We start from the raw sequence: 57,671 nt of genomic DNA, 5'->3' as shown, positions 1-57,671 counted from the left end.
AGTATACAACTGTGAATGTCGCGAAGTGCATGTGCTGCCGAATGCGAAAAGCATACATTCTTCTCACTTGCTAATATAAATAATTGGGATACTGGTCGTAGCAGTGCCTACGACCAGTATGAATTAAGATTAAATGCTTGTTGCAGCAATGCAAACGGCCTTGATAGTAGAAAACATCTACAGTTCCTGATCTTTAATAAGAGCCTTTTGCTATTTTTCTTCGTCAGTTAGTGTTCTTAAAAAATGAATGATGTCTTGTTTTTCTTTTTCGCTCAATGCCAGTTTGTCAAAGGGTAAGGTTTGATGCTCCAGGTTCATTCCGATCCCATTGCCTCCGCCTAGTTCATAAAACTTCAACACCTCTTCCAGGGTGTTATACACCCCGTTATGCATATATGGTGCTGTCAATGCTATATTCCTTACCGTTGGTGTTTTGAACGAAAATTTAAGCGGTTCTAATTGGTTCTGTTTATATCTGCCCACGTCAGAATCAATTTTCGCGTTACTCCAGGCAATACTCTCAGGCACACCAATTACTTCCGACTCGGTATTGTTATACCATGGCGGAACCGTTCCGCTATAAACAGGTATAAAATGGCAGGTAGCGCATTTGGCCTTTCCAGCAAAAAGGTTGAAACCATTTTTTTCGCTTTCGTTGAGACTGCCCGTACCTTTGAAATAATGATCAATTTTCGAATTAAAGGGCATCAGGCTTCTAACATAAGATGCAATGGCATTCCTGATCTCAAAAGGGGTAATTGCCTTTGAATCGGGGTATGCTTTTTTAAATAGTTCTAGTAGCTTGTCACTTGAAGAAACCCTTTCTTTGATTTCTTCCGGAGATAGATTGAATTCTTCCGGGTCCTTCATCACACTCTCAATCTGATTTTCTAAATCCTGTGAGCGCATGTCATAAAAGAATGACTTTTGAAATGCAGCGTACAGCAGAGTGGGAGAATTGCGCCTGATACTGTTGCTGTGGACGTTTGCATTGGAAGTGATTTTCCCATCTGTGAATGCCATTTTTGCATTATGGCAAGTGGCGCAACTCATGCTATTACTTCTTGACAACTGAACGTCGTTAAATAATATTTTACCCAACGCCGTTTTTTCAGCGCTTGATTTGGAGGCTGCAAAAGGCGAAAAGGCATCAGGATTTAATTTCTTTCCTTGCATTAAATCGGCAAGATGACCGGAAAATACTTTATTATCCCCAAAGTTTGGGACGTCTTTTAGAACGCTTTTAAATTCATCCTCAAAAGTGATGCTTAGAGGCATTAAGCTCGATTTGATAAATTCCAATCGGTTGAAACTATCAAAATCATTATTCTTTTCGATATACTGTTTTGCTCTCTTTATCGATTCAATAAGCTTTGTGCTAACCTCATGGTCGTTCACATCACAGTACATCCGGTAGAACGCTTCAATTCCATCAATACTATACTTAGCCTCGTCGATAGAGTTAAAAGCTACCGGAGAATCGAAGCCTGTAATTCCCAAAGTAGCAATTCTTATAATGTGATGCTGAATTGCCTCGTAAAAATGGTGGTTCTGGACAGGAAGGTCTTTAAAATTTTGACGTACGAAATTTAAATCTGTTCTTAAAATACGTACTTGTTTCTTTAATTCTTGCAGGTCTACGCTATCGCTATAAATTATTTCTTCGATTACCTGAAACCCGGCTGCCTCATTAATCATATTGTCATCCGTCTTGATTTCGGGTAAGGCTGGCCCATTAATCCTTCTGGAGAGCCCTTGAAAATAGTATTCAACAAAAGGCTCAATGTTCTTATACTGTTTTCTGCTTTGTTTGAAGTTTAAAAGGAGGGTTTCTTTGTTTCCGGCCTCCTCCAATTGTTCTAAAGTTAAATTTAAAGAATCAATTTTAGCTTCAATATTAGCCTGAATTCTATCTTCAAATGATTCAGGGCTTTTATTGGTACAAGAAAGAACGTATAGTAAAGTAAAAATTAAAAACAGTATTCTGGTCATACATCAAAACTGAACGTTATATAAGCAAAAAGACCTTTCGCTTATATAAACGAAAGGTCTTTTATCAGTAATTATATTTTACCTTGGAACACCCTTTAAGATAAGTGTTTGACCTCCGGATTTGTAAGACTGAACAGAAGTTGCCTTGCTTGGATTTAAGAATTTATTTCCCTCTTCCCAAGTATGTGCATGGATATTGATAGTAAATGTGCCGGGTACTCCAACTACATCAGAAATATCAACCATAGCTCCATGCTCCCAAATTCCTTTCTTTAATTGATTTGCGCCTGCAGGATTGTATTTTGTACCTAAAACACTTGCGTCGCCATGGGTCATATCCATAAATACTTTTTTGGTTCCATCGCTGATTTTATACTGCCAGATCAAGGAATTGTGTGTGGCTTCAGGCCAGAAAGAATCTCCATCCTCCTGAATATAAACGTAGTTTTCAGTTACACAAAGATTATCTGGATTAACAATATCCGAACCCTTTACGTTTGCACCGGTTGGAGAAACGTCGCCATCGGCAGCAATTTTCAATGTTCCTTTCAACGGATCATTAGCATCCAGCTTCAGTTGATACATCCTTCCCATATAGGTTTTTTCAGATGAACCAGCTACACCTGTTGATACAAAATAGATCTCTCTGTTGTTAGCAGCAGAACCTTTGCGATAATCCAAATCTTCAACACGGGCAAACTGAATTGATTTAAGAGTCGAATTTAAATTCTCAATTTCAGGTCCGGTTAAGTTTTTCGCATTCGGAACTTCAACAAATTCAACATTGTACGTATTGTTCCAGGTCATTGCTGTTTCAACCTGATTCAAGTCAGTTCTTCTTAAAACGTACAGCTTACCGTTGTCCAGATCGCCAACGGTATTCGAAACATACAGATAAACTTGTCCGTTAGAAGCGTCTTCACCAGTGATGATCACTGTTTTTCCAGGATAAGCATTTTTATGAAGAGGAACAGCATTCTCGCCACTGTATTTACCTAAAGCTGGTTTAGTTCTGTTGTTTCTTGAAGGGTCTGCAGCCGCAATAGGGTCGATGGCATGCGTCATGGCATTCACATTGGATTCTCCTGTTGTTAAAAACATAGGACCAAAACCATGCTCAGCAGGTGTAGCCATAGTGGCAGAACAAAGTCTAAATCCACCGCCGTCTGTATTTACAATATACTCCCCTTTGGTTATATTTAATTGTTTGTCTAGATAAAGTCTTGATACCGCCCATGTATTTTCATGATTGGTAACCATAATATATCCGCTACCGTCAGGATTCGCGATAAAACCCTGGCCGTCTGGAGCGCCTCCGTAAACCATATCGCCTGAATTTGGAATAGGGTCTTCGCTACTTACTAGTGTGTAAACTCCCACGTTTGAAAAGTCAGAGCCCATCTTAACAAAGGCAGGGGTAATTGAACGATTTTTAAACTCAACTGATGGTGCAGGTTTGTTCTCTTCGTCCTTAGTTTCATCCTGCTTACAAGAAACAAGAACATTGCTAACTAAGGCTGTAGCCAACAAGGTAATTGAATAAAAGTTTTTCATTTCTCTCAAGTTTTATTGGCCAAAAGTAAGGGTCGTTGTTTCATTGGAAGTTAAGGTAATGTTATGATAAATGTTGTTTACTTTAAACTTTGTATATTTTTTAATGTTGGGCTAGCCTGCCGGGCTGTACTGGAGGTAGCAGGTTTAAAACTTTCGGAACTTTATTGCATAGCTTTCAGCAGCTCGGAAACAAAACATTTTGCCGGAAAAAGAAAAGCCGCCCTACCACAGGCGGCTTTCTACTAAGCATCAAAAAAACGAATCTTAAAATCCTAATCCCATAGCAAAACCACGCACTGGTGAGTTAAAGCTTACGCCAGATTTAACTGTTGCCATGCCGGTAGTGGTGTTGATTGTATATAGTCTTGTTGCGCCGCCTACAGTAAGCACTGCGTAAGCCATTCCTGAGGTGCCGCCAATATCAAAGCCGTTTGCTGCTTGTGCATCAACTCCCAGACTGCCTACTTCAACTAAGCCGCCCGCATTTGGTGGGTCTTGTTTGTATAGTTTATCGTTTCCGGAATCTATATCGAACAATGTAGTTGTTGTTGTTCCGGGAAAGTTATTGGTATAGGCGCCAGCACTTACAGATGGTGAACCAGGATTTAATGAACCATCAACTGCGGCTATCAGTCCGGTATTTGGATCCAAACGCAGGTTTTGACCCGTATTACTGATCACACGAATTCGGTCTACAACAGGGTTAAAGTCGAAACCAAAAGAAGTTCCACTAAGCAAAGTAACCAAAGGGGACATACCAACCTGAGCTGCTGCTCCGCTTGACAGGTTAATTGTATAGATTCTACTGGTGCTACCTAAAGCATACAGCTGACCATTAACGGGGCGGAAGTCTATTCCGTGAATAGTTTCTCCTGCCTGCATACCAGTAATAGCTTTTGTTATTATATCGGCCTTTTCAGGATTAAAGATCATCAGGTTGTTACTCTCGTCAACAGCATAAGCAACCGGCTCGGTAGGTATTGCGATACCTACAATGGTATTAGGAAAGTTACCCAGACTGACAGTTGTTCCATTCTCTACATTTATCTGGTAAAGTGCAGAAGTACTGCCATTCCCTACGGAGGCAAGTGCTATTCCTGAAGGAGAAATATCGAAGGAAGACTCAGTGGCAGAACCTGTGAAGCTGAGAGAACCTACTTCCACAAGGGTTCCAGCATTTGGTGGGTCTTGTTTGTAGAGCTTTTTAGCAGTAACGTCAATATCAAAAAGTACGGTACTTGCTGCCCCAGCCTTACTGTTGGTGTAAGCAACACTTGAGATTGATGCGCCTGCTACACCATTGATATTTCCATCAACAACTGCAACAGCACCAGTTTCAGGATGCGCGCGTAAATTCTGACCACTGGTGGTTACGATCCGGATACGGTCTACCGTAGGATTGAAGTCGAACCCTGCTACGCTACCTGATAGTGCCGGCGTGAAAGGACCAGCGCCTATTGCTGTAGCTTTTCCGCTGGAACTAATAGTATAAATGCGGCTAGTGCTTCCCAAACCGTAAAGCTGACCGGTAGCGGGACGATAGTCAATGGCCAGTAATGTCTCGCCACTTTGCAAACCGGTAATGTTAATACTATTTGGCATCATTCCAAGGTTGTTTGCGTTGTAGGACTGAAGAGTGCCTGTAGATGTTAGTGCTGTAAACATCAGGTCGGGCTTATCAGCTAGAGGATCGCTGTTGTCTTTTTTGCAGCTGAATAAAGTTGTTGCGAGGAGCAGTACAAACAAAGCTGCTGTACGCGTAGTAAAGGTTGTTCTCATTTCGTATCTATTATTACCTGAGATACGAATATTTTAAAGGGATGGATTTTGGGAAATTATATATTTGTTAGGTCATCCCATCGAGAAGTTTTTTCTGCAACATCTTTAAGGATATGGTCAAGCTCATGAGCACTGTTCTTGAGCATATCCAGTAACTCATTATCTCCCTTCTCTGCGAGCAAATCAATAATTCCCAAAATATTGGCAAGCGGTTTACGTACCAGATGAGAGTTTGAATGAGCAATTTCCAGGATCTTTAAATTTCTGGCCTCTATTTCTTTCTGTTTCAACTTTAAAGGAGTAATATCGCGCATTGACCCAATCATTCGTACAACCTTTCCCTGCTTATCCTCCATGACGAAGGCTCGATCTGCAAAATACTTATAACTACCATCAGCGCATTTGAAGCGGTATTCTTTTTCCCACTTACCCAGCTTTTCAGTTGCTTTATAAACACTATCCTTAATATGTTCCCTATCATCAGGGTGAACATTTTCAAAAACCCAACTGCTACTCGTACGCCCTTCTGTTGTTTCATACCCCAAAAGAATTCCAAAGGCTTTGCTCCAATGAAAGTGATCCTTCTCAAGATCCCAATCCCACAAAATATCGTTTGTCGCACTAGCTAAAAGATCATACCTCTCTTTGCTTTCTTCTATTTGTTTTTGGGTATTTTTTCTTTCAGTAATGTCTCTGAAGAATACTGATAAACCATTTTGAGAGGGATAGGCGTAGACATCGATCCAGATCTGCAAGGGTGGAAAGTATTCTTCGAAATGAACCGAAACCTGATCATTCATAGCCCGGTGGAATTCGCAATAGAATTTCAAGGGTATTGCGTCTTGGTAAACGTCCCAAAGGTTGCGGTTTATTATTTTCTCTCTAGGCATGCCGAGAACTTTTTCCGCTTCGCAATTCCAGTAGGTCACATTCCAATCAGAATCTACTGCATAAAAGCTATCTGTAATACTCTCCAAAATTTCCTTTACCCGTTCAGACTGCTTTTTGATCTGATTTTCTGCCTCCACTTTTTCGGTTGCGTCTTTAGCTATGCAAAACAACATCCTATTTTTAGGGTCCCATCGCGCTGACCATACTACTGGAATAAGAGAGCCGTCCTTTTTTTTATACCTGTTTTGAAAATTTGTCAGATTCTTTCCACTAATCACCATTTTCCCAGCCTCAATGGTAGCTTCATGATCTTCCTCAGTTACAAGATCCATAAACAAGCGTCCAATTAGTTCTTCAGGCTTATATCCCCAGACTTGTATAGAAGCTTGGTTGCATTCTATAAATCGACCGTCTTTATCGAAAGCGCAGATAACGTCTACCGAGTTATCCATTACCTGCTGTAACTTGTAAGCTTTATCAGCAATTTCCTGCTTGAAATCTAGTGCCTCCTGCATATTTTGCACAATAGTGAGCCAGCAGGAAAGACCATTGTAGTCAAATGGTGAGGAGTAAACCTTGACATAAAATGCCTTGCCGTTCTTATCCAGGTGCCTGGTTTCCCAAACATTCTTTTTGCGAGGGTTAGAATTAGAGATACAATCGCTAAGGAATGGCAATTCTTCGGGAGGGCGAAGGTCTTTTAGTGTTAGGCCAACAAACTCCTCGCGACTGTAGCCATATTGTGAAATTGCGGCTTCGTTAACCTCAACTATTTGTAAAGTATTCGCCAGGAAAATCCACATGGGTTGAGGATTCTCATGAAAGAAAAGGCTGGCTCCATCATGGAAGTAGTTCACGTATACAATATCTGAAGTGGTGTATAGGCTTTTACGAGGATAACCGGTTTTTGTTACCTGTTATCTTTTGCCATTGAAAATAGCTACTGCAACTTTGAACTTAGAAAGAGCTTAATGAAGATCCAGGTAGCTTTATTTATCTTACCCTTATTACAAATTCCTGAATAGCAAGTGTATCGTATTTACCCAGGCTCTTTACAAATTCCTCGTTGAATTCATTGAACAATACTCCTTCCTCCCTTGAAGCCAGAGCTGCACCTCTTTCTGGAAAATATTCGTTTCGAGACAGTTTATAAGCAAAACATGAAAAACTTAGGGAGTTTAAGGAACCTCTCGCTACGCGGATCTCTCTTCTATAAATATAAGCACCGCCCTGAATTGAAGGATCGGCATACCTGGTCAAACTAGGGTGACGGTAATTGGAACTGTAGTCTGCGACATAAGGAGAGTAGAATAAATTGAGCCCATCCTTCCTTTCTACTCTATACCGGTAGTCGGGACTGGAAAAGTACGCTGTATCAATACTGCGAAAGGTAAGGTTCCCCAGCCGCTTTCCAATCAGGTTTGCATTAAACATCTCACTGTTGTTAACAAAAGCGGATATCTTAGCAGGCGCTTTCACCTCCAGTTGATTAGTGAATAATTGTACACCAGATTTCCTCTCAACCTTTTGACTTTTCATAGTTAAGGGAAATTCAAGAGGCCTTTCGTCTTTATTACAAGAAATAAAGATGACAGACATAAATAAATAGAAACAAGCGATAAGTTTAAGATTCATTTTAGTTTGTTGATAAATTAAACCGGTAACCAAAGATAAAACTCATAAGGAGTTTTCGTAGGCCAACCCTTAAAATGGTTTACCGGCTCCTTTGGTGCCGCCTGTTACCAGGGCAATTTTACCTTCTAACTCTTTTTTACTTTCGAACTCTAGTGCCATAGGACTTCTGTTTTATGAGATTTAATTTTTCATTTATGCCATACGAACCCTTCACTCCTAGCCTTTCTCCGTTTGCAACGGGCTTTGGATTGTGCTGGATTCTGGTCCAAATTTCGATAGTACATAAGGCTCTAACAAGTACGGACTTACGATTCAAATAGGGAGAATTTTATCCCTATTGCCCGAATGAAATGCCCGGGTTATATTTGTATTTATGTACGAAAGAAAGATTTTGCCATACCTGAATTGTGGGCTTGACTTGGTGGGAGAAGTACTTTATGGAAAGTGGAAAATTCGCATACTTTGGTTCATTCACGAGGGTAACAAACGCCCGAGTGAGCTGCAACGCAAAATTCCGGACGCTACAAGGCGTGTTCTAAATATGCAACTAAAAGAATTGGAAAACCATGAACTGATTACGCGCCAGATCTTTGCTGTGATGCCTCCAAAGGTGGAATACAATCTTACTGATTTTGGTAGATCATTGATACCTCTGATCCATGCCATTGGGCTTTGGGGAGATGAACATCAGGAGCAGCTGAAAAAGGTGATCCTGAAACAGTTTCCGCAGGTGCCTATGGAGCTTGAAGAATAGCAGGAGGATTAGGATAATTCCCTTTATGCGCTCTTCAGCGGACGCTACTCATTTCTTTAAGAACATCCTTCAAATCCTCCAATTTGAATGGCTTTGAAACAAAGGCGCTCATACCAGCATTCAAACACTTTTCTTTATCCTCGGGCATTACATTGGCAGTCATAGCAACGATTATAGGTTGCTGAATATCTTTATTCAGCCTGATTGTCATTGTTGCTTCAATACCATCCATCTCCGGCATCAGCATATCCATTAAGATAAGATCATAGGGGTGCTCGTTAAGCATATCTACGGCTTCTTTCCCATTCGCTGCAATCTTTGGATAGTAGCCTAATTTGTTAAGGACGCGAGTTGCTAACTTCTGGTTGATTAGGTTGTCTTCAGCAATAAGGATATCGAAAGGAAAAGCTGTAGCGAAATCATCGCTAAGTGTTACAATCATTCCGGCTTCAGGAAGGCTGTTTTCTGATTTTAGCTTCAGTTCCTGTTGCACGATAGATTTTAGCTGCGCTTGTTTAATAGGTTTGTTTACTACCGAGTTAAAAAGTTCTGGATATTTGGAACGTGATTCATCACCTACCGAACTAAGTAGAACAATGGGAGTTGCGGGATGTAAAACTTTCGCGGCCCTTGCAAAGCTTACTCCATCCATTTCGGGCATTTGCATATCCGAGATGATCAAGTCAAAATGCTGGTCTTTCAACAAGGCGAGAGCTTCGGCTCCGGAAAGTGCAGGCAAGGCCTTAATATTCCAAAGAGCTAACTGCTTTTGCAATATAGACAAGTTGGTTTGATTATCATCTAGGATCAACACCTTTTTCTTATCGAGGCCTGCAGTGCTTAGTGTTACATATTGCCTTTCCGAACTGTGCGCTACGCGGGTTTTTAAAGTGAACTTAAAGGTTGTCCCTACTCCTACTGTACTGGAAACGCTTACATCTCCCCCCATAAGTTTAATAAGACGTTCACTGATAGCCAAGCCAAGTCCCGATCCTCCATATTTGCGGGTAGTTGAAGAATCTACTTGCGAGAAGGCCTTAAATAGTCGGGATAACTTATCTTCCGGGATCCCAATACCTGTATCATGAATACTGAAACTTAGGTCAAGATCATCACCTACAGCATTAACTAGATTGACTTCTACAAATACTTCCCCCTGCTGAGTAAATTTTACTGCATTACCAACAAAGTTGATTAGAACCTGTCGCAAACGCATACTGTCTCCAACTATCATTACAGGTAGCAAATGATCCATTTGATACACCAGGTCTAAACCTTGTTGACCTGCTTTACTAGCAAAAACATCGAGTACAGCCTCTACACAGTGGCGAAGGTTAAAGTCATGTTTTTCAAGTTCAAGATTACCCGACTCGATCTTTGAAAAGTCCAGGATATCGTTTATGACGTGTAGCAGGGCATCCCCGCTGTTATTAATCACGTTTACATACTCTTCCTGTTCTGCATCCAGCCGGGTTTGAGCCAATAGTGATGCCATTCCGAGTACTCCATTCATTGGAGTGCGAATTTCATGACTCATGGTTGCCAGGAATACACTTTTTGCCTGATTGGCTATGTCTGCCCGTTCTCGCTCAGTTTGCAGCAATTCATTCATTGTGCAAAGATGTTCGGCCTGAGATTTTAGTTCTTCCGACTGGGTTTGCAGTTCTTCATTCAGCGCTTGGAGATTATCTGATTGCTGCTGCAATTCGAGAGATTGAATTTTTAGGTCGGCATTTAGTTGTTTAGTATTATTGGTCTCGGCAATTAGCGCATCTTCATGTTGTTTCGCAAACTTAACTCCCTGATAAACAAAACCTAATGCCATGCTTATTGTGGATAGGCCATTAGCGATAAAAAGGTAATGATAGTGTTCGTCTGAAATTTTTTCCCAGGTACTTATTTCAGGCACAAAGAACATACAAATAAGGAAGGACAAAGTAGTGATACCAAAATAAAGGAACATTTCCTCTTTAAATTTTTTCGTGGTGTCTATCATGTAGGGAATAGCAATGTAGAACGTCAGAAAAAACATATATCCACCAGCTTTTAGTCCCTGCAAATAGACTACCAGGATAATAAAGAGGCTCACTATAAAGGTGTTGTTGAGTGTAGGATTTTTTACGAATCCCTTTTTTAGCAGTAATAAGTGCAGCGACATGACCAAACAATAGATTACCATGGCACCACCTAAATAATTAAATCCCAGCAAGTAAAAGGCAGCTGCTAAAAGTACACCTACTACTATTGATGTTGATGATATTTGGGTTATCTTCTTTTTATCTTCTTCCTTTTTATCCACTTACCTAAATTGTAGTTCAGGCCACTTGTACGCAGTTTATTTAAGGAAGTTATTATAATTATCCCAGCCCTATCCTGCCTTTTGCTTTGGTTCGTGAGTTTTGGCCGGAATGGCAATTAAAGAGTAACTATTTTTGAATTCATACAGAGTTTATGGTAATGGATTGCTGCTTAGCGGATCTTCATTATTTACGCATACTTTGCTTAATCTTTTCCCGGTGCTGCATCCCCCAGTCCCTCAATTCAAACAGTATTTTAGACAAGGATTTACTATAGGGAGTGGCTTCATAAATAACCTTTGCCGGCGAACCTTTATAGACACGACGGACTATAAACTCATTTAACTCTAGCTCCTTAAGGTCTTTAGCAAGCATCTTTGGACCGATACCGTGTAATATCTTTTGCAATTCCCCGAAGCGTCGGGGAGACTCAGTAAGTGAGAAAATAATAACTAGCTTCCATTTGCCGCCCAAAACGTACAGCGCGTCGCTAATGTAGTTTACGCTTGTAATACATGTTTCCCCTGAATGTATGATTTGATCTTCAATCATTTCCATAAATGTAAAGGTACTCACTTCCTTTGATGGAAGCGCTTCCCTGGAGGGAAGTTAGGGTTTTTAACCATTCACCAGGGCTAACTTTGTCTAAAGTTATTACCGGCAAATGTCCGGTTTATTCGAAACTCTATAAAATATTAGTAATGAAAACTATTCTTCACTTAATTTCAAGTCCCCGCCAGGATGCTTCAGTAAGTATTCAATTAGGCAGAGCCATAGTAGAAAAATTACAGCAGAAATATCCAGGCAGTAAGGTAAACGAGGTGAACCTGCTCAACGAGAACATCCCACATCTTGACGCGCCCCATCTACAATCGTTTTTCACACCCGAAGAACAGCTCACTTCTGATGACCGCGACAACATTCTGTACTCTGATAAGTCTATTTCAGAATTGATGGAGGCTGATGTAATTGTTCTTGGAGCACCGATGTATAATTTTACTATACATTCGTCGCTTAAAGCCTGGATAGACCATGTTGCCCGGTCAGGTAAGACCTTCCGCTATAGTCAGGAAGGTCCAGAAGGTCTTGTAAAAAGCAAGAAGGTTTATATTGCGGTAGCTACTGGCGGTGTGTACTCATCTGGGCCTTATGCTCCTTATGACTTTGTAGTTCCTTATCTTAAAAGTGTTCTAGGCTTTCTAGGAATGACCGATGTAACTGTTTACCGAGCAGAAGGTTTAAACATTCCAGGTATACAGGAAAATGCTTTAGATAAAGCTATTGCTGATGTTGAGGTAGGTGTTTAAGTTAGTATTCAATAAGAATCAGGCCTGCTACGCGTTTCGGGTAGCGGCCTACTTCTATCAACTCTTCAATAACACCTATAGCTTCGCGGTAATAAAATGGTTGAACCCAACGAACTCATTCTAGTTCATGGTTAAGTTCCTAACTTTTGCTTTCGTTCGTGAATTTTAGCCGGACTGGCAAAAGCATAAAAAAGTTTTTCTTTAATGCCCTTTGCCTTCCTCACGTCTTTTGCCATATCTACAAATTCATGAAAGTTAAGGAATATTGGATCCAGTCTGTCGCCAATTTTACTCGTTAAGCCGTATTCAGGCTTTTCATTTTCATCATGGTAAGTGCCGAATATCCTGTCCCAAATGATAAACGTAGCAGCGAAGTTTTTATCAAGGTATTTCTCCTGCGAACCATGGTGCACCCTGTGATTGGATGGGGTAGCGAATATATATTCTATCACAGGATGAAGTTTGCCAATATACTCCGTATGTACCCAAAATTGGAAGAGTACAGCAATTTGACTCACTACGAAGAATATAACGGGGTGGAATGCCATCAAGGCAACGGGCACAAAGAATATGATCTTGAGGTTTTGGATCCAGCTAAGTCTGAATGACACCGTCAAGTTATACGTTTCGGCGGAGTGATGAACAACGTGGGTAGCCCAAAAGAACCGGTTGAAATGAGATATACGATGCGACCAGTAGCTAAAAAAGTCGAAAACGATATAACAAGGAATGATGGTCCACCAGTTGAACTCCATGCGCCACGGAACTAAATTGTAGATCCAAACTGCTGCGTAGAGGATTACTACCTTAAAAAAGACACCAATCCCTACACTTCCAAATCCAACCAGGGCAGAGCCTATTGATTCCTTTAGACGGTAGTTTTTGTTTTGGAGATACCACGAATAACCAATTTCGAGGAAAGTAAAAAAAGCCATCGCAGGAATGGCATAAATAATTAATTGCGGTGAATTTTTCTCAAGGTTGGTGATCTCCTCAAAAGGAATTTGCTTTGCTCCAAAAATACTTCCGTCTAATAAAATCATAACAGTTCCAGATATACAATTCCTTTAAAGGATAAACGCTTGATTTTGTTTAAAATTCTGAAGGTAAGAAATTAATGTTAGGTTTAGAATTTACGACGGGATAAGTTCTTGATTTGCGCGAGGTGGTTTTTACGATATGCGGATACATTGAAAGCAAATGCTATTTTTACCTCGTGCAATCCATCTCACTAACACAAAAACAAGCAAGGAGAATTATTCTTTCAGCGGCCGGCTTAGCAAGGAAAGGGCAGTTTGGAACAGGAAAAGACGCAGTTTTCAAGGTAATTGATCATTTGGGCTTTGTGCAGTTGGATACTAATTATGTTGTTGAGCGCGCCCATCATCATGTGCTTCAAGCTCGTGTCCCTGATTACCAAACCGAATGGCTAACGGAACTTGGAGAGGAAGGGCTGATCTTTGAGTATTTTTTCTCCGATGCTGGTTATTTACCAATGCGCGACTTCCGCTATTCTCTTAAAGTAAAAAATGCTTTTAGGACCCAGGGAAAACCTTTCACTAACCCTCAGGATAATTTAAGAAAGACAATTATGGACATGGTGGAGCGGAACGGTCCTGTAATGGTTGAAGATTTTGAAAATGACCGTATAGAAGCCAGCACTGGATGGTGGGATTGGAGACCTTCCAAAGTTGTACTCGAAAAGCTATATTTAATTGGAGACCTCATGATTAGCCGAAACAAGGCTTTTAAAAAGATCTATGATCTTCCCTTTAACTTAGTACCTCCAGAAACCGATCAGACTGTCCCGACTGATAATGAATTTGTTAGCTTTATTATTCTTCGCACATTAAAGGCAATGGGGATTGCTTCAGCCAAAGAAATGAACTGGTATGCGAGAAGAGTGAAAGGCAATCCGCTGAAAAATGTTCTCGCAGAGATGGTTGAGCAGGGTGAGATTAACATCGTTAATATTGAGCGGATTAAAGGTCCGCACTATATGCTCGCAAGCCAGGAGACCGAAGTTGAATTAGATAATGATGTGTTTATTCTTTCACCTTTTGATATAGTTAATGTGTTCCGTTCCCGCTTGGCGAATTTCTTCAATTTCGACTACCAGATTGAGTGCTTTGTCCCTGCCAATAAGAGAAAGTATGGCTATTTCTCACTTCCGATACTTGCAGGAGACACCTTTATAGCCCGGATGGACGCTAAGGCAGATCGAAAAGCTAAAGTATTGATTGTACACAATCTACATTTTGAGCCTGTTGTACTCGATCTAGTTACCATTGAAAAACTGATAACCTCATTAAAATCTTTTGTGTTATTCAACCAATGCCGGGATATAATTTTTAAGAGGTCGAATAATGAAGGGTATATGAAAGTGATCAGTAGGAGCTTTTAATGATAATCATTACTTTCGGATACCCAAGGGAACTTTTTGTCCTTTTGGTTACTCTATTTATTTTTACATTATCTCTTATTAATGCCAAGGATTTTGTTGAATTAGATCGACAGCATCCTTTTTTTAATTATTTTACAAAACCCATCTCTTTATCATGAAAAAAAAATGCCTTATCATAACTCTGCTTGTAATTGAATTTCTGAATAGCTATTCGCAGACTGCCGAATTAAAACCCTTTACTACTAAAGGTTCGAAGCTTATTGTGGAAGAATTGGTAGACCTCCATAATCCAATTGTAACGAAAAAGTGTATTTTTTCTGCTTTCCTTAAGTCATTTGAGCCTAATGATGAGCATGACTTCAGACTAGTTGATAAAGAGGCTGGTAAAATTTTATTAGCAACCACCATGCATAACACACCAGTAAGAAAGGACGACCTTTTTGTGATTGATTTAATAACTGATTTTAAGGCGCAGAGCGGGATGTATAAATTAACAGTGCTTGTTGATAACGCAAGGATTATTACCTCTAAATTGCCAGATTCGGCACATGTTAAGACAATAGTAAAAATCGATCTAGCAAGGATAAATAATGATTTTTTTTACGACAAGAAAATAACAAAGTACAAAAGAGAGCTGGCTGCACAATATCTTATCGAAGCAAATGAAATAATCTATAGATTCATTGGCTATATTAAAACTGAGGTAAACCGGCGAGCTTTAGTTACCCTCGAATTATAACCTCCTCATGAGGTAAGAAGAGAGCTAGACCATAAGTACTGGTAGAAATATGACTTGATTTATAAGGCGATCAAAATCTATTTTTAATAAATAACTTATTTTGATCATGTCTTTGTACATTAGCCAAATAAACCTAAAAACTATATGAACCTACTCACTAGTTGGTTTGAAGCTTAATGGATAAGGAAAAATTTTTATCGTCAGAACAGATGTCGCAGTTTCTCAAGTATGAGGATTTACCTGCTCAACATGTTCAATTTACTGAAACAGTGTCCCCGGAAAACTCTACCACATTGTATTCCTGCAGATTAAAGAAAACAGAATTCCTTTCCGCAGAATTTGCATGGTTTGCGATCTCCTCCGCATTGAATGACGACCCTTGCGAAATGTGTTACCGTGACTTTGAATTGATGCCGTACCAGGAATATTACGCTGAAGTAACTATGTGGGCCATTTTTTGCAACTTCGACATGGACAAGTTCTTCCCTGGGCCGGAAAAACCTCTTTCTATTTTAAGATTAGCTAAAGAACTCGATCGTAGTGAGTTTTTATTGGATTACGAGAATGAATACGCTTACATTCTTATCGAAATGAACCATCCCTAGCAACCTGATTCATCCTGGTGAATCTGTAAAACTTGTAACGCGTCCTGATATTTCGCAAATCTGTTTCTTTTCATGCTTCTAACGTTCTAATCACTGTGATTTTTAGAAATAATTAGCTATTGCAGGCGCGAGAATTTGGTGATGTTTGACTAATTTGAGATTGTAAGAAAGACTTTGAACTATCTGGTCTTTTCGTGCTCTGAGCATTTCGCTCAGAGCAGGACCGTTTATATGTTGAACCGGGAACCAACAGGGAATATCTTGATTTACCCAGTGAGAATATCCTGATACACCAACTTAATCAAACTACGTGCCACCGATCATAGATGAATAATTGGCAGTAAAAACGGTATCCTATTGCTGATTTGGCATTGTTTTCTAAACCTACTTATAATAATTGTCTTATTTACTGAATTGCTTGCAGAGATTTTAGTACTGATTTGGTTATATTCTTACGACAATCTGCAAAGTCCTTTCGATTTTTGGTCCGGTCCTGGAGCAGCCTTGTGGCAAAGAAAAACACGTTGCCATTGGTTTCGACGTAACCTACCCACCACCCATTGTTCTGGTGTTTATACCTTGCCCAGCCTGTTTTAGCCCGTATAGTATAAGAGGAACTTTGTTCGGTTAACATAACCCTTTTTACAATGTCTATGCTTCTTTTAGAGAATGGTAATTTCCCTTCATAAAGTCTTTTAAGAAAATCCACCTGATTTAAAGGGGTAATTCCCATTGGGCCAAAATTCCAGAAATCAATCTGCGGCTCTACGAGGTTTAAGTTCCTTTAACCGGATTCGGAGAGGTATTTCATATAAATGTTTCGATCAAGCTTCCTGGTAATTTCCAGGAAAACCCAAACAGCTGAAACTTGAAAAGCTTCTTTAACAGACATATCATGATATATTTCCGGCCTGTTGCCATACTTCACGGTGTCTGTCAATCCCTGCCATTTTATAACCTGGTTTTCGTCAGTAATAGTTTTTGTTTCGAGGGCGATTAGCAAATTGATGATTTTGAAGGTGGAGGCAGGCAAAGTTTCCAGGAATATACTACTCGTATCTGAGATATACCATTGCTTACGATTGTTATCGAGAATAACAACAGAACCTTCCACTTCGCACTCATCAAAATACTTTTTAAAATCCGGTCTTATTATGGCTCCTGATGGTATAATTCTATCATCAACAACTTGTCCTTGAGCATTTGATAGGGTTATAACCTGTAAGCAGAAATATGTCAGGAGATATACGAAGCAAGAGGGTTTTAACATTTTATGAGATCATTTAGCAGGTAAATTTAAGAATAGTATTTGCCAAGCCTTGAAGAAAAAAGGGTTTGAAATCTAGTAATTTGCCTGTAAAGTAGTAGAACTAATTTCTTTTGAGTTGCCAAGATACCTTATTTCTATTTGATATACTCCTTCAAATCACCTCCATAAGCCTCCTTTAGCAGGACAACAACTTCATTACCAGGAACGATAACCGGAAAATCGTTTATATGCCAAACTCGTTTCAAATTATTTTTGTGCCACCGAACTACGTTATCGAATAACTTATTCTCTGCCTTATACCTATTTGGCCAGCCTACTTTTAGCCTGGGTTTTAAGTTCGCATTAAACCATTCAGGAGAAAAACGGAGGTATATGTACATAAAGTTTTCGGTTGACTCTGGCCCCGGTACTAGAATTGCTTCCTGCACTCCAAAAATGTTCTTGCCTGTAAAAACAACGGCGTCATCCACAAACACGGAATCTTTGACCTTAAAATTCTGTACATGGTATACCTGTTGCTCGCTATGCTGGAGTTTAAACAATCTGTCGCCGAAGTATAAGCTACTAAGAATAGTACCCACAGTAATAATGTAAATATAAACTGGCTTCATCTGTTAGAATTTATCAATTGAAAGAACCGATCACGGTAACTAATACCAATATTGATCTGCTTTCCATCTAAATGAATAATATTTCTTTCGATACTTTTAACCTTATCAAGGGCTACGATATAGGATTTATGTACACGGATGAAGTTTGAATTCAACTTCTTTTCCATATTTGAAAAACTCTGGAGAGTTAATAGATGCCTTTTCTCGCAAACAATGTTGAGGTAATCCTTCATGCCTTCTATATAAATAATCTCTGAAAGATCAACTCTTTCCATCCTGTATTCCGTCTTTACAAAGATACCGGAGGTTTGTATTTCACTCCCCCTTAGTTCTTCCATTACTTTTTCAACCGCTTTCATAAAGCGACTGAAGGATATTGGCTTTAATAGATAATCGCTAACCCGGAACTCAAATCCCTGCAGGGCGTACTCGCTATAGGCCGAGGTTATTATAATTTTAGGAGGATGAGATATTGTTTGCATAAACTGAATTCCGTTGAGCTGCTCCATCTGAATGTCTAGAAATATCAGGTCAACAGGGTGTGACTTCAGAAACAGGAGTGCTTCAATCGGATCTTCAAAACATCCGGTAAGTTTAAACATAGGAACCTGGCTTACGTACTGCTTAATTTTTTCACGCGCCAGGGGCTCGTCGTCAATGATGATGCAGTTAATTTCCATTTTGGGTAAGGATTAGTCTTATATCAAAAACTCCATTCTCTTTCAGGATACAAAGTTCATGTTTATCAGGATAAAGAAGGTTCAGGCGTCGCTGTATATTCTGCAGACCTACTCCCGAACTCTTGTCCTTCGTGGCTTTACTATTCTCATCATATTTGTTAGCACAGGTAAAAATTAGATTACCCTGAGCTATTTCCAGCCCCACGCGGATGGCGAAAATGGATCTTTTGTCTGAACTGTGTTTGAACGCGTTTTCAACAAATGGAATCAGCAACATCGGAGCTACTTTAAACTCTCCTACATCGTCCCTTATATCAAGCTTTACTAGTTCCTTGTTAGACGATCGCAACATCTCAAGCTCGATGTAATTGTTTAGGTAAGCAATCTCATCAGCTAATAAAACCATGTCGTTTGAGCTTTCGTAGGTAGTATACCTCATCATTTCAGACATCCTTATCAACGATTCGGAGGCCCTTTGCTTTTCGTCTACCTGTATGAGTGTATCAATATTATTAAGCGTATTGAATAAAAAATGTGGGTTCAACTGAGCTTTTAATAATGCCAGTTCTGCTTCCGCGCTTTGTTTGAGTATTTGCTTGTTGAGTTCCTTTTGTACTCTTGATCGTTGTATGAGATAAACAATGGCACTTAAAATGGTAAATGGTACCCACATGGCAATGACTACCGGGAGGATAGAAATTACAAATGATGTCCAGAATGATCTGTGGTCAAATATCATTCGCGATACAAATAAAAGAAGAAATGAAACTGTGATAAAAGCAATTGTAATGGTAAGGTTCTTTCCTTTTAGTCTGAACAAGACACAGTAATTTAAATAAAAAATCAAGGAGCCGGGTATCATTATCCACATAATAATTGAGAAGGAAGCATAGACTGCCGTTATCTGGTCCCGAGGATCTTTATGTAATTGGGTCGAAATCAAAGCATAGACCGTAATCAATGAAATACATAAGCCAGTCCAGAAGTAAGAATGTAATTTTATCTCAGGATTGTTCATCTTATTCGCTTAGATATTCTAAAATGCCCCTTTACTAGTTACAATAAAAATGTAATCTACCATTGTGATAATTCCCTCTACCAATATATGTATTTAGGCTATATGAAAATTGTCGTTAAGTCAAGGGATGGTAGTTTGAAGGCTCTCAATTTCAAATTGAAACATCGCCGGGGAGGCGCTTACTTTACCTCAAGTAGAACGTTCTTAAATCCAATTGTCGTTTGAATAACTATATTTCCCTTGATAACCTTCAAGGATTTCAAACAGGAAAGACTTATTCTCGGCATGATAAAATCAAACTAAAACACGTTTCTACAGGATCAGAGCTTACCACAAGATTGCCACCATGGGCCTTTGCTATTTCGGATGCGATATATAATCCTAAGCCTAGCCCCTGCTGTCCTGGTTTTACTTCGCTCCGGGAGAAGGGCTTGAACAATCGCTCCATTGCAGCTGAAGGGATAGGATCGCCGGAATTTTTAACCTTTAAGATGTACCTACTTTCTTTGCTTTCGGATGTTACAAAAACAGGTTTATCAGCCGCGCCATGGATCAGTGCGTTTCCAAGGATATTAGAAAATAGTTGTCCGATGCGTTTACTATCACAAATAACAGGTAAATCAGCATTAAAACTTACTTCTATTTGGCGGTTTGGCCAGATTACTCTTAGCTCATCTATCACGTGGTGCAATACTACGTCAAGTTCCGGTTCTGATTGTAGATGGAGCGAGAATCCGTTGCCGAAGCGTCCACGGGCAAAATCAAGCATATTTTCTATCAGCGCCTGCATTCTAAAAGAGGAATTCTGAATAATGCCGAGTAATTTATCAGCCTTTTTTTCAAGCGGCATTTGTTTAAGCACCTGAATTCCGCTGGTGATTGCCCCCAGAGGATTACGCAGATCGTGTGCAAGGATAGCAATGAATTGCTCCCTGAATTCTGCGGTCTTTTGTTCCTCCTGAAGTTCAGATTTACTTACCTCGATTTGTTGCAATGTATGAAGGTGAAAGGAAATGAGCTCGGCAAACAGCTTAAACATCTCCATAATTTGAGGATTTTTAAGTTTGGCCGGCTTGGGATCAATAGCACATAAGGTTCCGAAAAACTCACCATTGTGGCGGAAGATGGGATAGGATATATAACTTTGAAAGCCATACATTGCTGGAGTATGATGATTGGCGAAAGTTTCATCCTCGCTAACATGATCGATAACAACGGGTTGTTTATGTTGACGAATCTCGTTACAAATAGTAGTTACCAAACGAAGTTGTTCTCCGGCTTGCAAGCCAAAAGCAATATCGTCTTTTACACTGCATGCTACCCAATGCAAATCAGTAACTCGGGCCACAGCTGCAAAACCCAATCCGGTAGCATGGCAAACTACCTTCAATATGCCAGGAATTGCCTCAATTTCGGTTATTGCACGAATATCTTCTTGAATGTTAATAGGCAGCTTGTTATCTGTAACCATAGATAGAATGGTGATGTTAACTGATAAATATTGAAACGAAAATAATATTTTTTCCTTCAGATTCAAGTGATACCAGGTTACATAGAATAAGTTCGGGCTAAGCGAAATGAAAAGCTTCACCCAAACTTAAATAACCGCTTTTTTTTAAGAACAGCTATATACGAATATTGACGTACTGCTGAACTTGCTTTTTACCCGTTCAATACCCTCTTTTAAATTGTCGGATTGCTCCTTTCCAAGGGCAAAATTAAATGCTTGCTCATAAGCATGAATTGCAGGTTTTAACTGCTGATTTCTTAAATTTTAAACTCCAATCTCTTCATCTTTTTTCTCCACCTCTTCTTGCACTTCAAAATATTCTTCAGGATAAGGAATTATAAATGTTTCTTTTACACGGGATGAGCGAGATAAATAAGCAATCCAAACAAAAGAACCTATTATCCCTCTTACTGTATTTGCGTCGGTAGTGTCTTTTATATTCAAAAATACGGAGGCCAAAAAGGTATCTGCTAGCGCAAAAATTAAAGAGAACCCTAGGACAGCGCCGGTAACTTTTGGAAATATATCTCTCTTCTTATACATTAGGAACAGGCAAAAGGCGGCTCCCAGAGATAAAAGAATATTACCTGCGACTTCAAATACAAGCAGAATTTTGAAAGCTGTAACCATCTGCCGGCCATCATATGCCGCCCACAAATTTGAACTAAAATATTCCTGACTAATAACAAAGTAAAGCGGTCTGATAACTGTTGCTAAAAGGGAAAAAGCCAGGAATATGAGCCAGCCTCCTATCCCTGCTGGTTCGTATTCAGGCATTTCGGTTGCAGTATGCATGGTAGCTATACGAATTATTGCATAAACTCCTGAAGCTAAAATAAATAGGGCAAAGAGAAGCATGGGGTAATTAGTTCCTCCTCCAGCCTTTGTCGCGTCAGGGTTATAAGTAAAGGAAAAGCCAAGGTAATTATTATCAATGTCTTCGACATCCTTTACCACCTGTTTTACATCTGATGTTGGAATATGGTCTGCAGTAAGGCTGTACTGGTAGTCCAGATTTAATGTATCTCCTACTGTAAATGTGCGGTAATAAAGTCTGTACTGACTTCGTGATATTTCTTTGTTCTCTGGCTCAATTCTCCAGCCACCGGGGAGTACAATGGAAGCCGTATAAGATATGGAGTACTGATAGTTTAGGTAGGCAGGACTTTTTCTCGTGGCAGCCACCTTAGGCAGAACGTTTTCTATCTGGTAGGCGTAGAACTCCCCCTTACACCCCGACTTATCTTTTTCTCTTTTAAGGAAGTTGTCGATTTTGTAGAACTCCTCGATCTCGAGTTCATTTTTGCCCCGGTTGTCATTAATCTTTACCGTATCAACTGCTTCAATCTCCTTATATAGTCGCGCATAATAGTCTAAATAGCTTTTCTCAGCTTCTGTAATGCTTTGATTTGCTAATGACGATCGCACACTTTCGGCCATATTACCTGTATATTTTGTCTTTACATATAGGGTTGCTCCCATCGTCGCGGAATCAACTGTAAATGTTTCCCGCATGGTAGAAAATCCGGCTGCCACCTCAGGTATTGTACTTAAGGTATTGCTACCAGGAGACACTATAAGAGCCATGCGGTAATTGGGGAACCATAGGTCCGTACCCTTGCCTCCCTGTCCGCTAATGGTAGGGTCTACCCAAATTTGCTTCCCACCGACATAGGCAATTACAACCGCATGGTTGAAATTTAAAGGTGAAGGCAAATAACTTGCCACTTTATCCTGGTAATAGGTATTAATCAAAGCCATATTTGCCTTGATACCTCCAAATTCGAGGATAGACATCAACAACAATGATTTATCCTTACAGTCGCCGTAACGTTGGTCAAAAACTTTTTGAGGATTGTGAGCTTTATGGGAATAAACTCCCATCTCCACTCCCATATATCTAACCTCATCTTGAACCAAGGTAACAGCATCACGAAAGTAACCAGAAAGGTTACCTACATTTTTCTTTTTCAGAGCCTGCACCCTTGATGCAAGTGCTCCTGAGAAACTCGTAATTGGCTTATTTAATTCATTAGCCCATATAGCTACTTCTTTCCAATTCTGGTAATCGCTGATTTGGACCCTCTTAAAATCATTATACCATGAAGGTTGATTTTCTTCCTGGATTGCTGCCTTAACCATTAAAGCCTCCCAGGTGTAACGTTTCATTCCATTAAAACTTTCAATTTTAGGACTGTGAACCTTGTTGAAGTACTTAAAGTTCAAATTTCGAGATGAAGAACAAACTACACTTAAATAAGCCTTATTAATAGCTGTATATCCCTGGAGATAGAGTTCCTTACTAAATTTCCCTTTGAAAATAGGATTACGTCCAGTAATGGAATATGAATATTCAATCTTATCTCCTTTTCGAATATCATCAAGGATAAGGTAAGCAGAGTAAGTGCCCTGGTAAATGAAACGGGAAAGGTCTTCCTCGTTTGCAATTACTTTAAAAGCTTTTAAATTCAACCTGTTGGAGGGCTTTCCATTTCTCCAAATAATGATTTTGTGGAATTCCAGTTTCTGAAAAGAGGGATCAAAATCAACTGAAATTTGAGATGCATTCTGTACTCCCGACTCACTGATGATCTGCTTGCAGTAATGTAGGTAGGAAACTTCCTTTTCTACATGCTCTTGCATATCCACAAGAGTGAAATAATACCCTTCACTTACCTCACGAGAATTTACTCTTTGAGCTGATTCGAGTATCGGGTTGATCCAGGTTGGATTAGCTGAGGAAAAGATCTTGGGAATTTGAGCTGCATTGGATGCAAATGCTGAAATGGCAATAATGCTAAAAGAAATTAAAAGTGCTTTTAAGGAGCGACTAGCGGAAGCTGGAGCTGAAAAAACAAAATTCATAAGGTTTGGCAATTACTAACAAGTGTGAACCAATAAATTGTTAGTGGTAAATATAAATAAGAAGGGGTTATAATCCAAAGGCATTAATCAAGAGAGAATCTGAAATGCCGTATCATGGTGCTTATACTGTCTCTCCTGTAAATTAGAGGGTCTCGCTGCCAGTAAATTCGAGATAAAATACCGGTGCTTTAACGAAGCGGAAAAAATCAAGGGGCTGAAATGCAGCCCCTCGACTTCTTTATTTTAATTGCTTTACAGTTACCAAAACAACCCTCGCCTGCTTGGTATCAAAAACATCAGACTGCTTTCCTAGAGTGGAAAAACGCTCGAGTGTTTTATTACGAAGGGAATAATTTTTCCAGTACCACTCTGGATGTCCATCATAATCGCCGATATCCACCCAGTAATCCTTTTCGTACACGATCCAAACCCGTTTGTATTTCTTCAAGTTATTAATATCCTTATTTAGGTTATTCAAGTAATCTTCCGCATTTTGAGAAACTTTTCTGTAATCGTTCCCCCGAATTCCATCATATCTAAGATCATACGAATCTTTATAGAAAAGATAACCGTAACGAATGTTCCAGTAAACATAGACTGCATCCCCAGGCTGAAACCTTTGGTTAACATATAGCCAGCAATCCCTTTGGTAGTTTCTTTTATATCCTCCAAAAAGATTAGTATCAGCTACCTGAGCGGCAGAAGTACCAAGCGGCCCGAGTAGTAGCAAAAATAGAAGAACTGGCTGAACATAGGTTGTTTTGGAAAAAGTATGCGAAATACGATCAAATCCTTTGGCAATGAAAATAATGATTAATGGACATAAGAAGAGGATAAGTCGCTCGTAAAAGGGATATTGCCGAATAGCCGAGGCAACCATGGCGAGCAGCACTGGCAGAAATAGTATCATGAAAACCTTAGGATTCTTTCTGATATAAAAGACCATACCGACAACCCACAATGTTAAGGATATTACACCCATCCTACCAATAATCCGAACCACTCCATTGTCTACATCCACAAACTCCCATAATAGTCCTAGGGGGTAAAACAACATCTTGTATGGCATTTGCAGTAGGAATGACAAATCAGCAAACGATTTAGGAGGAATAGGGAGGTATGCTTGCCTGATGTCAAACCAGTCGATTAACCACCCTGAATTTGTTTTTTGGTAGGTAAAGAGGAAGAAGTTCATGAGGAAACTTAGCATCCACATTGAGAATGGAATAGCCTGAAGAAAAGCTCTTTTCCATCTTCCACGAATAATATTATTAATGGTAATAGCTAACGCCATTCCAGTTAGGACAAAAATTGAAGAATAGGAGAACCAGATAAGAAGAGCTCCACCTATACCCCAACCTATTAGTTGAGGGATTTCCTTTTTATGCTGGTACCTGACGTAAAGATAAAGGGCAAGGATAGTAACAAGTACTTCGACGCCGTATTGTTTAATTTCTACCGAATGGTAAATAAAAGGTGGCGCCAAGGCGAGAATGCCAACAGCGGCAGCGACTGCAGCAGTACTTAGAAAACGCTCGGCAACTTTTTTAAAGAAGAAGAGTGAAGCTATCCCACTTAAGAGAGGAATAAGCCGGAGAGCCATTTCCTGTTTTCCAAATGCCATGACTGATAATTTCACCAACCACAAAAAGCCAATGGGTGCTTTTTGTTGGTACTCAAGAGGCTTTACCGCTAATTCCAGAAAATCCATCTTTAAAAAGCTAAGGCTTAAATACATTTCGTCTGTCCACAGTGACCGGTTGTAGATATAATGGAAGAGACGAAAAAATATACCAATGGCTATCAAAACATAACTTAATGTTCTATAAGCTGATTTCGAAAAGGTAAAAGCTTTAGTGCTTGTTTGGGTTTCACCACTTAATGCTCCAGTCCTTGTTGTTATTTGCATACGTTTTCAACAGGTAAATGTTTGCCCTAAAAAAATACGGGCAGTAGATGTAAAACGAAGGTAAAGACTTTAAAAAATAAAATTTCATAAAAAAAGGCCTTTTTATAGAGTATTTTTTATAAATTTCGCAATAATTAAATAGTACAAATAAAAAGCAAAACACTCACCGGAACAAGTTGTAGTATTTTCAATATTTAATTACAATGGAAGCGAACAAGCGGCTCAACATTGAAGACATCAAGGCTGTAATATTTGATGTAGACGGAACACTATACGAACAGTCGAGATTAAGAAAAAAAATGCTTTTCATTTTATTGAAGTACTATTCATTGCGTCCATGGCGATTCAAAGAACTTCAGGCTTTATACCATTTTCGCATTGAAAGGGAGAAAAGGCCTGGATATTCCTGTGAAGACCTGGAGAATGAGCAATACACCTGGTGTTCGGATAAGGTAAATCTTAAGCCAGAGCAAATAAAGCAATTGGTAGATCGGTGGATGTTTAATGTACCCAATCAATACCTTCCAGGATGTGTTTTTCCTGGCATAAAAGAACTGTTCGGTATATTGAAAGGAATGGGCTTGAAAGTTGCAATTTACTCTGATTACAAAGCAGAAGATAAACTTAAAGCAATGGACCTGGAAGCTGATCTCATTATTAGCTCGACAGACCCTTTTATAAGTCGTTTAAAGCCCGATCCTAAGGCCTTGCTCTATATCGCCAATAAATTTGGACTGCCGCCAAGCAGCTGTCTTTTTATCGGCGACCGGGAGGAACTGGATGGCCAGTGTGCAATGAACGCCGGAATGCCCTATCTCATTATCGACAAAAAACCTTTCAACACGTTTGATTTTTACACAAACCTGATTGCTGAAATTTCTCCCGCTTCCGCAGAAGTACAATAAAACATTCTTCGAACATCGAAGATAATAATACCACCTATGAAAATACACAGACCAGCACCTACAAGCCGGGAGCCACCAAATGCGCGCACCCCAAAGAATCAGAATCTACTATTAACTACCTAACTAAGAAAAATGAAAACAACTCCTCTAGCTGTTCCGCATCCTGGAATTGAATCCCCTACCCGACCTGCAGGGTTTAAAGAATACGTTACCATTGCACGTCCCGATCATTGGTTTAAAAACATCTTCATGCTGCCAGGCATGTTGTTTGCCTACATGGTTTACAATACACCAATAGATGGGGCATTTCTACTTAAAGCAATTACAGGAATTGCCTGTACTTGTTTGATTGCCTCTGCCAACTACGTGATCAACGAATATCTCGACGCAGAATTTGACCGTCATCATCCAATTAAGAAAAACAGGACAGCTGTACAAACAGTACTTAATCCTGTGTATGTAATGGCACAATGGCTTTTACTGGCGGGTGCAGGTTTAACACTTTCTTATTTTATCAACATTCCTTTCTTGCTTCTGGAAGCATTCCTTTTGTTTATGGGAATTATGTATAACGTGAGACCCTTCAGAACTAAGGAAAGAGTTTACCTCGACGTACTTTCAGAATCGGTAAACAATCCGATACGACTAGCCCTTGGTTGGTTCATTTTTATTCCTGCCACTTTACTTCCTCAACAATTTTCAGATCCGGCATGGCTTGTTATCCCTCCTAGCAGTATTATTCTTGCTTATTGGATGGGAGGAGCATTTTTGATGGCGACTAAACGTTTCGCTGAGTATCGCTTCATCAATGACCCGGAACAGGCAGGTTTGTACCGGAAGTCGTTTAAGTATTATACTGAGAATAGCTTGCTTATTTCGATGTTCTTTTATGCACTTACCGCTGCCTTCTTCCTGGGAGTATTCCTAATTAAACACCGTATTGAATTGCTGATAAGCTTTCCATTTATTGCCTTGCTCTTTGCCTGGTACCTTAAATTAGGTCTAAACCGTAATTCGGTGGTCCAAGGCCCTGAGAAGCTGCACAAGGAAAGAAAATTCATGCTGTACGTTGCGTTTGTAACCATCCTTGTGATGTTACTGATCTACGTAGATATGCCGGCCTTACACTGGTTCCTGAAGCAATCCTTTCAATACTAGAATTTGCCAAAGTATTCCCGGAGCAAATGCCGGGAATACTCTTTATATTCTATAAATATCAAAAAAAGAACAAAACGTGCTATGAATAAAACGAGCATTTTAAGTCTAAAAGAATTATCAAGACATGAAATCACACGCTTTTTAATAGTGGGTGTTTTCTCTTTTCTTATTGAATTCTGTATTTTCTCCCTATTAGTTGATGTTCTGGGAGTGCCCTATACCACAGCAAACTATCCAGCTATGGGCGTTGCCATCATTGCTAATTACTACCTTACCCGCAAGCATGTATTCGTTTCATCCCGGTATAGTCAGAACTATACTTTTATTCTTTTTTCAGTTTTCACACTAATGGGTGCCCTGCTCAACCAATTTCTTTTATGGTTCTTTGTAGAACAAATAATGGTAAACATAAAAGCAAGTAAGTTTCTTGCTGTGGGTTTGACAGCTGTATTCAACTTCCTCACCAAGAAGTATTTTGTATTTACAAAAGCAGATTAAGTACTATTACAAAAATGAGTTTAAGCTCAGATAGGCATCGGGCAACCTCTTTCCTTTCCTGGTTAACTATAGCGGAACCCTATTCTCGCCATTTTTATTTTTACGCTATACCTTCATGTATATATAGCACCTAACCTTGTCCTATAGCTATCCATAGGGTAGCTTAACATTTGAGTGTAATATCTAATAGAATTATAAACCTTTTTGAAATTAATACCGTACAAGAACCACTGATTAATTAAAACCTCTCCTGGTTTATTGTATTTCAAGCTTTAAAAAGACGCTTAAACAATAAAATTGGATTTACACTTAGAAAATATGCACCAGGTTATACTTATTGATGACGATCCAACCCATCACTACTTAGCAGAAGCGCTGATAAAACATCACAAAGTGTTGGAGGATTACCGTAGTTATATTGATCCTAAGGCCGCTTTAATTGACCTGGTTGATGCTTATTATACTACTGGTCAACTGCCCGATATTATTTTACTTGATTTAAATATGCCCGGTGTAAGTGGATGGGAATTTCTTGAGATGTTTGAAAACCTGAGAGCACTGATCAACAAGGATATTAAAGTTTTTATAGTTACTTCTTCTATTGATCCAAATGATAAGGCAAAGTCTCAGTTCTATTCGGCAGTAAAAGGTTTTTATTCGAAGCCGCTTTCTTCAGAAATACTAAAAGCTGTAGCTAGTAGCAGCAGCGAAAAATAGTAAGGTTTGGTCTTCTAAATCTCTTTATAGGGAATCGTTACAATTAGGCTGCACCCCTTACCTGGCTTTGAATCGAAAATTATTTCTCCCTTTAAAAGATGAACGCGGTTGTATATATAATTTAAACCAAAGCTTTTCCGTTTCGTGATGAGATCGGTTTCCTTTACTCCAATACCATTGTCTGATATCCTAAAAAATATATCTTCTTGCCGGCGTTCTATCATTGCATCAACCCGCGTTGCTTTGCTGTGTTTAACAATATTATTGACAATCTCCTGTATGATCCGGAATACAGCGATCTCTGTCATTTGGTTAATTCTCTTCTTGAGACCGGTGATATGCACATAATATTTAATGTTCGATTCGGGTAACTTAGAATCAAAAAGGTCTTTTAATGCTATCTCCAAGCCATAGTCCTGCAAAATTGGTGGCATAAGCTCGTGGGAGATAGAACGAACTAACTGAATCGCGCTATCAAGTAATTTTTCGGCTTCCCTGGCTTTTCCCCTGATTTGAAACTTTGTTGCCGTTAATAGCTGACCAAACTCATTGTGTAAGGTTTCTGCTATACGCCTCCTTTCCTCTTCCTGGGTTTCCATTACCGCATTTAGGATCGCGTTTTGCTTTTCTTCTTCGGCCTGCCGCAGCTTTGCTTCTGCTTCTTTCCGTTCTGAGATGTCAATATCAACTCCTAGCATTTTTATCTTTTCGCCAAACTCATTGCTGTAAGGCACCGCTTTGATATGAAGGCATTTCTTTCGCTCAGCAGTTTGAATTACAATATGCTCATCGATGGGAACAAATTTGTTCGTTATTTTGTCAATCAGGTTCTCGGCTTTGAGCTTATCCTTTTCTGTTACAAAATCAAGATATAGTTGGGGTGAAACCTCGGTTCCGGGAGTGATCCCAAAAAGAACATACATGCCTTTTGACCATAGGGTTGTTCTACTGCTCAGGTCGTATTCCCAGCTACCAATTGAGGCAACCTGCTCTGACTGCTCGAGAATAGCGAGATTCTTTGCATTCGCAGCTTCAGCTTCCTTACGTTCTAAAGTATCATCAATACCTTTTTCCTTCTCCGTAATATCCTTAACTACCCCAAAAAATTTAATTGCATTGCCTCCTTTGTCGGAGATTACCTTCCCGTGTGATTCAACGGTTCTCCAGGATCCATCTTTTCGCTTTATCCTGCGGGTGTAAAAATAAGGATCCTTATCAATCGCTGCTCTTTCCAGTATCCTCCTTATTATCATGGCATCATCAGGGTTAGAACGCCCATCTATCCAATCGAGGCTTGGAACAAAAGAATTATAGTCCTCCCCGAAAATCTTATACATACCTTCAGAGAAATAAATTGTATTAGTATGAAGATCCACCTCATAAATTCCGACCCCTGAAACCGCATCTATCAGATGCAGTAAGCTTTCGAGCTCGCGGCTTGACCGGGTTTGCGAATGAAAGTGAGTTTTATCGTTCATTTTAAGAAACTAGATACCCCTTAAACAAGGGAAAAAGAATTTGGTAAGCGAATCTTGAAAAAAACAAATGGGCAAGAGCAAGGCATTTTAATCTAACGGAATTACTACCCAAGGAGAATCTGCATTAGTCGCTGACTCCTTTCACCGTCCAAATTCACCGTATTCTTTGCTTGCTCAATGTTCAAATCAAGCTGATCATATCCCATTGCCCAATCTTGAAAATACCGCTCTTCAACATAGCCATCCTTCAATTTCTGAACAAACATATGACGTCTGTCCAATCTAATATTCATATATAATTGATCAATCGCGCCTTTAGATCCTTCAATCAGCTGAACATACATTTCATCCAACATCAACAAAGTTCCTGTTACATTGTGTCGCTTATTCGTTTTTACACTGCTGTCCAATAGTTTATTGGTCTCTTTAACATCCAAGGCACGGCTTGGTATGCTGGAATAGATTAGAAAATAGTAATTCATCTTTTTTGTGTGTGTGGGGGGGGGTATTAAAAAAACTTACGGTACTTTCTACTGAAGTCCTATACATATCGTATAAGTAGAAACTCTAACGCTGAAAAAACCAACTAATTTCAGAGGATTTAAACTATTATCAATTCGGGTAAAAACACCTTTTAAAACGGGTATTTCACGTCTTTAATATGGTTTTCAATTTGTTCACCTTTGCAATAGAATCTAGCAATATGAAAAACAATAACCGCCTTCTCCTGATTGAGGATGACAAAGATCTCCGTGAGATCTTACTGGAAACGTTAAGAGATGATAATTGGGAGGTAAAAGCAATAGAGGGCACCAGGGACGTGATTTCGGATGTTCAGGAATTTCAGCCCAGCCTTGTAGTGGTGGATTACATTTTGCCTACAATAAACGGGGGGGAGTTATGCCACCAGGTAAAACAAAATCCGTTAACAAGTGAAATCCCGGTTATTATGCTTTCAGCTTATCCGAGGGTCCTGAATTCATTGGGTAACTATGGTTGGGATATGTTCATAGAGAAACCATTTGATCTTTGGTTCCTGCTGGATAAGATAAATCAATATTCCGGAGCTAAAGCTTCATATTTCCAGGGGATGAAGGTTTAGTTCCACCCCCTGGAAATATGATTTATGAGGCTATTTAAGCTCTAGCTTTTGGATAAACTTTATATCGTCAGAAGAGGCACCAACCATCAACTTAAAGTTTCCGGGTTCGGCAGTCCATTGTAAAATGCTATTATAAAAGGCCAGCTTTTCTCTGTTGATATTAAAGTGGATCTCTTTTGATTCTCCGGGCTTTAACGCTACCTTGATGAAATCCTTCAGTTCTTTCAGAGGGCGGGCTACGGAAGCTATTTCGTCCTGAATGTATAGTTGCGCCACCTCTTCTCCAGCTACATTTCCAGTGTTGGATATGGTAAAGCTTAATTCTGCCGACTCTGTTGACCTAATAGTAGTTTTGCTGATCTTTGGATTGGAATAAGAGAACGTAGTATAGCTTAATCCAAAACCAAAACCGTACTGAGGACTATTGGGAGAATCAATATAAGCCGATTTGTATTTAATATCTTTAGGATTTTTTACCGGCCGCCCAGTATTATACATACTGTAACTGATTGGTATTTGTCCCACCGAACGGGGAAAGGAAATGGGCAGTTTTCCGGCAGGATTGTATTCTCCTGTGAGTACATTAGCCAAAGCGTTACCCGCCTCTGCTCCCAGCCACCAGGCGTACACGATGGCCGATGCCTTTTCTGTGATCTTTGGAAAGATCAACGGTCGGCCCGCCATTAATACCACAACTACTGGTTTACCCGTGGCCTGAACGGCTTCGAAAAGCTCCTCTTGTTTTCCGGGAAGATGTATATCAGTGCGCGATTTTGCTTCTCCACTCATATCATAGCTTTCTCCTAATGCCATTACCACTACATCAGCTTGCTTTGCGGCCGCTATCGCCTCTGCAAAACCGGCTTGGCCATTATCTGTAATATCGCAGCCTTTGGCATGGATGATCTGTGAGGATGGATTGATCTTACTCCGAAGTCCTTCGTAAACCGAGGTTACCAGACTGGTGTCTGAAAGAGGGATCCAACTGCCTTCAAGGTCTCTTTTTGATTTTCCGAGTGGGCCAATAAGGGCGATTGTTTTTACAGCTCCGGAAAGAGGCAATACTTGTTTTTCATTCTTCAGGAGCACAATTGATTTTTGAGCAACATCCCTTGCAACCAATTTATGTTGGGGGTCATTCAAAACCTTCTGCTCTCTGCCAGCGTTTGAAAAACGATAGGGATCATCGAATAGGCCCAGCTCGAACTTCTTGTAAAGGATCCTCCTTACGGCATCATCAATTAGTTTAATATCTACCTTCTTTTCTTTCACAAGAGTTGCAAGATTCTTCTTGTAGGCCTCTGCTTCCATATCCATATCACTCCCGGCAATGATGGCTTTAAAGGCAGCATCTTTCTCATCCTTTGCGTACCCCCAGGGTACCATCTCGCCGATAGAACCCCAATCGCTCACTACAAAACCCTTATACCCCCACTTTCCTTTGAGAATATCACGTTGAAGATAAGAATTACCTGTTGCCGGAATTCCATTCAATGTATTGAAAGAGTTCATAAAAGTGGCTACACCAGCATCTGCTGCTGCTTTAAAAGGCGGAAGATATGCCTCCCAAAGTAATTGATTACTCATGTCAACAGCATTATAGTCGCGACCGGCAATTGCCGCACCGTAGCCCGCAAAGTGTTTTGCACAAGCCATTACTGCATCTGTTCCGCCTAGTTTTTCACCCTGGAAGCCAAGCACACGGGCACGTGCTATGAGGCTACCGAGATAGGTGTCTTCGCCAGCTCCTTCCATCAATCTGCCCCACCTTGCATCGCGGCCAACGTCGACCATCGGTGCGAACGTCCAATGTAAGCCTACCGCAGCGGCTTCTTTTGCCGCAATATGGGCCGAAGTGCGAATCGCTTCCAGGTCCCATGACGCTGCCTCAGCCAAAGGAATTGGAAAGACAGTTTTATAGCCGTGGATCACATCCATGCTGAATAGCAAAGGAATCTTTAGTCGCGATTGCAGGGCAACGGCCTGGATCTCCCGGGTATCCTTCACTCCGTGCACATTGAGCATGGATCCTACCCTGCCGGCCTTAATATCGTTTAATAGGTAAGTTTGCCTGCTAGTGACAGGGCCTGTTACCTCCCTGCCAGAGTACTGATTCAACTGACCCACCTTTTCTTCGATGGTCATTAATTTTAAAAGGGAATCTACCCGTTGGTTAATCGTTTTTTTCTGTCCAAATGCAGGAAAGCAGGAGAAGCCTAGTGCTACCAGATATATAAGCAGCCTTCTTTGGTAAATACTCAATTTCATTCTAATTATGCTTATCAAACCATTCGGTCAATGGGTACATTTGTGTGTTCAGTTCTTTCGATTTCTGAATCAAGGGTGTGTATTCCTGATAATCATTATTCACAATTCCCTTGTTCGCGTTGGTATTGGAGGGCTCAGCGTTCTTTTGAGTGGGATCATTGTCAAGGTATTTAAACCAGTGCCAGCCAATGCAACTTTTCGATTCAATCAGGCCGAGGACAAAGTTTTGATAGAAGAGTCCGCGGTCTTCCTGAGTTTTTACAATCCAACCAGCTCCTGCAGTGTTCCCTAAACCAGAGTCCTCCCCTTTGACATACCACTCGGTGATAATGCAAGGTTTCCCTGACCACTCTTCCCATTTCTTCATCTCGGAAATATTGGGCGTCCAGTGATTATAGTAATTGACAGAAACCGCATCAGCATATCTTCCAACCGCTCGTTGCAGTCCTGCAATATTGCGTTGCCCACCATAGAAACGACATCCGAGGTAAAGGTGATTGGGGTCGTATTTGCGGATAGCCTTTGAAACTATAGAGAAATAACGGTCGGCGGCATATTCCAGAAATTCTGATCGAACCTCGTCATTGATCTGCTCTTTACGGATTCCCTTTTTTTCGAGCCAAGTGCTAGCGGCAAGGTATCCAGGATCAGTCTGATCTTTCAAAGTAAGATATCCCTCAAGGTTTTTCAGGCTTAAAGGCAGTTCGTTATCCGAAAAATATCCGAAAAGATTTTTGTCGTCTTTGTTCTGAATAAGGCGTTTTGCATATTCATTGCAAAAATCCTCAAATGCGGGATCGAATAAAAAGATCACGTTATTAGGGTAGCCTTTATGGCCTGGCACTTGAAATGTTCCTCCTCTTTTATCACCGTAAGCACTCATGAAATCGAGGTTAATGGTGTACGCCAAAGGCTTTTTGCTTTGGATGGCTGATTTTCTTATGGCCTCGACATTTGACCATGCACCAGCCCCGTTAAACCCGTTGCTTAGCAGAAGCCGAAGTGTCTCTTTCATCCAGTTTCCAGGCGTACCGAAATTATCTTTCAAGGCCTTCTGATTCCTCTCTGATTTTCCCATATTCACCGCATTTAGGGCATTGTGTAAATAATAATACCCTTCAGGATCGATAGCCCACCAACGGCCATCGATCTTTTTCACCTGAAAGAATCCGGTTGCTTTTGTTCTATGATCCAGCCACCCTCCGTACTTACTAAGACGCTGTGGTTTGAAGTTGTAGCCATTAAGCGTGCTTAAACTTCGTGTGGAGTACTGTTTGTAAGCCGTAAAATCATTACTGCCATCAGCATGGTTAATGCCCTTTCTTGCAGCTACCTTAAGCTTAAAATCAGTGCTATCTTGTGCTGAAGCCTGTAGTAACAGGGCTAGAACAGCTGCTGTTAAGATTGTCCTCATTGATTAAGGCTTATTTAACTGCGCTTAAACTTCTACTCTGACTACTATATTTTTCTGCCATTTGAGTATAGAAAGACTGTAAGACGAAGAATGCCTTCTTCTTCTCGCCGGTTTCGGAAAGAAGTCCTTTGCGATTCCAGAAATTTTGATAGACAGGGTGTTGTCTTCTCGGAGATTTGAAATCTGTAAGGATCCATGGTGTCATTCCTCGCAAACCATCAATGGTTTTAAGCATTGTGATTTGATTTTTGTATAAGGCTTCCTGATATTCTTCAGACCAACGTGTGTCTTCATCCGCGTGAAAACCAGCAAGCGCATCTCCTCCAAATTCCGTGATCACCACAGGCTTGTTGTACTTAATATTGAAGTGATATTTAGTGATCTCTTTTGGTGTGCCTCCCCAGTACCAGCCAGCGTACTCATTGAAGCTTACCAAATCAAGCTTCTCGCCCAGTACATCGTTTACAATTACCTCTGTACCATTACGGTGCACTTCAAGGGCAGCTGCTACCAAACGTGTATTATCCTGAGAACGGGCAAAAGCTGCCAGGTTACCCATAAATTGGTGGCGTGGTTCGCTCAATGGTGTTTCGTTTCCTATAGACCAGACAATAACGCTGGCGCGATTCTTATCCCGGTGGATCAGGTCGCCCATCTGCTTTTCAGCATTAGCGTAAGTATCGGAATTCTTCCATGAGATAGTCCAATAAACCGGAACCTCAGCCCAAACAAGCAGTCCCATTTCATCTGCCAAACGTACCATGTCTTCACTGTGAGGATAATGAGCTAAACGAACGTAATTGCAGTTCAATTCTTTTGCCCATTGCAGCATCATACGCATATCACCCTCAGAACGCAGACGACCCGACAAAAGAGGATTCTCATCGTGAATGGAAATGCCCCGAAGAAAGATTGATTTTCCGTTTAACAGGATGTCTTTTCCCCGTGTTTCAATAGTTCTGAAGCCAACCCGGTCTTTCAAATTCTCAGAGCCCGACGAGATAGTAATGTTATATAGTTTAGGGTTCTCGGGAGACCAATAACTTATTTTTTTCACAGGAATGCTGAGAGAAATCTTCCCTGCAGTGTCTGTTTTAGCTGAGGTGTTTATGCCAAGCTCAGGGATTTTAATGCTAACGGATTGTGACTTTGCAGCACCTGCCAGTATCACTGATGCTTCTATAATATCTTCGTTCTGCATTGCCAGCTGGACTTTATAATCAGCAATATAAGTTTGAGGCAACTCTGCAAGGAAAACATCACGTGTTATTCCTCCGTAATTCCACCAGTCGGTATTTATCGTCGGAATTTCATCCTGCCTGCGGGTATTGTCAGCCTTCACAACAAGCGAATTATTTCCTTCTTGCAGAAGTTTGGTAACTTCAAACTGAAAGGGTGTAAATCCCCCTTTATGAATACCCAGCTTTTTGCCGTTAAGGTAAACATGGGCTTCGTAGTTTACAGCACCAAAATAAATGAAATACTTTTTATCTTTTTTAGGTGAAGCTGAAAATTTTCGACGATACCAAACTGTGCCCTCGTACATTTCCAGTTTCTCCACCTGGGAATTCCAGTCGCCCGGAACATTCAGGGTCGGTGAAAAATCAAAATCGTATTCTACAAGTTCTGATTTATCTTTCGGCTTTTTGTCGTCGTAGAAACCACCCTTGCCAGATGATGTCTGATCAAATGCCTCTCTCCTGTAATCATAGAAGCCATTTTCGTACGGATCGACTATATAGTTCCAGCGGCCATTAAGGCTCTGGATCTGTCTGGCTTTAATATTCTGAATAAGCGAACCCTGAGCAAGTGCAAGGTGCCCGGTAAGTGTAAATGCAAGCAGCAATAAAAAAAAACTTTTAATTTTCATAATAAGAGTATTTCAGCGATATAAGTGTGTTGTTTATTGAATGTGCTTATAGTATTAATAGCCTTTATTTTGAATTAAGGCGGGCTGCCTGTTAATGTCTGTCAGGGAGAATGGGAAGCGATAATTCTTTTCTTCAAAGACACGTGTTTCAATTGGGAAACGTTGATAATTGAAGGTATTGTTAGCGTTCTTAGTAATGCGCATACCTGTAACTGGCTTATTCAGGTACTTTTCGCCCTCCTTCCACCTACGAACATCATAAAACCTGTGTCCTTCAAAACAAAGCTCCACCCGGCGTTCATTCTTTATCCGTTCACGCATTGCATCCTTCGACAGACCTATTGGTATGGGAGGCATCGCAATCCCTGTACGTGCCCGCACCTGATTAATTGCCGCACGGGCCGTAAGCGGAAAAGCTTTCGCATCGGAAGCTGTTGGTAAAGCATCTGGTCCTGCCAATTCGTTTACAGCTTCAGCATAATTTAAGAGAATTTCGGCGTAGCGAAACAAGATCCATGGGCGACGGGCATTACTTGCTGGAGTGACATTATAATTCACTGCCGATTGCATAAACTTACGCAGGTAGTAGCCAGACCTTGTGTAATTCACCCCACCATTCAAACCATCCTTCCCGCCAACAAAGGTTTCTACCAAAGGTGTTCCTTTCCAGCTAGACCCATTAATAATAACACTCAGAGCTAGTCGGGGATCGCGGTTCAAGGTGAGGTTTTGATCTGTATATCCTGAAGCAGGGTCTGAAATTGCGTAGCTGTTATTGCCAACTTTCACCTCGAATGCATCTACCATTTCCTGAGTGGGGTTGGTACGGCCTTTTCCTCCGTTGTAGCTTACGGGTGCATTATTAGCTTCGATGTCGTTACGGTTGTCGACCCTGGTACCAAAGATATATTCCGGATTGTAGACCTGGGTGAAGACCTGGCTATAGTTGCTATGGATCCTGTGCGAATTTGCTCCTGCCGCATCAAGGATAAAGTCGCGAGTAGCCTGCGCAGCAGCCTGCCACTTTTCCTGGGAATTATTCTCATTGTTTAGAGGACTTGCAGCATATAATAGTGTTCGGGACTTAAGGGCCTGAGCAGCAGCTTTGGTTGCCCGGCCGCGGAAAGCAGCATCCCAGGTACCGTGCCACAAAGGAAGACGTGTAGCTGCCGAATCGCAATCCATTACGATCTGTCGTACCACTTCATCATACTCGTTTTTAGGAACATTAGGATCCTCGGAGGCCTCAAAAGAACGGTTGAGTACAGGGACTCCACCGTAGCGTTTCAAGAGTTCAAAGTGATAGAATGCTCTTAAAAAATAAGCTTGTCCTTTGAGTCGCTCAATAGTACGGCCGTAACTGTTCTCGTTAAGTTCCTCGGTAGCCTCCTCCTTCACCGGAACGATGGCCTTTGCTCTTTCAATATTTTCCAAAAACACATTGGTTTTACGAATTCCTTCATACATATCAGCATACACATCGTTGAAGGTGCGCCCTGGTCCCCAAGAGCCGTTATTGATCCAATTAACCGAAGAGTTTGGATTCGAGTTAACGGCTTCATCAGATGCTGAAGCCAATAATGCTCCATCTCCATCAAGGTTATATTCATCCGGAAGGTGTGAATAAGCACTATTCAGGAAATTCCGCGGCCAGTCGCGATGATTCCAAAACTGCTCTTCGGTTACCTCATTGCCACCTGTGTCCTTTCCGTCGTTCAGGAAATCTGATTTCTCACAGCCTGCTATCAGGAATGGGAAAAGTAGTATGGCGAGTTTTAAATTTCTTGTTTTCATATTCCTTGGATTTAGAAAGTTAGGTTAAGGCCAGCTGAAAATGTCCGCACGTAAGGATAAGAGGCATTATACCCTGAAGTAGGCATTTCGGGATCTATGTTTAATTTATTCAAAGAGCTAAAGGTTAACAAATTGAATCCGGTAAGATAGAATCTTAGCGCACGGATGCGATTGTTTCGTAAAATACTTTCCGCTGGGAAACTATAACCAAGCTCTGCTACTTTCAGGCGCATATAATCACCCGAGCGAAGCCAGAAGTCGGACGCCTGAGTATTATTAGATCTGTTAGCGATAGAAAGCCTTGGGTAAATAGCAGTTTCTGCAGTTTCCGCCGTCCATCTCTGTGCGGAGAACTGGTTGATATAGCCATTATTATTAGTGCCGCTATTTACAATGTTAGCTATAGAAACGGTGCGTCCTTCAACGCCCTGGAAATTTGCAGAGAGATCAAATCCTTTGAACTTAAGGGAGAGTCCGAAACCGTAGTAAGAACGGGGCATATCGGCATAATCAGAAGCGACCATATCGTTGGCATCTATCCTGTTATCGCCGTTCATATCTTTATACCGGATATCTCCAATTCTTGCGCCTCCACCAAAAGTATGGGAAGGTGCGTTGTCGATCTCTTCCTGTGTGCGGAAAAGTCCGTCGGATACCAGGAACATACGCTGATAGTCTACATCATTTTCGCGATTGAACAGTGCTAAACGCCCTACATTACGACCAATTTCGCTCTGGTAAGCAGGTAATCCCGGAGCTTCGTTCAATGCAAGGATCTTGCTTTTCACCCTGGTAAAGTTTCCATTTAATGCAAACGTTACTTTATTAACAGTTCTGACATAGCTTGCTGCTGTTTCAAAACCTTTATAATTTGCTTCTCCCTTGTTTACCTGAATGCGACCAATTCCAAGGACCCGAGGTGATAAGTCGTTAGTCAGCAGGTCTTCTCTGTCTTCATTAAAGTAATCAAAAGAGATATTTAGGGTTTGTTTAAGAAGACGCGCATCTAAACCAATACTGGATTTCTTAGCCTTTTCCCAGGTAAGAAAAGGATTACTTAAACTGATCTCGGCGGCACCATTTGCATTACTATAGCCTGTTCCAAAATTATAGCCAGTACCTGTGCGATTATAGAAGTCATTGAAAGCTCCTCTCCTGACACCCATATCGTCGCTTCCCACAATACCATATGAGCCGCGAAACTTGAGGTAGTTCAGTACAGAAGAAACAGGTTTGAAGAAACTTTCATCTGAAACGATCCAGCCAGCTGAGACTGCAGGAAAGAAACCAAACCTCCGGCCTGGAGCGTATCTTTCAGATCCGGTATAAGCAGCAACGAAATCAGCAAAATAACGTGATTTGTAAACATACGACAAGCGATTGGATATGCCCTCATGACGTGTCTCAAGTACATTGGGAGCAGCCTGAACCGTGCGATGAAGTCTGGTCGAGAAATTAACGCCGTGCTTGCCAAAGGTGTTGTCATAGTCAAATCCAAACCAGAACTCGTTATTACGGAGATTACCTCCGAAGGTGTTATCCCGGTATTCTATCGGGCCATTCTCTGCGGTACCAATCCTCTGGTATGTACCATCTGTGGCCTGACTAAAGATCTCGTAGGTTTGTCTTATTCCATACTGGTAGGTTCCTATAATGTCGTAGCTGTAAAGAATATTAGCCGACAGGCCAGGCAGGAAGTTAAGTTTCTGCTTAGCGCTGATAGTAGCGAGCAGGGTTCTTGACTGGTCGTTAATATTACCACTGCTTTGGAGCATTGCCAGGGGGGTATTCCTGAATAGATCTGATCCACCGTAGGAACCATCGGCATTGGTTAATGGAAAGGCATTTGGAGGAAGGGTATTGATAGTCTCCATAAAGGTTTGAACACCTGAAGATGGATATCTTATCACTTCTGAGCGACCTCCAAAATCGATCGTAGCGTCGAGAGTTTTAGTGATGTGTAGATCCAGGTTGGTCCTAAAGTTATACTTCTGGTAATTTGCATTTGTTTTGTACTTATCTGTACGGGCATTATCAAACAAACCATTCTGATTCATGTGATTAAGCAATACGTAGTACCTGGCAAAAGCATTCCCTCCGCTTACTGTTGCAACGTATCGCTGCACACTGGACGCATCCTTCAGAAACATACTACTGTAATTGTTATTTGGATAGCGCAGAGGGTCTGAGCCGGTGGCATAGGCATCTAGTTGCGTACTTGTATATAAAGGTGCGTTTCCATCATTAGCCAGCGCCTGGTTATATAAGGACGCATAGGTATAAGAATCAAGTGTTTTTGATGTGTATACCGGCGTTTGCACACCTCCCTGCGCATCAAATGTGAAACGGGTTGCAGAAGGATTACCACGTTTGGTTGTTACATAAATAATACCATTAGCTCCGCGCATTCCGTACCAGGAAATGGAGGCAGCATCCTTTAATACGCTGATGCTTTCTACCTCGTTCACATCCATATTATCAAAACTCCGTTCAATCCCGTCAACCAGGATAAGAGGAGGCTGATTACTGTTATAAGATGAGCGACCGCGAATAGTGAAGGATGCATCATCAATACCAGGGCGAGAACCCATCTGCTGCACATACAGTCCCGGCAATCTTCCAGCCAAAGTATTTGGTAACGACGATAAAGGAAGCTTTGGAAGGTCGGAACCTGCAACTGTGCTTATAGAGGCGGAAACATATCTTTTTTTGCGAACCCCAAAAGGGATAAAGACATTGTCATCGTCGCCGGCATCTATTAAAGCTTGCTGTAGGGTAACACGTAGATCTTTACCATCCAGCACACGACGCTCTGCGGTGATGTATCCGGTTTTTTTAAGGATGATAACATCTGTATTAAGGGCGCTAATCTCAAAACTTCCGTCGGTCGACGTTACTGTGTTTGTTTTCTTTTCCTGGATAAGAATGTTTACTCCTTCCAATGGTTTTCCATCCGCATCTGCTACCTTACCTGACACACTGATAGGTTTGGCAGCATTCTGAGCTTTGCTGCTGAAGCTGTAAAAGAAGCTGCACAGCAGGATATAGATTATAACTTTGAATTTCATTGTACTGCGTTTAAGAATTCCTGATTACCATCCCGGATTCTGAATCAACTTCCCGTTACTTTTATAGACCTCATTTCGTGGGAAGGGATATAAGTCCATATAACTCTCGTGCCTTTTCTGGTAACTTTCAGGAAGCGTGATACATGTATAAGTAAATCTGCCGTTACTGTTCCTTGTTACCCTGACGGCTCGCATAGGTTGGGTAATTACATCGGCTGCTCTCCACCGGAGCAAATCATACCATCGAATGTCTTCGAAGGCCAACTCAACTGCCCGTTCGTTACGTATGCGCTGTCTCATCTCCTCTTTAGTGAGACTTGCAGGCAGTTCAGGCATTCCTGCACGATCTCTTATCTGCTTTATAGCCTGGTAAACGCTCGCGTCTGGAGCATCCAATGCTTCATTTTGCGCTTCCGCATAATTAAGCAGTACTTCACCATATCTGAAAAATATATAGTTGATAAAAGCCTGGTTAGTAGCGTTAGCCTTGTAAGCTTCAGGCCAGAACTTGCGGCAGTAATAGCCGGTAACAGTATGCTTTACGCTACCTTCTACAAAGTCAGACTCGGTTGGGTGCTGAGACCACATATCTATCCTCCATCCTTGCCATGGGCGGTCATTATACAAGATATTAGCATAGAACCTGGGATCGCGGCCAGCATATGGGTTTTGTGCTGAGTATCCTGATGCAGGATTTGAGATAGGTAAACCAGTTGCCTGCATCTCATACAGATCCACATGGTTTTGAGAAGGATTTAAGGTGCCTTGAGCTCCCCCTGAGCGGGGCGACATAACGAAATCTACTAACATTCCCTCACGGCTTCTCGCATTGCGCGGTTTGATCATGATATACTCGTCAGATCTTGCATAATTAAGCAACTGATTATAGTCTGTTCCTGTGAGTGTATAAGGAACAGTCCTTTCATTATTCAGATCAACCATCAAACGGCGCGCGGCAGCAGCAGCAGCAGACCATTTAGCCCGGTCATTCTCAGGGTTATGTAAAGGACTTGCGGCTAATAACAGTAATCGTGCGCGTAGTGCATAAGCAGCCCCTTTGGTTGCCCGTCCGTACTCAGAATCCTGATACTCAAGAGGAAGGTTTGCATCTGCAATATCAAGGTCTGAAAGAATAAAAGCTACACATTCATCGAAAGTACTTTTTGGCTTGCTAATATCAGCATTAGGGTCGGCCTCAGCTTTTGTTTCGAAGATCACACCTCCAAAGCGCTTCACTAGCTCAGAGTAATAAAATGCCCTTAGGAAATGCATTTGCCCACGGTACTCCTTTCTCAGATCCCGGCCGCTAGTAGGAAAAGGAATCTGATCTAAATGTTCCAGAACTTGATTTACTATCCGGATGCCCTTGTATGAATCAACATAGACAGTAAGGATGTCATTAGTGACACCACTATAGGCGTGAGCCTGATAGTCGCCAGAGTTAATGGTACGAACCGCCACATCATTATTTGCAGAGACAGCTTCATCTGAAAATTGACCGGAAATGCCTCTATGGACGTTAAGCCTGGCATAGTCGTCAATAAGAAAATTATAGGCATTATCTGCAAACTGTGCGGCAAGTGTAGGATTGGCAAAGACAGCACTTTCCGGAAGCGCTACTTCGGGTGCACGATCAAGGTAGTTATCGTTACAGGATGTTAAGGCAAGCGCAAGCGCGAAGGCTGCGTATGTATATAACCTTTTCATATAATCAAAATTGAAGGTTAACCCCTACGTTGTAAATTCGGGATGATGGATAAATTGATTGTCTGGAGAACTCGGTATTGTAGGTATTAATCTGCTCGGGATCAAGATACATTTTGAATTTAGTCCAGGTGTGCAGGTTTTGCCCGTTAACAAACAGTCTCGCAGAACTTAGTTTAACAGGTTGTATCCACCTCTTAGGCAGCGTCCAGGCAAACTCTACGTTCCTTAGTTTTAAATAGGAGGCGTTCTGAAGAATGAAATCATTTAGCTGGTAATTGTAATAGCCATTACCACGGAAATGTAATGCGGGCCATGTTGCTGTGGCTTTGGTAGCTTCCGTCCAACGGTTCAGCTGATGCTCATACATCTGAAAACCGTTATTCTGCTCAGTCAGAATTACATCTGAACTTACATTTGCAACGCCCTGGAACATTACCGACAGCGACAAACCTTTCCAGGATACATTTGGAGTTATGCTGTAATTATACTCAGGGACATTAGAATATCCGATAGGTACACGGTCTTCCTGATCGATTTTATTATCCGCATTCATATCGCGATATCTTAAATCTCCCGGAATCGGCCTTACTCCCCCGATAGGCGTTATTTTGGTCATATATTCATTCACCTCCTGAACACTATTGAAAAATCCCTCGGTGATGTAGCCACGATATTGGTTAATGCGCTGACCAGTGTTCTTAAGGTTGTCTGGAGTATTGGAAGGGTCATCAGCATACTCGTATCTATTTCTGGCGAAAGATAGCTGAGAGCTGATACCGTAACCCAAATTTCCAGAGCGATCATTAAAGCTTAGTTCAACTTCATATCCTTTGTTATAAACTTTATTGATATTGATAGCCGGATAATCTTCTCCGAATGTAAGGATACCGCTTCCTTGAGATGAGCTTCTCTGGAAAAGTATTCCGGACCTGGTTTCGTCGAAAATATCGGCTGTTAAGGAAACCCTGTTTCTCCAAAAACGCCCTTCAAAACCAAAGTTACGTTTAGTACCGGTCTCCCACTCTACCCCTGGATTTCCAAGTTGAGCCAGGTTAACAGTGCGGGTGGAGGTAATTTGACCAGGGTAGCCGAAACCAATACCACCTGCAGTAGTTTCATAACGGGTAAGAAACAGGAAGCGGTTATTGCCAATGTTATCATTCCCAACCTTACCGTAGGATCCTCTGAACTTTAGGTAATCAACCCATTTTTGATCTTTAAAGAAATCCTCCTTTGATATAGTCCAACCTGCAGAATAAGCCGGGAAGAAACCATATTTTTTGGAACCGGCGAACTGCTCTGAACCATTATAGCCAAGGTTAAACTCCAGATAATATTTCTCTGCATAATTATAGGTTGTCCTTGACACTATACCCTGCATCGCAAAGGGTGCTGCATCGGTAGCCCCATCGCGGTCGGTCCTGTTCAACTGCCTTACCCCCTGTAGCATACTACCGACATTGTGCCTGCCGAAGCTATGTGAGTAATTGAAACCCAGTTGGATATTAGTATTTACGTTACCACTGAAATCAGCAAGTAGTGAGCCAGGAGGCTCATCGTTTATACGAGTGCCATTAGAGTTAAGCGAGATCTGGCCGTTTTGCCGGTTATAGAGATATTCTGCCCAGGTAGCATTGCGTCGCGTTGTTCCGTTGAAATAAGAATCATAAGAAAATAACCCTTTGAACGCCAATCCGGGTAACAACTTATCCAGTTTGTAATTCAGGTTAAATACACTTTCGATAGCATTATTTTCGTCTTCACGATATCCCCAACGAGTTAATACCGCCAGCGGGTTCCACACATTTGTACCTACGTCGGTATTACCTGCAATAAGGCCTCCCGGCAATTCAGGAGCATAAGCAAATGACGGTGTTTGTAATATGCGGGAGATGATGCCCTGAAGGTGGTCGTAACTAAAGGTACCACTGGATGCCCGTTGCCCGGCAGGTTGATACCGCTTACCTAAGCGGCCTCCCAACCTTACTCCAACCGTAAGGTCTTTAGTGAAATTAAAGTCGACATTGGATCGAAAGTTATACCTGTTGTAAGAAGGAGCTGTTTTGTAACCGTAAGGCGATTTAAGATCGCGAAAAATACCATCTTCAAAAAGATATCCTACTGAAGCAAAATACTTTATAAGACTTGTACCTCCACTTACGTTCAGGTTATGCTGTGTCTGAGGATAATATTTCCTTGTAACATAATCAAACCAGTTAACATCAGGGTAGGCATAAGGATCTGAGCCATCCTGAAACTTGGCTAGTTCCACATCGGTCCAGCGTGGCGCTTGCCCATCATTGGCCATTGCCTCGTTCATCAAACGGGCATTATCATAGGAGTTAAGTTGCTTAGGTATAGCGGTATACGTTTGAATACTTACATTAGAACTATAAGAAATCTTTGGAGGGCCAGCCTTACCTGCTTTGGTGGTTACAATAACCACTCCATTTGCTCCTCTGATACCATAAAGCGCTGTAGCTGATGCGTCCTTTAGTGTAGATATCGACTCGATCTCATTGGGATCAATGTCGCCAAATGAAGACCTTTCTACCCCGTCGACAAAAATCAGTGCAGAGGAGTTAGACGGAGTGGCTACCCCTCTGATCCTGATATCTGCAGCATTTAATCCCGGCTGCCCATTCCGTTGAATAACGGTTACGCCCGGTAAGCGACCAGCAAGACTATTAGTGACGTTAGATGTTGGTGACTTTAGTATTTCCTCGCCTTTAACAGTAGAGATAGCAGCAGTTAAGCTGGATTTTTTCTGTGTACCGTAAGCCACAACTACAACCTCCTGAAGGTCTTTACTTGTAGTTTGAAGGGCAACATTAATAGTACTCTTTCCGGCTACTGGCATCTCGCGCGTTTCGAATCCAACGAAGCTAAATACAAGAACAGCATTTGCGTTGGGAACACTGATACTATACTTCCCATTAATATCACTTGCTGTGCTGGTGTTACTGCCTTTTACTTTAATGCTTACTGCAGGTAAAGTTTCACCCTTAGTGTCTGTTACAAGTCCGGTTACTCTGAGCGTTTGAGCAAAGGTAGTTCCGGCCACAGAACTGAAGATCAAAATGAGTAGAGTAATGGATCTCTTGTAAAAAAATTCCATGTTAATAATTGATTAGACCTTAAAAAAATTCAGTTTTTAATGCTTAGGAAATTTCTTAAGACGTGACCTGTGCGACATAGTGACGTCTGATTCCTTCTGGTGTGATCGGTTGAAATTTGTTCATACTTCGTTCATATTGGTTGGACAAATATGTACTGCAACCGGGGGAAACAGGGGTGCCTGGATTCCCAAAATAGGGGTAAAAACGTCCTGATGATTGTTCCGGGGCTTTTTTCATCTGAATACTGGTATAGTTCTATCCAAAAAGGCGTCTGTTTCAGACGCCTTCCTCAAACCATATCTTGTTATTTAATTCTTATTGAACAGTGTAGTTGAATTTTTCCCAGCCCCCAATACTGGAAGAAGTTGTAGTCATTACCGAGGTTCCATTTGCGGAAGTAACGAACTTCTGGTTGTTGCCCATCAAGGCCATCTGATTACCTCCAAGATAAACCACCCAGAATTCTTCCGTTGCACCTACTGAAGTACGGTTGCAATTCATCCCTGTAGTAGCGCCATTCTCCGAAGAGGTGTAGAAACCGGAGCTTTTAAGTGCTACTTTGCCGTTTCCCCGGTCTTCAATAAGGAACTCTTCAGAATTGCCTATTGTCGTTGAATTGCACCACATCGGTGCACTTCCACTTTTGCCGTCTACAAACTTTGAGTTATTTCCAAGCAGAATTACTGTTTTGCCAAGTAAAGATTCGGCCATCATATGCGGAACGATAAAATTCACGAAATTATAAGAGCTTCCTGATCCGGAAATAAGTGAGAACCACCCTCTGTCATCCCAAACAGTGGGAGCCATATCATGAGAAAGCATGGTTGTACGCATAGTGCGGTAATACTCCCTTACCTGCCATGAATCTCTCTGGGATACTGTTGCACTTACTCTCCCCGCACCAAATTCTCCATAATTTACCGGGATACCTAAAGCACCTGCATGGCTGGCGGTAGTATTAATGTCATTAATGAAAGCTTGTCTGCCTGGATAGTTGGAATTACTTCCCTCCTGCCCGCAAAAGTTCCATGGATCATAGGAATGAACGTGAGCAGCTAAATAGAGATCGTTACCTGCGCCTGGAAGACCGGCTTTGGCAGGATAAACATCGTCCAGCTGCCCATCATTTGCCTGTCCATTCGGCGAAATCATAATCACTCTTGTAGCATTATTCCCTCCGGTTGCCCGGATTGCATCGTAACCCACTTTATTGATCTGTCGTGTTAGATTTATAGCTGTACTATTGGTAGGTAAAGTTGATGTTCCCCATTGCCCGAACTTACCTTCAGGTTCATTGAGCACCTCAAACATCAACTTGTCTGACTTATTTTTGAAGTAATTCGCAATGCCCGTCCATAAAGTTGTAAACTTTGTATTATAATTTGAAGAGCCATCGTAACTGTCTTTAAGCCAATGTTCGTGATGAGCATTGATCACTACATACATCCCCTTGCCGAGTGCATAATCCACTACTGAATTTAATTGAGCCAACCGCGTGTGATTGGTATTAAGATTTCCGTTGGCATCAGCTAGCCTGCTGGTAAATTCATCCATCCAGGTTATAGGAATACGCATATGCCTCATGCCGGCATTATAATAAAGGTCGATTATAGGCTTAATGTTATTGGGATCAGTAGAATGGCTTGGTTTATCAAAAGTGTTCCCAAGATTAAACCCTGTTCCCATATTATCTATAGCAGTGAGCGCCGTTATAGCGGAGACTTTACTACCGCTTGAGTTCTTCGAAGAATCAGTTAAATCTTCTGGGATCGCTGTCTGTGGCTTTTTACAGGATAAGCTAACAGCCGCAAGAATAGCGGCAGCTACAACAGCTGCGAGGTTGTTTTTTCTCATGAAATTTAGTTTATATGGTTAATTATTTAGTTTGAGCAATGCTTTTGATCTTCTTCAAATCTTAGTACCTGCTGTTAGGCAGATACACAATCACAGATCTTCAGTTAAGAACAGTACAAAAAAGCATTTAACTAAAGCAGGAGGAAGGGTTCAGATTTCCGCTTTTAGGGGTAGAAAAATATTTTTGGGGTATTAACCTTCTTCGGGACTAAACTGCTGAATATACTCGGAGGGTGATAAGTTATATTGTTTCTTAAACTCCTTGCTGAAATACTTACGATCATTAAATCCTACAGAGTAGGCTACTTCTGCAATTCCAATTTTATTTTGCTGGAGGAGCATAGCTGCGCGCTTTAGCCGGATAGATTTGATAAAATCGCCTATGGAAATACCGGTAAGAGCTTGTACTTTTTTGTAGAGAACAGTTTTACTCATTCCTATTTCATCTACCAGGTCGGCGACTCCGAATTCTGCGCTTTCCATATTCTTCTCCACTATTTCCATCAATCTTTGAAGGAATTTTTCTTCAGGTGATTCTACTGTAAAATTTTGCGGCTGAAGTATAAGCTGTGAGGAGTATTTGAGACGTAAAGCATCCTTCGATGCCAGTATATTACGTACTTGTAATTGCAGGATCTGTACTGAAAATGGTTTGGTTATATAAGCGTCAGCACCCTTATCAAAGCCATGAACCTGATGAATATAAGCTGTACGCGCAGTAAGCAATAACACAGGAATGTGACTTGTACGTTCGTCATTTTTTACTCTGCGGCAAAAGTCAAGACCATCCATTTTCGGCATCATAACGTCACTAACAATAAGATCAGGAATATTCTCAAATGCAGCAGAAAGTCCCTCCACACCATCAGCACTTTCAAGGATATGATATTGTGAATTAAGTGCATCTTTGATAAACTGTCTTACATCTTCATTATCCTCTACTACCAGCACTGTATGCCGTTTTTCAACTGGTACTTTCACATCATCTTCAATCCATTCTGTTATCGCCGATTGTACCTGATACAAATCTGCATTATCACTATTCATATAGGCGGGAACAAGTACTTCGTTCTCAAGGTGTTCTTTCCCAATTAGAAGTGTAACAGTAAAGCTTGTTTCGCCGGGCTTATCATTTTGCTGAAGACGACTTTTAACCTTTATGGAGCCTTTATGAAGTTCCATTATACTTTTAGACAGGGCAAGTCCTATGCCTGTTCCAATGCTAAAGTCGCGGCCTTCTACCTGGAAAAAGTTTTCGAAAAGCTTCTCATGAAACTCTTCAGGAATACCCTTTCCATTATCAGAAATAATGATATTCACCCATTCCCTTTCAACTTCTTTATGAACCTCCAGCTTTACGGTAATTTTCCCATTATCTGGTGTAAATTTAAAGGCGTTTGACAAAATATTGAATAACACCTTTTCCAACTGATCTTTATCAAAATAAACCTTGATAGGCTTGTCGATTGGGATAAGCATATAATGAATATTACGGGTGGCCGCCAAGCCTTTGAAAGACAAGAATATTTCTGCAACAAATTTCTGAATATCACACTCACTGAACTGCAGTTTCATATTGCCCGACTCTGCTTTTCTAAAGTCAAGTAGCTCGTTCACCAGGCGCATCAGTCTCTCGGCATTATTTCTTACAATATTCAGCTGGTTAAAAATCGAAGGACTATTCCTTAAACTTCCTAATGCCTTTTCAAGTGGGCCAACGATAAGCGTTAAGGGAGTCCTGATTTCGTGAGAGATATTCGTAAAAAAATCGAGCTTCTGCTGGTATAGCTCCTTCTGACGCTCGTTTTCGCGATGTTCAAAATAAAGGTTCCGCTCCAGATCCGAGCGGATTTTAAGGAACCGCAGGATTACGGTGGCAACAATCGTAATTGTTATCAGGTAAAGTAGATAAGCCCACCATGTACGCCACAAAGGCGGCAATACTTTTATTTTCAGGACGGTGGGTTCATTATTCCAAATTCCGTCGTTATTGGCGGCCTTTACCTTGAAGGTATAGGTCCCTGGCTCCAGATTGGTGTAATTTGCAGTATTATTTGTACCCGAATAATTCCAGTCATCATTTCTTTTTAATCCTTCCAACTTATAGGCATAGCGATTATTAGCTGGATTTACATAATTCAAAGCAGCAAAGCGAAGGGTTATAAAGCCCTGGTCGTACTCTAATGTAATATCAGAAGTTTCGGATATTGAATGCTCAAGAACTTGATTCTCGTCACCGATGTTTACCTTCTTATTTTTAATTAGAAGATCAGTAAGGACCACTAAAGGTTTGTAATTATTTTTGAGGATCTTTTCGGGATGAAAGGATGTTAGTCCGTTAATACCCCCAAAAAACAGCTTCCCATCTTTTGTTTTAATTGCCGCGTTGGTCAGAAATTGATTACTTGCTAATCCATCATTTGCGGTATACTGAGTTACCTCAACATTCTTCCTGGAAAAGGGCACGACAAACTTATTGAAGTGTATTTTAAATAAGCCATCATCGGTACTCACCCAGATATTCTTTGAATTATCTTCTATAATTGAATGGACGACATTATCACTTAAACCAAGGCCTTGATTGATGGAATAAAAAGACTCTGAGGCTGGGTCGAAGTAATTTAATCCGCCGCCTTCCGTCCCAATCCATAAGCGTTGATTTCGATCACGAAATAGACAAAGGACAGTACTATGACTAAGAGAGCGCTCCTTCGCTTTCCGGTAACGGCGAGTGAACTTTTGCTGCCTCACATCAAAATAACTTAATCCACCTTGGGTACCAACCCATAAATTCCCTTTAGCGTCTTTTAATAGTGCAGTTACAAAGTTATCTGCGATGGAGTACCTGTCTTCGGATTTCTGAAAGGTTATTACAGTACCGTCGTGCGCTCTAAAACGTAAGCCCGAGCCGTTTGTACCGGCCCATACGCCCTCTCGGTCGGGCAAAACGAAATTAACAAGACTACCACTTAACTTAGCTCCCTCTACTGGAAATGAAAAATACTTCGTTTCCTTGCTTTCCTTATTGAATAAAGCCAATCCATCGAGAGTACCAACCCAAATGTTCCCTTTACCATCTTCTGCTAAAGTTTTGATATAATTGCTTGAGCGGTTCGGATACATTTTTATGGAATAGCTACGACTTTCTCCTTTCTTAGGATTAACATAGTTAAGGCCTCCGCTATGTGTTCCTGTCCAAAAACCTCCATCTCCTGACGGAATGATTGCATTAACTACACTATTGCTTAACCCGATACCTGGGCCTAATTTTTCTCCGATATTTTGAAAGTTTGCATTTAATGGATTGTAAATATTCAGCCCGCCGGCGAAAGTACCTACCCAGATACTTCCTGCATCATCGGCAAGAAAACTCCAGATAGTATTATCACTTAAACTCTTTGTGTTAAAAGGGCTATGATGGTGATTGCTGAATGTGTTCTTTAAAGGATCGAATATACTCAATCCTGCTCTGGTGCCTATCCAGATCTTATTATCCTGTAATGGAAGTAAACCTTTGATCCAGTTGGAGGCCAGGCCTACCCCCTGATCGCTTTGCTGGTATTGAATAAGAGATCTACCTTCTTTATCGTATTTAAAGAGCCCCGAGCTTTCCGTTCCGAACCACATATTTCCGCTCTTGTCTTGAGTGATGACGAGGACTTTCGCGTTAGACAACGCTTCATTTTTCCTTAGAACTTCTGGCAGCATAAGCACCTTCTTTGTTGCAGGATCAAACGTTTGTACCCCTTTTCTTGTACCTGCCCAAATTTGCTTTTGCTTACCCTTAAATAAGGTGAAAACGACCCCGGAATATAGATCCTTCTGAAAACGAAAAGATTCAACATCCGAAACGGTGAAACGAGTTGGGTCTGCTAGCTTTACTCCGCCAAAAGATCCTACCCAAATATTTCCCATTTCATCCCTTATAACCGAGGAAATGTAATTAGCGCCTCCTTTGACTTGCTTTTGGATTCCAACAGCTCTGAAAGTCTCGTTTCTTTTATCATAAATGTTTAAACCATGTGAGGTACCAACCCAAAGCCTTTCTTCATTGTCCTGGCAAATGGCGTTCACGCGGTTATTACTAAGACTGCTGCTGTCATTATCCTTGTGACTAAATGTTTTAAACTCATAGCCATCATAGCGGATCAATCCTTTCCAGTTACCAATCCAGATAAAACCTTTACTGTCTTTGAAAATAGTAGAAATAGGGCTTTGAGCGAGGCCCTCTCTAAAGGAGATATGTTTAAACTGAATGTCTTGTGAAAATCCTGCAAGGTTAGATAATAGTAGAAACAATACAGGACAAGCAAATAACTTAACAATCAGTCTCATCAAAATCGGCTCAACTTGGTCAGAAATGAAAGTCTAAATTAGTCGATTTCTTTGAATTAATATTAAGTAATTTCCAAATCAATTATGTGGGCAATTTTTAAAATTCACAACAATTAGGTTTCTTGTAAGAGCATTTCATTGAGACTTTACGTAAATGGAAGAAGCTCAAAATACCGGAGGACGCAATTGGCGTGGTAGTTTATTTTAATACTCCAGAGAAAGCAAGTTTACAAATTTCATAGCATTACCTTAATTTTGAGCTAATAATGACCATCCATATTTGCATTACATAATCGTTCTTTTTATTAATGATCAGAAAGGGCATTCAGCCCTTTTTCAGTTTGCTTATTTTGTATGCAAGCTAATTTTAGTTGCCATCGAGACAATATACATAGCCAAATGCGTGTAACGCAATTTATTTAAGTTCAGGAAATATCAAGTTTGATTTCCTGAACTTTCCTGAGGAGGAAGCGTAATAATCTACCCTCTCCTTCTTTCCAACAAAACCATCATCATAAGACCAAGAATTATGCGTTCACTTTGAGCGGGCTCTAGATCTTCCAATTTATCCAACCTGAATTTCCTTCCGAAAAATGAAGATTCTTTGGATAGGCGGGCAACTAACACTCCTTTTTCATTAGCAACCGTGTACTTAGGATGAAAGAAATATCCTGTGAACAGTCCCAAAAATGGAACCTCCGAAAGTAGGGCATCAAAAACTTTAGCCCAGGGATTTTCCTCACGTACATTAAACTCAGAAACCTTGCTGGCATCAAATATTTGGTAACTGGCTTTCCATAGGGATTTCATACCTTTTCTCCCAACACTTCCTAATGGAATGTCATTTCCATCCGAAAAGGAATAGCTTGCATTAAAGTCAATCCACTTATCCGCGTTAATTTGGTAAAGTAGCTCGGTTTTGCTTTCATCAGAATAGATCATTATCGCGTCTTTGAATTTGAACATCTTTTGACGGACAAATGCAATTGTGCGGCCTGAAGCATCTGTGGCTATAAAATCATTGGCAAAGGTTCCTATCTTAAACTGGAATGAAACAGGGTACTCAATCTTTGAAATATTGATACTTGCACTGAATGGCTTGTGTAAGATTTGGTTATCGTCTATCATACATTATATTTTTAGCTAAATATATAAAGATTTCGATAAGAAAAACCTCCGGCTCATATCATTTCAGAAACTTCATGTGAAAGTATCCTTGAATTGAGGCGGAGGCATAGGTAGCTGCAGGGCTGCACGTCATAAGACTTATTGTCTTGACCCTTTTGTTTTTTTTAATTTTATGTTGAATTAGTTTGAGCGCATCGCTTTCACGGTAGATGTAAGCTTGCTTAATTCATGGTAGATATTTATTATATTATTATAAGTTAAAAGCATTAATTATTTTAAGAGAGACAAGTCCATAACAGGCATTTTAGTAAATTGTTTTAGATAGATTGTTCCCCTTGGTCACTGAACAAAGATGAAACAAAGGCAGCTCATGGCTTAGTTAGATAAGACATTTAAGTAGTTAGAAAAGACTTTATTTAACTATTGCCCTGAAGATCAACCTTAAAGATTAGAAGGATTGTATCCGTAATGCTTCTTAAACGCAGCCCGAAAGTTGCTTTGGTTGTCATATCCCATCATCAGAGCTACTTCCTTTACAGTGCGTCCTTCATTAAGAAGTTCTGTGGCAGCCTTCATTTGTTTATCCTGATAATACTGAAACATAGTAACGCCGTACGTGGCTTTGAAGATCGTTTTTAACTTTGTCGGACTTATACTTACAGCAGCGGCAATGGTATCTATTCCTGGAAACCGTTGCGTAACCGAATCGGTAATTAGTTTCTCTGCCTTCGCTAACAACCTCCTGTCTGCCTCGGTTGTAGTCATAGCATTAGAATAATTGCTTTTTGAAACTTTTGCAAGGAAACTTGCAATAAGCTGAAGACACACAATACTTAGCTGAATATTGCCAAGGCTTTCATTTTCCGAGCGCAAATAATTCAACAAATTGTTTGTAAGATTATTTCCTTCCGGAATGATATCGGCCCAAGTCTTAAATGTATTATTCGAATCAATAAACTTTTTAAAGCTGCTGAACTCGCTGTCTTTATCCCAGCGGATATTTTTTTTCAGCCATTCCTCATTGAAAGCGATGTTAATAAAAACACCGCTGTCTCCTGGATTGAAATAGCTATTTACTTCCGTACCCGGCTTAGAAATTGACCAACCTTGTTTTGGAATAGTGAGGCCATTTATTGTAATTCCCCTGGTCCTGCTACTATATCTGAAGTGATTAAGAAAATAGTAATCGCATCCCCCCTTATCTTTTAATGCTTTGGTTGCAACGTGTTTTTTAAACGTGATTTCCGATACTAAAACCCAGAGGCCGTCGGAAATTTTACGATAGTAAAAGGTTCCCTCTGAGAAGATACTCTTAGTTTGAATGGTGTTGTTAGATGGGTCGTGTTTTGTGAAAGGAACCCGCTTAAGGGACTCGATCATGAGCTCGGGAGAATTGGACAAATATGGTAATTCAAAATATCCATCCCGATAAAACAACAGATATTTTCTAAATTTTTTGAACCAGTTATTAATTCGCGTTTGAAAACTCATTAAAAATTGGATTGGTGAAGGTGACGAATAAATTGATCAGCATTTTCTTACTACGGGCTGAAATTATAAAGAATAAACGATGTTTAAACATTTGTTTGAGAAGAAAGCAAAAAAAGCAAAAAATCAGAAAAGCATTATGGTTCCAGTTAAGTGTAATAAAAAAGTTTCAATGTGTAGCTGGCCCTTCCCCAACAGGCCTTCTATTACCAGTGATTGTGAGTGAGACGATCTCATTATTTTCTTAAATCCAATTATATTAAAGCACATAGGATTCTTAATAAGAAGCCATACAATACTACCCTGCAACAAAGACCACAGATTAAAATTAATCAGAACTACACTGACTATCACCTGTTAAAGCATTACATCTAAAAGAAAAAATTTACTATGAAAGCAGCAGTATTTCACAAACCTGGAGATATCAGGGTTGAAACAGTCGACGACCCTCGTATTGAAGATCCGGGAGATGTGATCCTGAAAGTAACTTCCACGGCTATTTGTGGGTCTGATCTCCATATTTATGATGGTGGTATTCCGCAGGTTAAAGATATGATCGTGGGCCATGAGTTTATGGGCATTGTTGAAGAGGTGGGGTCAGCAGTAACACGTCTTAAAAAAGGAGATCGAGTGGTTGTTCCCTTCCCTATTGCCTGTGGTCAGTGCTTTTTTTGTACTCATGGGGCCTCTCCGCATTGCGAGAACTCAAATTATGAATATTACGGTCCTGAAGGAGACCTAATGGACGGAAAAGGCGGTGCCCTTTTTGGGTATACAGATTTGTATGGGGGTTATTCAGGTGGACAAGCCGAATACGTAAGAGTGCCATATGCTGATATTAGTCCCAGGATTGTTCCTGATAACATGACCGACGATCAAGTACTTTTCCTAACCGATATATTTCCTACTGGATGGTCTGCAATTGACTGGGCGCAAATGAAAGGCGGCGAAGTTGTTGCTATTTTCGGTTCTGGCCCGGTAGGATTAATGGCTCAGAAAGCAGCCTGGATTAAAGGAGCCAGCCGTGTAATTGCCATCGATCCTCTAAACTACCGGTTGGAAAAAGCCCGTGCAGTAAACAATGTAGAAACAATAAACCCTCATGATGTGGATCCTATCCAGGCTATTCGCGAAATGACCGGAGGCCGGGGCGCGGATGTTTGTGTAGACGCGGTAGGCTTTGAAGCTGAGCGTACCATCTTCGAGAAATTCAAAGCGACCATAAACTTTGAAAAAGGAACCAGCAAAGTAATTGAGAACTGCTTTAAAGCAGTAAGACGCGGAGGCACAGTTACTATAGTTGGTGTTTATGGAACTCCTTTTGACAATTTCCCAGTTCATCGGATGTTCGACAAGGGAATTAGCATAAAGCAGGGACAAGCACCGGTTCTGAACTATATTGACGAACTAATTGAATTGGTTAAAGAAGGAAAAGTTGTGCTTGACGATATTATTACCCACAAGCTACCTCTTAGTGAAGCATCTCATGCATATGACATCTTTAAAAAGAAAGAAGACGATTGCGTTAAGGTAGTATTGAACCCCTGATTACACTTTTAAAAAATATCTAACATGAAAACAAATTTAATCCGTGCATTCGGAGTGATACTCCTGCTTACAAGCGCGGTTTACAGCTGTAAAAAAGATGGCGACAGCTTCTGGGATACTATTGTTCCTGAAACAGAAGAAGAAACAACTTCAGCCCAGATTAGCGGTTATGTATTTCGTCCGGCCCTTGTTAAGGCGACTGCCGAAAACGTTAGTCGGCTGAAAGTACCGGCAGGCTTCAAAGTAGCCAAATTTGCCGAACAATTAGGTAAACCACGAATCCTTGTGGTTAATAGCAATGGCACAGTCTATGCCTCCGACCGTGAAGCTGGGCTTGTATTAATGCTAAAAGACAATAATAATGATGGTATTGCGGAGGTGAAACAGATTGTAGCAACCA

The 57,671-nt window shown here is 40.8% G+C and carries 40 protein-coding genes and 1 pseudogene (1 of these 41 only partly in view); 13 read left to right on the top strand and 28 right to left on the bottom strand.

The annotated features are described in order from the left end of the window. Positions 1-15: 15 nt before the first annotated feature. Positions 16-231, top strand: coding sequence for a hypothetical protein (locus tag J4N25_RS00465; RefSeq protein WP_207420154.1), 216 nt, complete (start codon positions 16-18; stop codon positions 229-231). Here the strand turns inward: J4N25_RS00465 and J4N25_RS00460 are convergent. The 5 genes from J4N25_RS00460 to J4N25_RS00440 all read right to left on the bottom strand — a co-directional run bounded on the left by J4N25_RS00460 (position 211) and on the right by J4N25_RS00440 (position 7,755). Further along, a complete protein-coding gene (locus J4N25_RS00460; protein ID WP_207420152.1) occupies positions 211-1,992 on the bottom strand; it encodes a cytochrome-c peroxidase in 1,782 nt (593 codons plus the stop codon). The genes J4N25_RS00465 and J4N25_RS00460 overlap by 21 nt on opposite strands. A 78-nt stretch (positions 1,993-2,070) precedes the next feature. Beyond that, positions 2,071-3,546 (bottom strand): alkaline phosphatase PhoX, encoded by a 1,476-nt coding sequence (locus J4N25_RS00455; RefSeq protein ID WP_207420150.1) that lies wholly within the window; start codon positions 3,544-3,546, stop codon positions 2,071-2,073. Between the two features lie 264 nt (positions 3,547-3,810). Next, positions 3,811-5,325, bottom strand: a complete 1,515-nt coding sequence (locus J4N25_RS00450; protein ID WP_207420148.1) for a DUF4394 domain-containing protein — start codon at positions 5,323-5,325, stop codon at positions 3,811-3,813. Positions 5,326-5,381: 56 nt separating this feature from the next. Next, positions 5,382-7,073, bottom strand: a complete 1,692-nt coding sequence (locus tag J4N25_RS00445; RefSeq protein ID WP_207420146.1) for a PAS domain S-box protein — start codon at positions 7,071-7,073, stop codon at positions 5,382-5,384. A 136-nt stretch (positions 7,074-7,209) separates the two neighbouring features. Next, positions 7,210-7,755 carry a hypothetical protein gene (locus J4N25_RS00440; protein WP_207420145.1) on the bottom strand — a complete coding sequence of 182 codons (546 nt, stop codon included), beginning with the start codon at positions 7,753-7,755 and terminating at the stop codon, positions 7,210-7,212. Positions 7,756-8,224: 469 nt separating this feature from the next. On the opposite strand from J4N25_RS00440, the gene J4N25_RS00435 reads away from it, so the two are divergent. Continuing rightward, complete coding sequence (locus tag J4N25_RS00435; RefSeq protein WP_207420144.1) at positions 8,225-8,605, top strand: winged helix-turn-helix transcriptional regulator; 381 nt, start codon at positions 8,225-8,227, stop codon at positions 8,603-8,605. A 34-nt stretch (positions 8,606-8,639) separates the two neighbouring features. Here the strand turns inward: J4N25_RS00435 and J4N25_RS00430 are convergent, their stop codons facing one another. Beyond that, the gene (locus J4N25_RS00430; RefSeq protein ID WP_207420143.1) at positions 8,640-10,904 is read right to left on the bottom strand and encodes a response regulator; all 2,265 of its coding nucleotides are present in this window, start codon (positions 10,902-10,904) and stop codon (positions 8,640-8,642) included. Positions 10,905-11,088: 184 nt separating this feature from the next. Continuing rightward, positions 11,089-11,454, bottom strand: a complete 366-nt coding sequence (locus tag J4N25_RS00425; protein WP_207420142.1) for a winged helix-turn-helix transcriptional regulator — start codon at positions 11,452-11,454, stop codon at positions 11,089-11,091. 149 nt (positions 11,455-11,603) lie between these two features. On the opposite strand from J4N25_RS00425, the gene J4N25_RS00420 reads away from it, so the two are divergent. Continuing rightward, the gene (locus J4N25_RS00420) at positions 11,604-12,209 is read left to right on the top strand and encodes an FMN-dependent NADH-azoreductase (protein ID WP_207420141.1); all 606 of its coding nucleotides are present in this window, start codon (positions 11,604-11,606) and stop codon (positions 12,207-12,209) included. Positions 12,210-12,340: 131 nt separating this feature from the next. Here the strand turns inward: J4N25_RS00420 and J4N25_RS00415 are convergent, their stop codons facing one another. After that, the gene (locus J4N25_RS00415) at positions 12,341-13,252 is read right to left on the bottom strand and encodes a sterol desaturase family protein (protein WP_207420140.1); all 912 of its coding nucleotides are present in this window, start codon (positions 13,250-13,252) and stop codon (positions 12,341-12,343) included. 173 nt (positions 13,253-13,425) lie between these two features. On the opposite strand from J4N25_RS00415, the gene J4N25_RS00410 reads away from it, so the two are divergent. From J4N25_RS00410 to J4N25_RS00400, 3 genes are all read left to right on the top strand, one after another. Next, positions 13,426-14,613 carry a winged helix-turn-helix domain-containing protein gene (locus J4N25_RS00410; protein ID WP_207420139.1) on the top strand — a complete coding sequence of 396 codons (1,188 nt, stop codon included), beginning with the start codon at positions 13,426-13,428 and terminating at the stop codon, positions 14,611-14,613. Positions 14,614-14,767: 154 nt separating this feature from the next. Then, a complete protein-coding gene (locus J4N25_RS00405; RefSeq protein WP_207420138.1) occupies positions 14,768-15,352 on the top strand; it encodes a hypothetical protein in 585 nt (194 codons plus the stop codon). 176 nt (positions 15,353-15,528) lie between these two features. Beyond that, complete coding sequence (locus J4N25_RS00400) at positions 15,529-15,957, top strand: hypothetical protein (protein WP_207420137.1); 429 nt, start codon at positions 15,529-15,531, stop codon at positions 15,955-15,957. Between the two features lie 406 nt (positions 15,958-16,363). Here the strand turns inward: J4N25_RS00400 and J4N25_RS00395 are convergent. From J4N25_RS00395 to J4N25_RS00365, 7 genes and pseudogenes are all read right to left on the bottom strand, one after another. Next, positions 16,364-17,227, bottom strand: a pseudogene (locus J4N25_RS00395) (penicillin-binding transpeptidase domain-containing protein). A gap of 134 nt (positions 17,228-17,361) precedes the next feature. After that, a complete protein-coding gene (locus J4N25_RS00390; protein WP_207420136.1) occupies positions 17,362-17,838 on the bottom strand; it encodes a hypothetical protein in 477 nt (158 codons plus the stop codon). Beyond that, positions 17,835-18,518: a LytR/AlgR family response regulator transcription factor gene (locus J4N25_RS00385; RefSeq protein ID WP_207420135.1), complete on the bottom strand. Its 684-nt coding sequence runs from the start codon at positions 18,516-18,518 to the stop codon at positions 17,835-17,837. The genes J4N25_RS00390 and J4N25_RS00385 overlap by 4 nt, the downstream gene beginning before the upstream one ends. Continuing rightward, positions 18,508-19,338 carry a sensor histidine kinase gene (locus tag J4N25_RS00380; RefSeq protein WP_207420134.1) on the bottom strand — a complete coding sequence of 277 codons (831 nt, stop codon included), beginning with the start codon at positions 19,336-19,338 and terminating at the stop codon, positions 18,508-18,510. Before J4N25_RS00380 ends, J4N25_RS00385 begins: the two co-directional genes overlap by 11 nt. A gap of 472 nt (positions 19,339-19,810) precedes the next feature. Next, on the bottom strand, positions 19,811-21,007 hold the full coding sequence (locus J4N25_RS00375; RefSeq protein WP_207420133.1) for a GAF domain-containing sensor histidine kinase: 1,197 nt from the start codon (positions 21,005-21,007) through the stop codon (positions 19,811-19,813). A 303-nt stretch (positions 21,008-21,310) separates the two neighbouring features. Further along, positions 21,311-23,911 (bottom strand): DUF3857 domain-containing protein, encoded by a 2,601-nt coding sequence (locus J4N25_RS00370; protein ID WP_207420132.1) that lies wholly within the window; start codon positions 23,909-23,911, stop codon positions 21,311-21,313. A gap of 238 nt (positions 23,912-24,149) precedes the next feature. Then, a complete protein-coding gene (locus J4N25_RS00365; protein WP_207420131.1) occupies positions 24,150-25,820 on the bottom strand; it encodes a glycosyltransferase family 39 protein in 1,671 nt (556 codons plus the stop codon). Positions 25,821-26,023: 203 nt separating this feature from the next. Here J4N25_RS00365 and J4N25_RS00360 point away from each other — a divergent pair, with 203 nt between their 5' ends. The 4 genes from J4N25_RS00360 to J4N25_RS00345 all read left to right on the top strand — a co-directional run bounded on the left by J4N25_RS00360 (position 26,024) and on the right by J4N25_RS00345 (position 29,098). Beyond that, positions 26,024-26,725 carry an HAD family hydrolase gene (locus J4N25_RS00360; RefSeq protein WP_207420130.1) on the top strand — a complete coding sequence of 234 codons (702 nt, stop codon included), beginning with the start codon at positions 26,024-26,026 and terminating at the stop codon, positions 26,723-26,725. A 132-nt stretch (positions 26,726-26,857) separates the two neighbouring features. Further along, positions 26,858-27,883, top strand: coding sequence for a UbiA family prenyltransferase (locus J4N25_RS00355; RefSeq protein WP_207420129.1), 1,026 nt, complete (start codon positions 26,858-26,860; stop codon positions 27,881-27,883). A gap of 81 nt (positions 27,884-27,964) precedes the next feature. Continuing rightward, positions 27,965-28,381 (top strand): GtrA family protein, encoded by a 417-nt coding sequence (locus J4N25_RS00350; protein WP_207420128.1) that lies wholly within the window; start codon positions 27,965-27,967, stop codon positions 28,379-28,381. Between the two features lie 297 nt (positions 28,382-28,678). After that, positions 28,679-29,098 carry a response regulator gene (locus J4N25_RS00345; protein WP_207420127.1) on the top strand — a complete coding sequence of 140 codons (420 nt, stop codon included), beginning with the start codon at positions 28,679-28,681 and terminating at the stop codon, positions 29,096-29,098. A 14-nt stretch (positions 29,099-29,112) separates the two neighbouring features. Here J4N25_RS00345 and J4N25_RS00340 read toward each other — a convergent pair whose 3' ends face one another. After that, positions 29,113-30,576, bottom strand: a complete 1,464-nt coding sequence (locus J4N25_RS00340; RefSeq protein WP_207420126.1) for a PAS domain-containing sensor histidine kinase — start codon at positions 30,574-30,576, stop codon at positions 29,113-29,115. 104 nt (positions 30,577-30,680) lie between these two features. Then, positions 30,681-31,058, bottom strand: a complete 378-nt coding sequence (locus J4N25_RS00335) for a BLUF domain-containing protein (protein ID WP_207420125.1) — start codon at positions 31,056-31,058, stop codon at positions 30,681-30,683. A gap of 221 nt (positions 31,059-31,279) precedes the next feature. Between J4N25_RS00335 and J4N25_RS00330 the strand changes: the two genes are divergently transcribed. Continuing rightward, entirely contained in the window at positions 31,280-31,678 is a 399-nt protein-coding gene (locus J4N25_RS00330; protein WP_207420124.1) for a response regulator, read from the top strand. A 30-nt stretch (positions 31,679-31,708) separates the two neighbouring features. Here J4N25_RS00330 and J4N25_RS00325 read toward each other — a convergent pair whose 3' ends face one another. The 11 genes from J4N25_RS00325 to J4N25_RS00275 form a co-directional block, all read right to left on the bottom strand. Then, entirely contained in the window at positions 31,709-33,946 is a 2,238-nt protein-coding gene (locus J4N25_RS00325; RefSeq protein WP_207420123.1) for a glycoside hydrolase family 3 N-terminal domain-containing protein, read from the bottom strand. A gap of 1 nt (position 33,947) precedes the next feature. After that, complete coding sequence (locus tag J4N25_RS00320) at positions 33,948-35,360, bottom strand: hypothetical protein (protein ID WP_207420122.1); 1,413 nt, start codon at positions 35,358-35,360, stop codon at positions 33,948-33,950. Between the two features lie 10 nt (positions 35,361-35,370). Beyond that, entirely contained in the window at positions 35,371-37,230 is a 1,860-nt protein-coding gene (locus J4N25_RS00315) for a glycoside hydrolase family 2 protein (RefSeq protein WP_207420121.1), read from the bottom strand. Between the two features lie 54 nt (positions 37,231-37,284). Then, positions 37,285-39,024 (bottom strand): RagB/SusD family nutrient uptake outer membrane protein, encoded by a 1,740-nt coding sequence (locus J4N25_RS00310; protein WP_207420120.1) that lies wholly within the window; start codon positions 39,022-39,024, stop codon positions 37,285-37,287. A gap of 11 nt (positions 39,025-39,035) precedes the next feature. Then, positions 39,036-42,092 (bottom strand): SusC/RagA family TonB-linked outer membrane protein, encoded by a 3,057-nt coding sequence (locus J4N25_RS00305; protein ID WP_207420119.1) that lies wholly within the window; start codon positions 42,090-42,092, stop codon positions 39,036-39,038. Between the two features lie 24 nt (positions 42,093-42,116). Beyond that, positions 42,117-43,799: a RagB/SusD family nutrient uptake outer membrane protein gene (locus tag J4N25_RS00300; protein ID WP_207420118.1), complete on the bottom strand. Its 1,683-nt coding sequence runs from the start codon at positions 43,797-43,799 to the stop codon at positions 42,117-42,119. A gap of 4 nt (positions 43,800-43,803) precedes the next feature. After that, positions 43,804-46,917 carry a SusC/RagA family TonB-linked outer membrane protein gene (locus J4N25_RS00295; protein WP_207420117.1) on the bottom strand — a complete coding sequence of 1,038 codons (3,114 nt, stop codon included), beginning with the start codon at positions 46,915-46,917 and terminating at the stop codon, positions 43,804-43,806. Positions 46,918-47,233: 316 nt separating this feature from the next. Then, positions 47,234-48,772 (bottom strand): glycoside hydrolase family 5 protein, encoded by a 1,539-nt coding sequence (locus tag J4N25_RS00290; RefSeq protein WP_207420116.1) that lies wholly within the window; start codon positions 48,770-48,772, stop codon positions 47,234-47,236. A 192-nt stretch (positions 48,773-48,964) separates the two neighbouring features. After that, the gene (locus J4N25_RS00285) at positions 48,965-53,107 is read right to left on the bottom strand and encodes a hybrid sensor histidine kinase/response regulator transcription factor (RefSeq protein ID WP_207420115.1); all 4,143 of its coding nucleotides are present in this window, start codon (positions 53,105-53,107) and stop codon (positions 48,965-48,967) included. A gap of 480 nt (positions 53,108-53,587) precedes the next feature. After that, positions 53,588-54,235 carry an LURP-one-related family protein gene (locus tag J4N25_RS00280; RefSeq protein WP_207420114.1) on the bottom strand — a complete coding sequence of 216 codons (648 nt, stop codon included), beginning with the start codon at positions 54,233-54,235 and terminating at the stop codon, positions 53,588-53,590. Between the two features lie 441 nt (positions 54,236-54,676). After that, positions 54,677-55,726 carry a helix-turn-helix domain-containing protein gene (locus tag J4N25_RS00275; protein WP_207420113.1) on the bottom strand — a complete coding sequence of 350 codons (1,050 nt, stop codon included), beginning with the start codon at positions 55,724-55,726 and terminating at the stop codon, positions 54,677-54,679. A 387-nt stretch (positions 55,727-56,113) separates the two neighbouring features. Between J4N25_RS00275 and J4N25_RS00270 the strand changes: the two genes are divergently transcribed. Then, positions 56,114-57,271, top strand: coding sequence for a zinc-dependent alcohol dehydrogenase (locus J4N25_RS00270; RefSeq protein WP_207420112.1), 1,158 nt, complete (start codon positions 56,114-56,116; stop codon positions 57,269-57,271). Positions 57,272-57,295: 24 nt separating this feature from the next. Further along, positions 57,296-57,671: the 5' end (the start) of a PQQ-dependent sugar dehydrogenase gene (locus tag J4N25_RS00265; RefSeq protein ID WP_207420111.1), read on the top strand. The gene runs 851 nt beyond the window's last position; the window shows 376 of its 1,227 coding nt (coding positions 1-376); it begins with the start codon at positions 57,296-57,298; its stop codon lies beyond the right edge, outside the window.

The organism is Desertivirga brevis (assembly GCF_017355835.1).
Note: the sequence above shows the minus strand (reverse complement) of the source record. Positions and strands in the feature narration are given on the sequence as shown.

Bases quoted from the DNA above. Each gene is read 5' to 3' on its own strand.
- J4N25_RS00340 (WP_207420126.1), bottom strand. From the start codon at position 30,576: ATGAACGATAAAACTCACTTTCATTCGCAAACCCGGTCAAGCCGCGAG.
- J4N25_RS00325 (WP_207420123.1), bottom strand. From the start codon at position 33,946: ATGAAATTGAGTATTTACCAAAGAAGGCTGCTTATATATCTGGTAGCA.
- J4N25_RS00440 (WP_207420145.1), bottom strand. From the start codon at position 7,755: ATGAAAAGTCAAAAGGTTGAGAGGAAATCTGGTGTACAATTATTCACT.
- J4N25_RS00460 (WP_207420152.1), bottom strand. From the start codon at position 1,992: ATGACCAGAATACTGTTTTTAATTTTTACTTTACTATACGTTCTTTCT.
- J4N25_RS00385 (WP_207420135.1), bottom strand. From the start codon at position 18,518: ATGGAAATTAACTGCATCATCATTGACGACGAGCCCCTGGCGCGTGAA.
- J4N25_RS00320 (WP_207420122.1), bottom strand. From the start codon at position 35,360: ATGAGGACAATCTTAACAGCAGCTGTTCTAGCCCTGTTACTACAGGCT.
- J4N25_RS00290 (WP_207420116.1), bottom strand. From the start codon at position 48,772: ATGAGAAAAAACAACCTCGCAGCTGTTGTAGCTGCCGCTATTCTTGCG.
- J4N25_RS00455 (WP_207420150.1), bottom strand. From the start codon at position 3,546: ATGAAAAACTTTTATTCAATTACCTTGTTGGCTACAGCCTTAGTTAGC.
- J4N25_RS00435 (WP_207420144.1), top strand. From the start codon at position 8,225: ATGTACGAAAGAAAGATTTTGCCATACCTGAATTGTGGGCTTGACTTG.
- J4N25_RS00300 (WP_207420118.1), bottom strand. From the start codon at position 43,799: ATGAAAAGGTTATATACATACGCAGCCTTCGCGCTTGCGCTTGCCTTA.
- J4N25_RS00415 (WP_207420140.1), bottom strand. From the start codon at position 13,252: ATGATTTTATTAGACGGAAGTATTTTTGGAGCAAAGCAAATTCCTTTT.
- J4N25_RS00450 (WP_207420148.1), bottom strand. From the start codon at position 5,325: ATGAGAACAACCTTTACTACGCGTACAGCAGCTTTGTTTGTACTGCTC.
- J4N25_RS00370 (WP_207420132.1), bottom strand. From the start codon at position 23,911: ATGAATTTTGTTTTTTCAGCTCCAGCTTCCGCTAGTCGCTCCTTAAAA.
- J4N25_RS00295 (WP_207420117.1), bottom strand. From the start codon at position 46,917: ATGGAATTTTTTTACAAGAGATCCATTACTCTACTCATTTTGATCTTC.
- J4N25_RS00390 (WP_207420136.1), bottom strand. From the start codon at position 17,838: ATGAAGCCAGTTTATATTTACATTATTACTGTGGGTACTATTCTTAGT.
- J4N25_RS00355 (WP_207420129.1), top strand. From the start codon at position 26,858: ATGAAAACAACTCCTCTAGCTGTTCCGCATCCTGGAATTGAATCCCCT.
- J4N25_RS00405 (WP_207420138.1), top strand. From the start codon at position 14,768: ATGAAAAAAAAATGCCTTATCATAACTCTGCTTGTAATTGAATTTCTG.
- J4N25_RS00335 (WP_207420125.1), bottom strand. From the start codon at position 31,058: ATGAATTACTATTTTCTAATCTATTCCAGCATACCAAGCCGTGCCTTG.
- J4N25_RS00280 (WP_207420114.1), bottom strand. From the start codon at position 54,235: ATGATAGACGATAACCAAATCTTACACAAGCCATTCAGTGCAAGTATC.
- J4N25_RS00305 (WP_207420119.1), bottom strand. From the start codon at position 42,092: ATGAAATTCAAAGTTATAATCTATATCCTGCTGTGCAGCTTCTTTTAC.
- J4N25_RS00285 (WP_207420115.1), bottom strand. From the start codon at position 53,107: ATGAGACTGATTGTTAAGTTATTTGCTTGTCCTGTATTGTTTCTACTA.
- J4N25_RS00465 (WP_207420154.1), top strand. From the start codon at position 16: ATGTCGCGAAGTGCATGTGCTGCCGAATGCGAAAAGCATACATTCTTC.
- J4N25_RS00315 (WP_207420121.1), bottom strand. From the start codon at position 37,230: ATGAAAATTAAAAGTTTTTTTTTATTGCTGCTTGCATTTACACTTACC.
- J4N25_RS00350 (WP_207420128.1), top strand. From the start codon at position 27,965: ATGAATAAAACGAGCATTTTAAGTCTAAAAGAATTATCAAGACATGAA.
- J4N25_RS00375 (WP_207420133.1), bottom strand. From the start codon at position 21,007: ATGGTTACAGATAACAAGCTGCCTATTAACATTCAAGAAGATATTCGT.
- J4N25_RS00330 (WP_207420124.1), top strand. From the start codon at position 31,280: ATGAAAAACAATAACCGCCTTCTCCTGATTGAGGATGACAAAGATCTC.
- J4N25_RS00360 (WP_207420130.1), top strand. From the start codon at position 26,024: ATGGAAGCGAACAAGCGGCTCAACATTGAAGACATCAAGGCTGTAATA.
- J4N25_RS00270 (WP_207420112.1), top strand. From the start codon at position 56,114: ATGAAAGCAGCAGTATTTCACAAACCTGGAGATATCAGGGTTGAAACA.
- J4N25_RS00400 (WP_207420137.1), top strand. From the start codon at position 15,529: ATGGATAAGGAAAAATTTTTATCGTCAGAACAGATGTCGCAGTTTCTC.
- J4N25_RS00310 (WP_207420120.1), bottom strand. From the start codon at position 39,024: ATGAAAACAAGAAATTTAAAACTCGCCATACTACTTTTCCCATTCCTG.
- J4N25_RS00275 (WP_207420113.1), bottom strand. From the start codon at position 55,726: ATGAGTTTTCAAACGCGAATTAATAACTGGTTCAAAAAATTTAGAAAA.
- J4N25_RS00420 (WP_207420141.1), top strand. From the start codon at position 11,604: ATGAAAACTATTCTTCACTTAATTTCAAGTCCCCGCCAGGATGCTTCA.
- J4N25_RS00365 (WP_207420131.1), bottom strand. From the start codon at position 25,820: ATGCAAATAACAACAAGGACTGGAGCATTAAGTGGTGAAACCCAAACA.
- J4N25_RS00425 (WP_207420142.1), bottom strand. From the start codon at position 11,454: ATGATTGAAGATCAAATCATACATTCAGGGGAAACATGTATTACAAGC.